This is a genomic window from Lelliottia sp. RWM.1 (genome assembly GCF_016859735.1).
Taxonomy (GTDB): domain Bacteria; phylum Pseudomonadota; class Gammaproteobacteria; order Enterobacterales; family Enterobacteriaceae; genus Enterobacter.
Map to the genome: position 1 here is coordinate 115,344 of NZ_WLVC01000005.1, position 56,103 is coordinate 171,446.

Annotated in this window: 59 protein-coding genes, 2 tRNA genes and 1 pseudogene (1 of these 62 cut by a window edge); 29 read left to right on the forward strand and 33 right to left on the reverse strand. The window is 51.3% G+C overall.

Annotation, left to right across the window (positions count from 1 at the left end):
• On the forward strand, positions 1–31 hold the 3' end of the coding sequence (gene fdxH / locus GF617_RS06410) for a formate dehydrogenase subunit beta (RefSeq protein ID WP_181623253.1). It extends 857 nt beyond the left edge of the window; only the last 31 of its 888 coding nucleotides appear in the window; its start codon lies off the left edge, out of view; its stop codon occupies positions 29–31.
• Entirely contained in the window at positions 24–662 is a 639-nt protein-coding gene (gene fdnI, locus GF617_RS06415) for a formate dehydrogenase-N subunit gamma (protein ID WP_181623254.1), read from the forward strand. Before fdxH ends, fdnI begins: the two co-directional genes overlap by 8 nt.
• Positions 663–700: 38 nt before the next feature.
• Here the strand turns inward: fdnI and fdhF are convergent, their stop codons facing one another.
• Positions 701–2,851 (reverse strand): formate dehydrogenase subunit alpha, encoded by a 2,151-nt coding sequence (fdhF, locus tag GF617_RS06420; RefSeq protein ID WP_181623255.1) that lies wholly within the window; start codon positions 2,849–2,851, stop codon positions 701–703.
• A 287-nt stretch (positions 2,852–3,138) separates the two neighbouring features.
• Positions 3,139–3,642, reverse strand: coding sequence for a DUF1543 domain-containing protein (locus GF617_RS06425; protein WP_203451327.1), 504 nt, complete (start codon positions 3,640–3,642; stop codon positions 3,139–3,141).
• A 436-nt stretch (positions 3,643–4,078) separates the two neighbouring features.
• On the opposite strand from GF617_RS06425, the gene sufA reads away from it, so the two are divergent.
• The 7 genes from sufA to GF617_RS06460 all read left to right on the forward strand — a co-directional run bounded on the left by sufA (position 4,079) and on the right by GF617_RS06460 (position 10,704).
• The gene (gene sufA, locus GF617_RS06430) at positions 4,079–4,447 is read left to right on the forward strand and encodes a Fe-S cluster assembly scaffold SufA (protein ID WP_181623257.1); all 369 of its coding nucleotides are present in this window, start codon (positions 4,079–4,081) and stop codon (positions 4,445–4,447) included.
• A gap of 8 nt (positions 4,448–4,455) precedes the next feature.
• Positions 4,456–5,943 carry a Fe-S cluster assembly protein SufB gene (gene sufB, locus GF617_RS06435; RefSeq protein WP_181623258.1) on the forward strand — a complete coding sequence of 496 codons (1,488 nt, stop codon included), beginning with the start codon at positions 4,456–4,458 and terminating at the stop codon, positions 5,941–5,943.
• 9 nt (positions 5,944–5,952) lie between these two features.
• The gene (gene sufC, locus GF617_RS06440) at positions 5,953–6,699 is read left to right on the forward strand and encodes a Fe-S cluster assembly ATPase SufC (protein ID WP_181623259.1); all 747 of its coding nucleotides are present in this window, start codon (positions 5,953–5,955) and stop codon (positions 6,697–6,699) included.
• A complete protein-coding gene (gene sufD / locus GF617_RS06445; protein WP_181623260.1) occupies positions 6,674–7,945 on the forward strand; it encodes a Fe-S cluster assembly protein SufD in 1,272 nt (423 codons plus the stop codon). Before sufC ends, sufD begins: the two co-directional genes overlap by 26 nt.
• On the forward strand, positions 7,942–9,162 hold the full coding sequence (gene sufS, locus GF617_RS06450; protein WP_181623261.1) for a cysteine desulfurase SufS: 1,221 nt from the start codon (positions 7,942–7,944) through the stop codon (positions 9,160–9,162). The genes sufD and sufS overlap by 4 nt, the downstream gene beginning before the upstream one ends.
• A gap of 14 nt (positions 9,163–9,176) precedes the next feature.
• On the forward strand, positions 9,177–9,593 hold the full coding sequence (sufE, locus tag GF617_RS06455) for a cysteine desulfuration protein SufE (protein ID WP_181623262.1): 417 nt from the start codon (positions 9,177–9,179) through the stop codon (positions 9,591–9,593).
• Between the two features lie 97 nt (positions 9,594–9,690).
• The gene (locus GF617_RS06460; RefSeq protein ID WP_181623263.1) at positions 9,691–10,704 is read left to right on the forward strand and encodes a L,D-transpeptidase family protein; all 1,014 of its coding nucleotides are present in this window, start codon (positions 9,691–9,693) and stop codon (positions 10,702–10,704) included.
• Between the two features lie 60 nt (positions 10,705–10,764).
• Here the strand turns inward: GF617_RS06460 and lpp are convergent, their stop codons facing one another.
• From lpp to GF617_RS06480, 4 genes are all read right to left on the reverse strand, one after another.
• Positions 10,765–11,001 carry a murein lipoprotein Lpp gene (gene lpp, locus GF617_RS06465; RefSeq protein ID WP_010430241.1) on the reverse strand — a complete coding sequence of 79 codons (237 nt, stop codon included), beginning with the start codon at positions 10,999–11,001 and terminating at the stop codon, positions 10,765–10,767.
• A 310-nt stretch (positions 11,002–11,311) separates the two neighbouring features.
• The gene (gene pykF / locus GF617_RS06470; protein ID WP_181623264.1) at positions 11,312–12,724 is read right to left on the reverse strand and encodes a pyruvate kinase PykF; all 1,413 of its coding nucleotides are present in this window, start codon (positions 12,722–12,724) and stop codon (positions 11,312–11,314) included.
• Between the two features lie 377 nt (positions 12,725–13,101).
• The gene (locus tag GF617_RS06475) at positions 13,102–14,265 is read right to left on the reverse strand and encodes a PLP-dependent aspartate aminotransferase family protein (protein WP_203451328.1); all 1,164 of its coding nucleotides are present in this window, start codon (positions 14,263–14,265) and stop codon (positions 13,102–13,104) included.
• 11 nt (positions 14,266–14,276) lie between these two features.
• The gene (locus tag GF617_RS06480) at positions 14,277–15,647 is read right to left on the reverse strand and encodes a cystathionine beta-synthase (protein ID WP_203451329.1); all 1,371 of its coding nucleotides are present in this window, start codon (positions 15,645–15,647) and stop codon (positions 14,277–14,279) included.
• Positions 15,648–16,047: 400 nt separating this feature from the next.
• On the opposite strand from GF617_RS06480, the gene GF617_RS06485 reads away from it, so the two are divergent.
• From GF617_RS06485 to fumD, 4 genes are all read left to right on the forward strand, one after another.
• Positions 16,048–17,070 (forward strand): methionine ABC transporter ATP-binding protein, encoded by a 1,023-nt coding sequence (locus tag GF617_RS06485; RefSeq protein WP_181623267.1) that lies wholly within the window; start codon positions 16,048–16,050, stop codon positions 17,068–17,070.
• Positions 17,063–17,731: a methionine ABC transporter permease gene (locus GF617_RS06490; RefSeq protein ID WP_181623268.1), complete on the forward strand. Its 669-nt coding sequence runs from the start codon at positions 17,063–17,065 to the stop codon at positions 17,729–17,731. Before GF617_RS06485 ends, GF617_RS06490 begins: the two co-directional genes overlap by 8 nt.
• Positions 17,732–17,759: 28 nt before the next feature.
• Positions 17,760–18,572: a MetQ/NlpA family ABC transporter substrate-binding protein gene (locus tag GF617_RS06495; RefSeq protein WP_181623269.1), complete on the forward strand. Its 813-nt coding sequence runs from the start codon at positions 17,760–17,762 to the stop codon at positions 18,570–18,572.
• A gap of 108 nt (positions 18,573–18,680) precedes the next feature.
• Complete coding sequence (gene fumD / locus GF617_RS06500) at positions 18,681–18,890, forward strand: fumarate hydratase FumD (protein ID WP_008500615.1); 210 nt, start codon at positions 18,681–18,683, stop codon at positions 18,888–18,890.
• On the opposite strand, the gene GF617_RS06505 is transcribed toward fumD, so the two are convergent.
• The 4 genes from GF617_RS06505 to GF617_RS06520 are packed head-to-tail and all read right to left on the reverse strand — an operon-like array spanning position 18,871 to position 21,977.
• Positions 18,871–19,557 carry an amino acid ABC transporter permease gene (locus tag GF617_RS06505; RefSeq protein ID WP_203451330.1) on the reverse strand — a complete coding sequence of 229 codons (687 nt, stop codon included), beginning with the start codon at positions 19,555–19,557 and terminating at the stop codon, positions 18,871–18,873. The two genes, fumD and GF617_RS06505, sit on opposite strands and share 20 nt — an antisense overlap.
• Positions 19,554–20,330, reverse strand: coding sequence for an amino acid ABC transporter permease (locus GF617_RS06510; RefSeq protein ID WP_181623271.1), 777 nt, complete (start codon positions 20,328–20,330; stop codon positions 19,554–19,556). Before GF617_RS06510 ends, GF617_RS06505 begins: the two co-directional genes overlap by 4 nt.
• Positions 20,330–21,145: an amino acid ABC transporter ATP-binding protein gene (locus GF617_RS06515; protein ID WP_203451331.1), complete on the reverse strand. Its 816-nt coding sequence runs from the start codon at positions 21,143–21,145 to the stop codon at positions 20,330–20,332. The genes GF617_RS06510 and GF617_RS06515 overlap by 1 nt, the downstream gene beginning before the upstream one ends.
• Before the next feature lies 1 nt (position 21,146).
• On the reverse strand, positions 21,147–21,977 hold the full coding sequence (locus GF617_RS06520; protein WP_203451332.1) for an ABC transporter substrate-binding protein: 831 nt from the start codon (positions 21,975–21,977) through the stop codon (positions 21,147–21,149).
• A 244-nt stretch (positions 21,978–22,221) separates the two neighbouring features.
• On the opposite strand from GF617_RS06520, the gene GF617_RS06525 reads away from it, so the two are divergent.
• Positions 22,222–22,389, forward strand: a complete 168-nt coding sequence (locus tag GF617_RS06525) for a hypothetical protein (protein ID WP_181623274.1) — start codon at positions 22,222–22,224, stop codon at positions 22,387–22,389.
• 79 nt (positions 22,390–22,468) lie between these two features.
• On the opposite strand, the gene GF617_RS06530 is transcribed toward GF617_RS06525, so the two are convergent.
• The gene (locus GF617_RS06530) at positions 22,469–23,332 is read right to left on the reverse strand and encodes a LysR family transcriptional regulator (protein ID WP_203451333.1); all 864 of its coding nucleotides are present in this window, start codon (positions 23,330–23,332) and stop codon (positions 22,469–22,471) included.
• 147 nt (positions 23,333–23,479) lie between these two features.
• On the opposite strand from GF617_RS06530, the gene GF617_RS06535 reads away from it, so the two are divergent.
• Positions 23,480–24,205, forward strand: a complete 726-nt coding sequence (locus GF617_RS06535; RefSeq protein ID WP_181623276.1) for a glutamine amidotransferase — start codon at positions 23,480–23,482, stop codon at positions 24,203–24,205.
• Between the two features lie 12 nt (positions 24,206–24,217).
• Positions 24,218–24,907, forward strand: a complete 690-nt coding sequence (locus tag GF617_RS06540) for an aspartate/glutamate racemase family protein (protein WP_181623277.1) — start codon at positions 24,218–24,220, stop codon at positions 24,905–24,907.
• A 17-nt stretch (positions 24,908–24,924) separates the two neighbouring features.
• On the opposite strand, the gene GF617_RS06545 is transcribed toward GF617_RS06540, so the two are convergent.
• A complete protein-coding gene (locus tag GF617_RS06545) occupies positions 24,925–25,845 on the reverse strand; it encodes a LysR family transcriptional regulator (RefSeq protein WP_203451334.1) in 921 nt (306 codons plus the stop codon).
• 120 nt (positions 25,846–25,965) lie between these two features.
• On the opposite strand from GF617_RS06545, the gene GF617_RS06550 reads away from it, so the two are divergent.
• From GF617_RS06550 to GF617_RS06560, 3 genes are read left to right on the forward strand one after another with little or no spacing between them, the layout of a single operon-like run.
• Entirely contained in the window at positions 25,966–27,405 is a 1,440-nt protein-coding gene (locus GF617_RS06550) for an NAD-dependent succinate-semialdehyde dehydrogenase (RefSeq protein ID WP_203451335.1), read from the forward strand.
• A 37-nt stretch (positions 27,406–27,442) separates the two neighbouring features.
• Entirely contained in the window at positions 27,443–27,775 is a 333-nt protein-coding gene (locus tag GF617_RS06555) for a carboxymuconolactone decarboxylase family protein (protein WP_181623280.1), read from the forward strand.
• Between the two features lie 13 nt (positions 27,776–27,788).
• A complete protein-coding gene (locus tag GF617_RS06560) occupies positions 27,789–28,778 on the forward strand; it encodes an NAD(P)H-quinone oxidoreductase (protein ID WP_239006355.1) in 990 nt (329 codons plus the stop codon).
• Positions 28,779–28,860: 82 nt separating this feature from the next.
• Here GF617_RS06560 and GF617_RS06565 read toward each other — a convergent pair whose 3' ends face one another.
• Positions 28,861–29,001 (reverse strand): hypothetical protein, encoded by a 141-nt coding sequence (locus GF617_RS06565; RefSeq protein WP_003857665.1) that lies wholly within the window; start codon positions 28,999–29,001, stop codon positions 28,861–28,863.
• 225 nt (positions 29,002–29,226) lie between these two features.
• Between GF617_RS06565 and GF617_RS06570 the strand changes: the two genes are divergently transcribed.
• Positions 29,227–29,862 carry a carbonic anhydrase gene (locus GF617_RS06570; RefSeq protein ID WP_181623281.1) on the forward strand — a complete coding sequence of 212 codons (636 nt, stop codon included), beginning with the start codon at positions 29,227–29,229 and terminating at the stop codon, positions 29,860–29,862.
• Between the two features lie 30 nt (positions 29,863–29,892).
• On the opposite strand, the gene GF617_RS06575 is transcribed toward GF617_RS06570, so the two are convergent.
• The 4 genes from GF617_RS06575 to mdtK form a co-directional block, all read right to left on the reverse strand.
• Positions 29,893–31,485: an FAD-NAD(P)-binding protein gene (locus tag GF617_RS06575; RefSeq protein WP_181623282.1), complete on the reverse strand. Its 1,593-nt coding sequence runs from the start codon at positions 31,483–31,485 to the stop codon at positions 29,893–29,895.
• 119 nt (positions 31,486–31,604) lie between these two features.
• Positions 31,605–31,681: transfer RNA gene (locus GF617_RS06580), tRNA-Val, on the reverse strand.
• A gap of 4 nt (positions 31,682–31,685) precedes the next feature.
• Positions 31,686–31,762: transfer RNA gene (locus GF617_RS06585), tRNA-Val, on the reverse strand.
• A gap of 153 nt (positions 31,763–31,915) precedes the next feature.
• Positions 31,916–33,289: an MdtK family multidrug efflux MATE transporter gene (gene mdtK, locus GF617_RS06590; RefSeq protein WP_181623283.1), complete on the reverse strand. Its 1,374-nt coding sequence runs from the start codon at positions 33,287–33,289 to the stop codon at positions 31,916–31,918.
• A gap of 226 nt (positions 33,290–33,515) precedes the next feature.
• Between mdtK and GF617_RS06595 the strand changes: the two genes are divergently transcribed.
• On the forward strand, positions 33,516–34,157 hold the full coding sequence (locus GF617_RS06595; RefSeq protein ID WP_203451337.1) for a riboflavin synthase subunit alpha: 642 nt from the start codon (positions 33,516–33,518) through the stop codon (positions 34,155–34,157).
• 29 nt (positions 34,158–34,186) lie between these two features.
• On the opposite strand, the gene cfa is transcribed toward GF617_RS06595, so the two are convergent.
• Together cfa and punC are read right to left on the reverse strand one after the other, a co-directional pair.
• A complete protein-coding gene (cfa, locus tag GF617_RS06600; protein ID WP_203451339.1) occupies positions 34,187–35,335 on the reverse strand; it encodes a cyclopropane fatty acyl phospholipid synthase in 1,149 nt (382 codons plus the stop codon).
• A gap of 300 nt (positions 35,336–35,635) precedes the next feature.
• Entirely contained in the window at positions 35,636–36,835 is a 1,200-nt protein-coding gene (gene punC / locus GF617_RS06605) for a purine nucleoside transporter PunC (protein ID WP_181623286.1), read from the reverse strand.
• Between the two features lie 114 nt (positions 36,836–36,949).
• Between punC and punR the strand changes: the two genes are divergently transcribed.
• The gene (gene punR, locus GF617_RS06610; protein WP_181623287.1) at positions 36,950–37,861 is read left to right on the forward strand and encodes a DNA-binding transcriptional activator PunR; all 912 of its coding nucleotides are present in this window, start codon (positions 36,950–36,952) and stop codon (positions 37,859–37,861) included.
• Positions 37,862–37,879: 18 nt separating this feature from the next.
• Here punR and purR read toward each other — a convergent pair whose 3' ends face one another.
• The gene (purR, locus tag GF617_RS06615) at positions 37,880–38,905 is read right to left on the reverse strand and encodes an HTH-type transcriptional repressor PurR (protein WP_181623288.1); all 1,026 of its coding nucleotides are present in this window, start codon (positions 38,903–38,905) and stop codon (positions 37,880–37,882) included.
• 297 nt (positions 38,906–39,202) lie between these two features.
• On the opposite strand from purR, the gene GF617_RS06620 reads away from it, so the two are divergent.
• A complete protein-coding gene (locus GF617_RS06620) occupies positions 39,203–39,292 on the forward strand; it encodes a YnhF family membrane protein (protein ID WP_181623289.1) in 90 nt (29 codons plus the stop codon).
• A 1-nt stretch (position 39,293) separates the two neighbouring features.
• On the opposite strand, the gene GF617_RS06625 is transcribed toward GF617_RS06620, so the two are convergent.
• Complete coding sequence (locus GF617_RS06625; RefSeq protein WP_181623290.1) at positions 39,294–39,458, reverse strand: hypothetical protein; 165 nt, start codon at positions 39,456–39,458, stop codon at positions 39,294–39,296.
• Here GF617_RS06625 and GF617_RS06630 point away from each other — a divergent pair.
• On the forward strand, positions 39,457–40,623 hold the full coding sequence (locus tag GF617_RS06630; RefSeq protein ID WP_203451340.1) for an MFS transporter: 1,167 nt from the start codon (positions 39,457–39,459) through the stop codon (positions 40,621–40,623). The two genes, GF617_RS06625 and GF617_RS06630, sit on opposite strands and share 2 nt — an antisense overlap.
• 37 nt (positions 40,624–40,660) lie before the next feature.
• Here the strand turns inward: GF617_RS06630 and sodB are convergent, their stop codons facing one another.
• Positions 40,661–41,242 (reverse strand): superoxide dismutase [Fe], encoded by a 582-nt coding sequence (gene sodB, locus GF617_RS06635; RefSeq protein WP_181623292.1) that lies wholly within the window; start codon positions 41,240–41,242, stop codon positions 40,661–40,663.
• 121 nt (positions 41,243–41,363) lie between these two features.
• Complete coding sequence (locus tag GF617_RS06640; RefSeq protein ID WP_181623293.1) at positions 41,364–42,131, reverse strand: C40 family peptidase; 768 nt, start codon at positions 42,129–42,131, stop codon at positions 41,364–41,366.
• A gap of 338 nt (positions 42,132–42,469) precedes the next feature.
• Here GF617_RS06640 and grxD point away from each other — a divergent pair, with 338 nt between their 5' ends.
• The gene (gene grxD, locus GF617_RS06645) at positions 42,470–42,817 is read left to right on the forward strand and encodes a monothiol glutaredoxin 4 (RefSeq protein WP_181623294.1); all 348 of its coding nucleotides are present in this window, start codon (positions 42,470–42,472) and stop codon (positions 42,815–42,817) included.
• Positions 42,818–42,875: 58 nt separating this feature from the next.
• On the opposite strand, the gene rnt is transcribed toward grxD, so the two are convergent.
• The 5 genes from rnt to eptA all read right to left on the reverse strand — a co-directional run bounded on the left by rnt (position 42,876) and on the right by eptA (position 47,536).
• The gene (gene rnt, locus GF617_RS06650) at positions 42,876–43,526 is read right to left on the reverse strand and encodes a ribonuclease T (protein WP_181623295.1); all 651 of its coding nucleotides are present in this window, start codon (positions 43,524–43,526) and stop codon (positions 42,876–42,878) included.
• 96 nt (positions 43,527–43,622) lie between these two features.
• Entirely contained in the window at positions 43,623–44,030 is a 408-nt protein-coding gene (gene gloA, locus GF617_RS06655) for a lactoylglutathione lyase (RefSeq protein WP_181623296.1), read from the reverse strand.
• Positions 44,031–44,118: 88 nt separating this feature from the next.
• Positions 44,119–45,216 carry an alkene reductase gene (locus GF617_RS06660; protein WP_181623297.1) on the reverse strand — a complete coding sequence of 366 codons (1,098 nt, stop codon included), beginning with the start codon at positions 45,214–45,216 and terminating at the stop codon, positions 44,119–44,121.
• A gap of 53 nt (positions 45,217–45,269) precedes the next feature.
• Positions 45,270–45,869 carry a TetR/AcrR family transcriptional regulator gene (locus tag GF617_RS06665; protein WP_203451341.1) on the reverse strand — a complete coding sequence of 200 codons (600 nt, stop codon included), beginning with the start codon at positions 45,867–45,869 and terminating at the stop codon, positions 45,270–45,272.
• Between the two features lie 38 nt (positions 45,870–45,907).
• Complete coding sequence (gene eptA, locus GF617_RS06670) at positions 45,908–47,536, reverse strand: phosphoethanolamine transferase EptA (RefSeq protein WP_181623299.1); 1,629 nt, start codon at positions 47,534–47,536, stop codon at positions 45,908–45,910.
• Positions 47,537–47,686: 150 nt separating this feature from the next.
• Between eptA and GF617_RS06675 the strand changes: the two genes are divergently transcribed.
• Together GF617_RS06675 and GF617_RS06680 are read left to right on the forward strand one after the other, a co-directional pair.
• On the forward strand, positions 47,687–47,926 hold the full coding sequence (locus GF617_RS06675; protein WP_181623742.1) for a DUF1289 domain-containing protein: 240 nt from the start codon (positions 47,687–47,689) through the stop codon (positions 47,924–47,926).
• Between the two features lie 48 nt (positions 47,927–47,974).
• Positions 47,975–48,871 (forward strand): aldo/keto reductase family oxidoreductase, encoded by an 897-nt coding sequence (locus GF617_RS06680; protein WP_203451343.1) that lies wholly within the window; start codon positions 47,975–47,977, stop codon positions 48,869–48,871.
• A 22-nt stretch (positions 48,872–48,893) separates the two neighbouring features.
• Here GF617_RS06680 and GF617_RS06685 read toward each other — a convergent pair.
• The 3 genes and pseudogenes from GF617_RS06685 to GF617_RS06695 all read right to left on the reverse strand — a co-directional run bounded on the left by GF617_RS06685 (position 48,894) and on the right by GF617_RS06695 (position 52,027).
• A pseudogene (locus GF617_RS06685) lies at positions 48,894–50,928 on the reverse strand (FUSC family protein).
• Positions 50,928–51,788 carry an HlyD family secretion protein gene (locus tag GF617_RS06690; protein ID WP_203451344.1) on the reverse strand — a complete coding sequence of 287 codons (861 nt, stop codon included), beginning with the start codon at positions 51,786–51,788 and terminating at the stop codon, positions 50,928–50,930. The pseudogene GF617_RS06685 and the gene GF617_RS06690 overlap by 1 nt, the downstream one beginning before the upstream one ends.
• Before the next feature lie 2 nt (positions 51,789–51,790).
• Positions 51,791–52,027, reverse strand: a complete 237-nt coding sequence (locus GF617_RS06695; RefSeq protein WP_181623303.1) for a DUF1656 domain-containing protein — start codon at positions 52,025–52,027, stop codon at positions 51,791–51,793.
• A 186-nt stretch (positions 52,028–52,213) separates the two neighbouring features.
• Here GF617_RS06695 and slyA point away from each other — a divergent pair, with 186 nt between their 5' ends.
• Positions 52,214–52,654 carry a transcriptional regulator SlyA gene (gene slyA / locus GF617_RS06700; RefSeq protein WP_181623304.1) on the forward strand — a complete coding sequence of 147 codons (441 nt, stop codon included), beginning with the start codon at positions 52,214–52,216 and terminating at the stop codon, positions 52,652–52,654.
• Between the two features lie 35 nt (positions 52,655–52,689).
• Here the strand turns inward: slyA and GF617_RS06705 are convergent, their stop codons facing one another.
• Together GF617_RS06705 and slyB are read right to left on the reverse strand one after the other, a co-directional pair.
• Positions 52,690–54,051 (reverse strand): GGDEF domain-containing protein, encoded by a 1,362-nt coding sequence (locus tag GF617_RS06705; protein WP_181623305.1) that lies wholly within the window; start codon positions 54,049–54,051, stop codon positions 52,690–52,692.
• 203 nt (positions 54,052–54,254) lie between these two features.
• Complete coding sequence (gene slyB / locus GF617_RS06710; protein WP_181623306.1) at positions 54,255–54,722, reverse strand: outer membrane lipoprotein SlyB; 468 nt, start codon at positions 54,720–54,722, stop codon at positions 54,255–54,257.
• Between the two features lie 254 nt (positions 54,723–54,976).
• Here slyB and anmK point away from each other — a divergent pair, with 254 nt between their 5' ends.
• Positions 54,977–56,101: an anhydro-N-acetylmuramic acid kinase gene (gene anmK, locus GF617_RS06715; protein ID WP_203451345.1), complete on the forward strand. Its 1,125-nt coding sequence runs from the start codon at positions 54,977–54,979 to the stop codon at positions 56,099–56,101.
• Positions 56,102–56,103: the final 2 nt, after the last annotated feature.

The window sequence follows — 56,103 nt, forward strand, 5'->3', positions numbered from 1 at the left end:
TGACGACGAAGAGGAGAACGATCATGAGTAAAAGCAAAATGATCCTGCGCACGACGTTTATCGATCGCGCGTGTCACTGGACAGTGGTGATCAGCTTCTTTCTGGTGTCGCTCTCCGGCATTGCGCTCTTTTTCCCAACGCTGCAATGGCTGACCGAAACCTTTGGCACACCGCAGATGGGGCGTATTTTGCACCCGTTTTTCGGCGTGCTGATCTTCGTCTTGCTGATGTTTATGTTTGTGCGTTTTGTGCATCACAACATTCCCGATAAACAGGATATTCCCTGGGTTAAAGGGATTGTTGAGGTGCTGAAAGGCAACGAACATAAAGTGGCGGATGTCGGTAAATATAATGCCGGTCAGAAGATGATGTTCTGGAGCATCATGAGCCTGATCTTCGTCCTGCTGGCGACGGGCATCATTATCTGGCGTCCCTGGTTTGCTCATTATTTCCCGGTCAAACTGGTGCGCTGGAGCCTGCTGATTCATGCCACGGCTGCCATCGTGCTGATTCACGCTATTCTGATCCATATCTATATGGCGTTCTGGGTGAAGGGCTCGATTACCGGCATGATTGAGGGCAAAGTCAGCCGTCGCTGGGCGAAGAAACACCATCCTCGCTGGTATCGTGAACTGGAAGCGAAAGAGAAGAGTCAGGAGTAGCAATACTGCCGGGTAGCAAGCGCTACCCGGCAAGCCCGTCAGACATTGACTGCGTTAATCAACCGCGTTTTCATCGTTTGGTAGCTGGACGCAGCAAAATCTTCAGCCCAGCGCTGGTCCTGAATCGCCTCCAGTTGTACCGCACAATATTTGGTTTCCGGCGTTTTGGAGATAGGGTCGAGATTGTCCTGCGTCAGTTCGTTACAGGCTCCAATCCACCACTGATACGTCATGTAAACCGCACCTGTATTGATGCGCTCGCTGATACTGGCGCGTGTAATGACTTTACCTCTGCGGGAACGCACCCACACCAGTTGTCCATCACGAATGCCAAGTTTTTCAGCATCTGCAGGGTTCATCTGGACCCGTCCTGGCTCGTCGGCCAGGCTTTGCAGCGCAGCACAGTTACCGGTCATGGAACGACAGGAGTAGTGACCCACTTCGCGGACGGTGCAAAGGACTAATGGATAGTCACTATCAGGGACTTCCGCAGGTGCACGCCAGGCGGCGGCAAAAAGCTGTCCTTTTCCGCTTGGGGTATCGAACTGGTTGTCTTTATACAAATACGGCGTGCCGGGATGATCAAGCGTTGGGCATGGCCACTGAACATGCCCCATCTCACCCATTTTTTCGTAAGTAACTCCGTAAAACAGTGGGCACAGGTCGCGCATCTCATCCCAGATCTGCTGGTTGGAGTCATAGTGCATTGGGTAGCCCATCTCGGTGGCGAGAAGGCTGATAATGTCCCAGTCACGCTTTACATTCCCGCTGGCTTCGATGGCTTGACCAAAACGCTGGAATCCGCGATCAGCGCAGGTGAAAACGCCGCCGTGTTCCCCCCAGGACGTTGCCGGAAGCAGTACGTCGGCCACTTCGGCCGTTTTGGTCATAAAGATGTCCTGCACGACCACGAAATCGAGCGCCTCAAAGCCGCTACGTACCAGACCAAGATCGGCCTCAGTCTGGAGCGGATCTTCGCCCATGATGTAATAGGCTTTGACCTTGCCTTCAAGTGCGAGATGAGGCACTTCGGTAATGCGTGTTCCGACGCGATCGTCCATTTTGCTGGCATCGATCCCCCAGGCATCGGCAAATTTCTGGCGAACGTCCGGGTCGGTGACATCCTGATAGCCGGGGAACATATTGGGCAGAACGCCCATATCACACGCACCCTGAACGTTGTTCTGACCACGAACCGGGCCAACGCCGACTGCCGGGCGACCCAGATTGCCGGTGAGAAGCGCCAGGCTGGAAAGCCCTTTGACCACATCAACCGCCTGACCAAACTGGGTGACTCCCATGCCCCACATCACCGTAGCGGATGGGGCGGCTGCGAAGGTACGCATCGCCTGGCGCACATCTCTTGCCGGGATACCGGTCAGGTGCTCGACCTTCTCAGGCGCATAGTCTTTTACCGTCTGGCGATATGCGTCGAGCCCTTCGGCAAAGCGTGCCACATAGTTTTTATCGTACAACTCTTCTTCCAGCAGTACATAACCGAAGGCATTGACCAGCGCCATATTGCTGCCGTTTTTCAACTGGAGGTGTTGATCGGCAATGCGTGCCGTTTCAATCCTGCGAGGATCGCAGACAATGATTTTCGCCCCATTTTCACGGGCTTTAAGTACGCGTCTGGCGACAATAGGGTGTGAATCGGCACAGTTGTAACCAAACACCAACAGGCATTTTGAGTTTTCAATATCATTAATTGAGTTGCTCATCGCGCCATTGCCGAGAGTCTCCTGCAATCCGGCGACAGAGGGGCCGTGACACACGCGAGCGCAACAATCGACGTTGTTAGTATTCAATACCGCGCGGGCAAATTTCTGCATCACATAGTTGGTTTCGTTGCCCGTGCCTCTGGAGGAGCCGGTCGTCATGATCGACCGGGGGCCAAACTGTGCTTTGATGGCACTGAGCTTGCTTGCGGTATAGCGGATAGCTTCTTCCCAGGTGACCGGCGTGAAGGCATCACCTTTGTTATAGCGGATCATGGGTTGCGTTAAACGTGGGGTCAGGAGACGGGTATCGTTGAGAAAATCCCAGCCGTAAAACCCTTTCAGGCACAACGTGCCCTGGTTGGTTACGCCATTTGCGGCCTCGGCACGGATAATACGGTTATTTTCAACGACAAGATTCAGTTTGCAGCCCGCACCGCAGTATGGGCAGACGCTTGCGATTTTTTTCATCAATAACAGACCTGTTAAGAAATGAAGTGATACGGCTCCGATAAGCCGGGAGCCGCATCATGAGATTCCATTGTATGAGCCAGCATTCTCTGACCAATCGTTTAAGCACGAATCATGCCAGTATTTAATTTATTAATTTTATTGAGAATTTTATGTCTGATGAAACCAGTCGACATGACACTCGACATAAATGACGATGTGAGGAATTGCACGAACAGGCGGCATAAAACCGCCGCTCAGGTTCGCATTAAAGTGAGGATGAATGTCTTACTGCTATACGGGTCGCGTTAAAGACCAATTGGCTGATAGCCTTGCCACTCTGGCCTGACCCGGCGGCCTGTCGCGTTTGGCGTAAGATGAACAAATAAATTACCAAGCTTTTCAAGTAACAGGCAGTCATCCACCTCTTTCAGGTTATCTTTGTGCTGCTGGTCGACACCGCAGAGCAGGGTTGACAGCGCCTTTTGTTTTGCCTCTTGCGTGCTGTCTGCGACAAAAAGGTCAAATTCATGTAATTCAGCCAGTGTGTCAGGGCGGTATCCGCCAGCATTCACAAAAAAGAGTTTTTTCGCTGATGGGGCTGGTTGGTCAGAGAGGGTGACGGAATAACCATCGGCCCAGGTGATACGGCTATAGCCATCAATGTGGATCTTATCCTTGTCACCAAACCACGCTTCCCGCAATGCCGGCCAGGCGTCTTCTGGCGTCTTTGCTGCAACAAACTGAATGTCATGGACTTCGATATTCGATTTTCCTGCGTTTCCGCCGACGTAAAACATGTACAGATTCATTACGATTCCCTGTTTTTGTTTAATCGATATATAAACAAATATACAGCGATGAATTCAATAACGGGAGTCGCTGGCGTGATAAAAAGGATCAAAAATGTCGATAATCTGATTATCCTTGAAAATACCAACTCACTGATTTTGATGAAATTAGCGGGGATAGCGCATTTTTTGCACCCTATCTCAAAAATAGGCATTTCCGATACATATTTTACTTTTCCCGAAAAAGCCTGCCTTTAGAATGTTAAATGCATTATTAATCAATGTATTGAACAATTAAATCCATTCCACCGAGCTGTCCTGACAGGGTCTATGCTTATTAAAAGTAGCCAAAAAGGGCGATTTAGCGGAAAGCCCCTGCTGTCAGGGGGTTGAAGTGATAATCGTTATCACTAACATGGTGTTTATGCCCTTGAGGCTCAACAGATGAGGTGGACCTATGGAATTGCATTCAGAAACCTTCAATCCCGCTGATTTTGCCTGGCGAGGTTTAACGCTCACGCCGGCGGCAGCTGCGCATATCCACGAGCTGGTGGCAAAAAAGCCCGAGCTTCTGGGCGTCCGTTTAGGCGTTAAGCAGACCGGTTGTGCTGGGTTCGGCTATGTGCTGGATACCGTCACTGAACCCGACAAAGACGATCTGGTGTTTGAAACCGACGGCGCAAAACTGTTCGTCGCGCTACAGGCGATGCCTTTTATCGACGGGACGGAGGTCGATTACGTGCGTGAAGGTTTAAACCAGTTATTCAAATTTCATAACCCGAAAGCCCAGAACGAATGCGGCTGCGGCGAAAGCTTTGGGGTATAGGCGGTACTATGTCTCGTAATACTGAAGCAACTGATGATGTCAACACCTGGAGCGGCGGACACCTCAACTACAAAGAGGGGTTCTTCACCCAACTGCAGACGGATGAACTGGCGAAAGGCATCAACGAAGATGTCGTCCGCGCGATTTCGGCAAAACGTAACGAGCCGGAATGGATGCTCGAGTTCCGTTTGAATGCTTTCCGGGCCTGGCTGGAGATGGAAGAGCCACACTGGCTGAAAGCGCATTACGACAAACTGAATTATCAGGATTACAGCTATTACTCCGCGCCATCCTGCGGCAGCTGTGATGATACTTGTGCCTCCCAGCCAGGAGCGGTACAGCAGACGGGGGCGAACGCCTTTTTAAGCAAAGAGGTTGAAGAGGCCTTCGAACAACTGGGCGTGCCGGTACGTGAAGGCCGAGAGGTGGCAGTTGATGCCATTTTTGACTCGGTCTCCGTCGCCACGACATACCGGGAAAAGCTGGCCGGGCAGGGGATCATATTCTGCTCCTTTGGCGAAGCGATTCATGATCACCCCGAACTGGTAAAGAAATATCTGGGTACGGTTGTGCCAGGCAATGACAACTTCTTCGCGGCGCTGAATGCCGCGGTTGCGTCTGATGGAACCTTTATCTACGTGCCAAAAGGAGTTCGTTGCCCGATGGAACTGTCGACCTATTTCCGCATTAATGCGGAAAAAACGGGCCAGTTCGAGCGCACGATCCTGATTGCCGATGAAGGCAGCTACGTCAGCTATATCGAAGGGTGTTCTGCCCCGGTTCGCGATAGCTACCAGCTCCATGCGGCAGTCGTTGAGGTAATCATTCACAAAGACGCTGAGGTGAAATACTCCACGGTGCAGAACTGGTTCCCTGGCGACGGCAATACAGGCGGTATTCTCAACTTTGTGACCAAGCGTGCGCTGTGTGAAGGTGAAAACAGCAAAATGTCCTGGACGCAGTCGGAAACGGGATCGGCCATTACCTGGAAATACCCAAGCTGTATTCTGCGTGGAGACAACTCCATCGGTGAGTTTTACTCGGTCGCCCTGACCAGTGGTCACCAGCAGGCGGATACCGGCACGAAAATGATCCACATTGGTAAAAACACCAAATCAACGATTATTTCGAAAGGGATCTCCGCCGGTCATAGCCAGAACAGTTACCGCGGGCTGGTGAAAATCATGCCGACGGCGACCAATGCCCGTAATTTTACCCAGTGTGATTCCATGCTGATTGGCCCGGACAGCGGGGCGCATACCTTCCCGTATGTTGAGTGCCGCAATAACAGCGCACAGCTTGAACACGAAGCGACAACATCGCGTATTGGTGAAGACCAGCTCTTCTACTGCCTGCAACGCGGTATCAGTGAAGAAGATGCGATTTCAATGATTGTGAACGGCTTCTGTAAGGATGTGTTCTCTGAACTGCCGCTGGAATTTGCCGTTGAAGCACAAAAACTCCTCGCCATTAGTCTTGAACACAGCGTCGGTTAAGGAAAGCACATGTTAAGTATTAAAGATTTACAGGTCAGCGTGGAAGATAAAGCAATTCTGCGTGGGCTCAATTTCGACATCCGTCCGGGTGAGGTTCACGCCATCATGGGGCCAAATGGCTCCGGGAAAAGTACGCTTTCAGCGACGCTGGCGGGGCGTGAAGATTATGAAGTGACCGGTGGAACGGTTGAGTTCAAAGGCAAAGATTTGCTGGAACTGTCACCGGAAGAGCGCGCGGGCGAAGGGATCTTTATGGCCTTCCAGTATCCGGTTGAGATCCCCGGCGTCAGTAATCAGTTCTTCCTGCAAACGGCGCTTAATGCCGTGCGCAAGTACCGCGGGCTGGATGAACTGGATCGCTTTGATTTCCAGGATCTGATGGAAGAGAAGATCAAGCTGCTCAAAATGCCGGAAGATTTGCTGACCCGTTCGGTCAACGTGGGGTTTTCTGGCGGGGAAAAGAAACGCAATGACATCCTTCAGATGGCCGTGCTTGAGCCTGAGCTCTGTATTCTCGATGAAACCGATTCAGGTCTCGATATCGATGCCCTGAAGATTGTCGCTGATGGCGTCAATTCGCTGCGCGATGGCAATCGTTCATTCGTTATCGTTACCCACTACCAGCGTATTCTTGACTACATCAAACCGGATTACGTCCACGTACTTTATCAGGGACGCATTGTGAAATCGGGGGATTTCACGCTGGTTAAACAACTGGAGGAGCAGGGTTATGGCTGGCTTACCGAACAGCAGTAATGCACTCCAGCAATGGCATCGCCTGTTTGAAACGCAGGGGGAAAGACGTTCTGAAGAGGCTCAACAGCATTTGCAACAGATGCTGCGCCTCGGCTTGCCGACGCGAAAACATGAAAACTGGAAATACACTCCGCTCGAGGGGCTGCTCAACCGACAGTTTGTGATGCGGCCAGCGAAGGTTGATCCGGCGTTGCGTGATGCTCTGTCACTCAGTGTGGATGCGGTGCGTCTGGTGTTTGTTGATGGGCAGTTCCACCCGGACTTAAGTGACAGCGTTGATGACTGCGGCTTTGACATCACCGTGAATGACGATCGCCAGTCGCTTTCCTCGCCGGTACAGTCGGAAGTGTTTCTGCATCTGACGGAAAGTCTGGCGCAACGTGTGACCCACATTCGTGTGAAGCGTAACCAGCGCCCGGTGAAACCGTTGCTGTTAATGCACATTACCCAGGGGCTGGAAGGTGAAGAGGTTAATACGGCGCACTATCGCCACCATCTTGATCTGGCCGAAGGGGCCGAAGCGACGATTATCGAGCATTACGTCAGCCTTAATGAAACCACGCACTTTACCGGTGCGCGTCTGACGATGAACGTGGCCGCCAATGCGCAGCTTCATCATATCAAGCTGGCCTTTGAAAACCCGGTAAGCCACCACTTCGCGCATAACGACATGATTCTGGCGGCGGATGCGGCAGCTTACAGCCACAGTTTTTTGCTCGGTGGCGCGGTTTTGCGACATAACACCAGTACGCAACTTAACGGTGAGAACACCACGCTGCGGATCAACAGCCTGGCGATGCCGGTGAACGCGGAAGTGTGCGATACCCGAACCTGGCTCGAGCACAATAAAGGCTACTGCAATAGCCGCCAGTTGCATAAAACCATCGTCAGCGATAAAGGCCGGGCGGTGTTTAACGGCCTGATCAACGTGGCGCAACACGCGATAAAGACCGACGGACAGATGACCAATAATAATCTGCTGTTAGGGCGTCTGGCGGAAGTGGACACAAAACCGCAACTGGAAATCTATGCCGATGATGTGAAATGTAGCCATGGCGCAACGATAGGGCGCATTGATGACGAACAGATGTTCTATCTGCGTTCGCGCGGCATCGATAAGCAGGCGGCACAGAAGATGATTATCTATGCCTTTGCCGCTGAACTGACGGAAGCGCTGAGTGATGGCGCGTTAAAGCAGCAGGTTCTGGCACGCATTGGTCAGCGCTTGCCTGGAGGCGAAGCATGAGTTTCCCCGTAGAGAAAGTACGGGCAGATTTCCCGGTTCTGACCCGTGAGGTGAATGGGCTGCCGCTGGCTTATCTTGACAGTGCGGCGAGTGCGCAGAAACCCAATCAGGTGATTGATGCGGAGGCCGCGTTTTATCGTCACGGCTATGCGGCTGTGCATCGCGGCATTCATACGTTGAGCGCCGAGGCGACGCAGCGTATGGAAAATGTGCGGACGCAGGTGGCCGCGTTTCTCAATGCGCGCTCACCTGAAGAGCTGGTATTTGTGCGCGGCACAACGGAAGGGATCAATCTGGTCGCAAACAGTTGGGGCAGTGCGCAGGTGCATGCGGGCGATAACATCATCATTACCCAGATGGAGCACCACGCCAACATTGTGCCGTGGCAGATGCTGTGCGAACGCGTGGGGGCGCAATTGCGGGTGATTCCGTTGAACGAAGACGGAACGTTACAGCTTGAGCAACTGGATGCGCTGCTGGATGAGCACACGCGACTGGTGGCGGTCACGCAGGTCTCTAATGTGCTGGGGACGGAAAACCCGGTGGCGGAGATCATCGAAAAAGCCCATCAGGCAGGGGCAAAAGTGCTGATCGATGGCGCGCAGGCGGTGATGCACCACACGACGGACGTGCAGGCGCTGGATTGCGATTTCTATGTTTTCTCCGGGCATAAGCTGTACGGGCCAACGGGTATCGGCGTGCTGTATGTCAAAGAGGAGATCTTGCAGGTCATGCCGCCCTGGGAAGGGGGCGGATCGATGATTGCTACCGTCAGCCTGACCGAAGGGACGACCTATGCACGTGCGCCGTGGCGCTTTGAAGCGGGAACGCCCAATACGGGGGGGATTATTGGGCTGGGGGCCGCCATTGAATATGTTTCTGCCATCGGTCTGGACACCATTCAGGAATACGAACAACTGCTGATGCATTATGCATTACAGGAGCTTGCCGGTGTGCCGGATCTCACCTTATACGGCCCCAGTGACCGCCAGGGTGTGATAGCGTTTAATCTGGGTAAGCACCACGCCTATGACGTGGGCAGTTTTCTCGATAACTACGGCGTGGCGGTCCGTACCGGGCATCATTGCGCCATGCCGCTGATGGCATTTTACCAGGTGCCGGCAATGTGCCGCGCGTCACTGGTGATGTATAACACAATGGAAGAGGTCGACAGACTGGTTGCAGGGTTAAAACGCATTCACCAGTTGCTCGGTTAACGGAGAGGCAAGAAATGGCCGCACTGCCGGACAAAGAAAAATTACTGCGTAACTTTGGCCGTTGCGCAAACTGGGAAGAAAAGTATCTCTACATTATTGAGCTGGGGCAACGCTTACCGGCGCTCAGTGAAGAGGCTCATAACCCGGACAATATTATTCAGGGCTGCCAGAGCCAGGTGTGGATCGTTATGCACCAGAACGAAGAGGGTGCGATTGAACTAGAAGGTGACAGCGATGCTGCCATCGTCAAAGGGCTTATTGCTGTCGTGTTCATCCTTTATCACCAGATGTCTTCGCAGGATATCGCGGCGTTTGATGTCCGCCCGTGGTTTGAAAAAATGGCACTGACACAGCACTTAACGCCTTCACGCTCCCAAGGACTGGAAGCGATGATTCGCGCAATTCGCACCAAAGCGGCAATCCTTAGCTAGACTCAATAGACAGCATTCATTCTGTTTCGCGAGGTGGTTCCCGCCTCGCTGGTTTTTCAGCTTTCTGGCGTTCTGTCAGTGAATAAGGAATCTCAGCATGAAGCGCGCGTCTCTTATTACGTTATTACTCCTCGGTGCTCTTGGCACACTTAATTCGGCCAGTGCGGTTGAATATCCATTACCTCCTGCAGGTAGCCGTCTTATTGGTCAAAATCAAACCTACACTATTCAGGAAGGGGACAAAAATTTACAGGCGATTGCTCGCCGGTTTAATACGGCGGCTCAGGTGATCCTTGAAACCAATAATACCATTGCGCCTGTTTATCCGGCTCCGGGAACGGTGATCACCATCCCTTCGCAAATGCTGCTACCGGATACACCGCGCGAGGGGATTGTGGTGAATCTTGCAGAACTGCGACTCTATTACTTCCCGCCAGGTGAAAACAGCGTGCAGGTCTATCCGCTGGGTATTGGACAACTGGGGCTTGAGACCCCGGTGACGACGACCCGCGTGAGTCAGAAAATCCCCAACCCAACATGGACACCGACAGCGGGTATCAGAGCCCGCTCACTGGCTCAGGGCATCAAATTGCCGCCCGTAGTACCAGCCGGCCCCAATAACCCGCTGGGGCGCTTTGCGCTGCGTCTGGGGATAGGGAATGGGGAATATCTTATTCACGGAACCAGTGCACCGGACAGCGTAGGGTTGAGAGTCAGCTCGGGTTGCATGCGCATGAACGCTGCAGATATCAAAGCGCTGTTCGAGCAGGCGCACGTGGGGACACGAGTGCAGATCATCAACGAGCCGGTGAAATTCTCTGTTGAACCAGATGGTAAACGCTATGTTGAGGTTCATCGCCCACTGGCGCAGGTTGAAGGTGAAAACCCGCAGACAACGCCTATTTCGCACTCCACGGGCTTTGCTTCGTTTGTGTCTGATGAAGGGAGCGACAAAGCGCTAATCAACAAAGCGCTGTCTCGCCGGGCAGGGATCCCTGTTGTCGTCTCTGAGGGAAACGGACTATCAGCCAGTAATGCGGTGTTGTCGGTGCAGAACAGTCGGGTTTCAGTAGCGGTAGCAGAAGGTGAGAGCGAGGCGGTAACGCAGTAACGGTTTTGTCAGGGTAAAAAAAATGGCGCACAATGTGCGCCATTTTATTAACAGGTACTATTACTTACGGTATTTAGTAGCCTGGTTGTCCAGACGCTGGTTAGCGCGAGCTGCGTCGTCTTTAGCAGCTTGAACGTCGGAACGGATTGCGTTCACGTCGTTGCTCAGCTGGTCAACTTTAGCGTTCAGAGTCTGAACGTCAGAAGACAGCTGATCGATTTTAGCGTTGCTGGAGCAACCTGCCAGCAGAGTAGAACCCAGGATTACCGCGCCCAGTACCAGTTTAGTACGATTCATTATTAATACCCTCTAGATTGAGTTAATCTCCATGTAGCGTTACAAGTATTACACAAAGTTTTTTATGTTGAGAATATTTTTTTGATGGGAATACGCCTATTTTTGATCGTTCGCTCAAAGAAACATCGAATCTGACCATTTCGGCCAAAAAGCCATGTTAAAAAAGACAATTTTCATCGGATTCATCTTAGATAAATCGCTATTAAATAGAAAAACCCGATTTGCTTTTTGAATAAATATGGCTAATGCCAGTAATAAAAAAAGCGCCCCGAAGGACGCTTTTTATCAGAAATAATTCGTTCAGTAATGATTACAGTACGTGAACAGATGCCGTATTGGTTGTACCACTTGGAACCAGAGCACCAGAAACCATCACCACAACATCACCTTTCTGTGCCAGACCGCTTTCCAGCGCCAGCTCTTTACCCTGAATGTAGAAATCGTCGGTAGAAGCGATCTCTTTCACCAGGTGAGCAACAATACCTTTGCTCAGAACCAGCTGACGAGCAGTGGTTTCGTTGGTGGTCAGCGCCAGGATGGTCGCATCCGGGAAGTATTTACGTACTGCACGTGCAGATTTACCGCCCTGAGTCGCAACAACAATCAGTGGTGCGTCCAGTTTCTCAGCAGTTTCTACCGCACCACGGCACACTGCTTCGGTGATACGCAGTTTACGGCTGTCGTTGTTGAAGTCCAGACGGCTGGTCATCACGCGGTCGGTACGTTCGCAGATGGTTGCCATGATGGTAACGGCTTCCAGCGGGTATTTACCTTTTGCGGATTCGCCAGACAGCATAACGGCATCAGTACCGTCGAGGATGGCGTTAGCCACGTCGCCTGCTTCAGCGCGGGTTGGACGTGGGTTTTTGATCATGGAATCCAGCATCTGCGTTGCAGTGATAACCACTTTACGCGCGCGAACACATTTCTCGATCATCATCTTCTGCGCGAAGATCACTTCTTCTACCGGGATTTCAACACCCAGGTCGCCACGAGCAACCATGATGCCGTCAGATGCTTCGAGGATTTCGTCGAAGTTGTTCAGACCTTCCTGGTTTTCAATTTTGGAGATGATCTGGATCTTCTCGCCGCCGTGTGCTTTCAGATGCTCACGGATTTCAACCACGTCAGAACGTTTACGGATGAAAGAGGCCGCAACGAAATCAACGCCTTGTTCGCAACCGAAGATCAGGTCTTGTTTGTCTTTTTCAGCCAGTGCTGGCAGCGCGATGGACACACCCGGCAGGTTAACGCCTTTGTTTTCGCCCAGGTCGCCGTTGTTCAGTACTTTACAAACAACGTTTTTGCCTTCGATAGCGGTGACTTCCATACCGATCAGGCCGTCATCCACCAGAACGGTGTTGCCTACGGACAGATCGCTGGTGAAGCCTTCATAGGTTACCGCAACGATTTCGTTGTTGCCGATAACAGACTTGTCAGTGGTGAAAGTGAAGGTCTGGCCCGCTTTCAGGGAGACGTCGTTACCGCCTTCCAGTTTGATGGTGCGGATTTCAGGACCTTTGGTGTCGAGCAGGATAGCGGCTTTTTTGCCGGTTTTGCTCATCACGTTGCGCAAGTTCTGGATACGCTGACCGTGTTCAGCATAGTCGCCGTGTGAGAAGTTCAGACGCATAACGTTCATGCCGGCGTCCAGCATTTTGGTCAGCATCTCTTCAGATTCGGTTTTCGGGCCGATGGTACAAACAATTTTCGTCTTTTTCATGACAGTCTTAGTCTTTAAGTTGGGAAGGATATGGAAATCTCGCTCCGGGGGCGCACCGCCGCGGAGTCAAACCTGTGTTGCGAAAGAGTCTGTGACACGCACTAAGGATAGGTGACATCAAATGAGCGTGCAGAAGAAAGTGTGCCTGAGTTTCAGCCCAACGGAGGAGAGGAGAAGTTGTACGTTGTTTTTTGTATTCCAAGCGCTGAAACCATTCACCAGGGATTAGGCGCGCATTATACGCTGATTTTATGCTAAAAGGAAAATGAAAACAGCGTTTCAAAAATAATCTGTGCAGATTCACATAAGATTGTTATCAAGGCGTTAAGGCGTGATGACATATTAGGGCGGCAGACGTAAAGCCTGCCACCTTTTGCTTAGTTTTTCAGCGCTTGCTCAAGATCGGCGATCAAGTCTTTGGCATCTTCGATACCCACCGAAAGCCGGATAAGCTGCGGCACAATACCGTTTGCCAGTCGTTGTTCAAGAGGGATTGAAGCGTGGGTCATGCTGTAGGGCTGGCTGACCAGGCTTTCCACGCCTCCCAGGCTTTCCACGCCTCCCAGGCTTTCCGCAAGGGTGAAGAGCGTCAGTTTGCGGATGATCTCCGTTGCGCGTTGCGCATCGCCTTTCACGACCACCGAAATCATTCCGCCGGGCAGGGCCATTTGCGTGCGGGCAAGCTGATATTGTGGATGCGATTCCAGCCATGGGAACCACACTTTCTCCACCTGCGGGTGCTGTTCCAGCCATTGCGCAATGGCCAGCGCGTTAGCACTGTGTTTTTCGATCCGCAGTGCGAGGGTGCGAATGCCGCGTAAGGTCAGGAAACTGCTAAACGGATCCAGCACCCCGCCAACGGCGTTTTGCAGATAGCCCAGTTTATCGGCCAGAGCCGGGTTGTCGCCGACAACCGCCAGCCCGGCAACCACATCTGAATGGCCATTGAGGTATTTGGTAGCGGAGTGCACTACGATATCAAAACCCGATTCCAGCGGGCGATGGATAACCGGGGAGGCAAAGGTATTGTCGGCCACGCTGATGACATTATGACGACGGGCGATTGCGGCAATGGCGGCAAGATCGGCCAGTTTAAGCAGCGGATTGGTCGGGGTTTCCACCCAGATCATTCGTGTGTCAGGCCGGATGGCAGCGTCCAGCGCCGTGACATCACCCGGTTTGACCCAACTGACCTGCAAGCCGGTACTGCGTTTGCGCACATTCTCAATCAGCCGGTATGTGCCGCCATAGACATCGTCAATCGCGACAATATGGCTGTCTTTATCCAGCAACTCCAGAACTGTCGAGATCGCAGCCAGACCGGATGCAAAGGCATATCCGCGTGTACCGCTTTCCAGTTCGGCAATGGCCGTTTCCAGCGCGTGACGGGTAGGGTTGCCACTGCGGGAATATTCGTACCCGGTGTGCTCACCCGGTGAGGGTTGCGCAAACGTCGACGTGGCGTAAATCGGCGGCATTACCGCCCCGTGTTGATCGTTAAATTCGCCGCTGTGTACACTCAGTGTGGCCAGATTCTTCATGTTTTTTTCCTTTATTGTTGTAGACGGTTACGCCAGGCCGTCAGAACGTCACTGCGCGTAATCAGGCCGAGGAAACGGTCATTGTCGTTAATCACCGCCACCAGACCGCGGTCAAAAATGGCATTCAGGGCGCTTTCCGGCGCATGTTTATCGAGAAATTCGACCTGGCGCGTCATCGCCTCTGTCACCGGGAGGGAGAAGCGATCGCCATCGCCGCCAATGTGCCGCAACAGGTCCCATTCATCGATGATGCCGACAACCTTGCCGTTTTCCAGTACCGGAAGTTGCGAGATATCGTACAGGCGCATGCGCCCAAGAACGGTCGACAGGGTGTCATCCGGTGCGGCGGTGACGGTTGCGCCTTCGTCATGGCGCAGGGCAATGTAGTCCGAGAGATCGCCCGTCTGAGGGCGCGAGATAAGTCCCTGCTGGCGCATCCAGTCGTCGTTGAACATTTTCGACAAGTACTTATTCCCGCTGTCACAGGCGAAGGTGACGACACGTTTAGGCGTGGTCTGGGCCTGACAGTACTTAAGGGCGGCTGCCAGCAGCGTTCCGCTTGAGGACCCTGCCAGAATACCCTCTGTCTTGAGCAGTTCACGCGCGGTGGTAAAAGCTTCACGATCGGTGATCCGCCAGGCATGATTCACCCCTTCAATGTGCGCCAGTGGCGGGATAAAGTCTTCGCCAATCCCTTCCACCAGCCAGGAGCCTGCGCCCTGGTGGCGGCCAGTCTCAACCTGATCGGCCAGAACAGAGCCTGCCGGATCGGCCAGCACAAACTCCGTCTGTGGGGAGTGTTCTGCAAACCAGGCCTGTAATCCGCCCAGCGTGCCGCCTGAACCAACTCCAACCACAATGGCGTCAATATGGCCGTCAAGCTGGGCAAAGAGTTCGGGGGCAGTCGTGGTGCGGTGTGCCAGCGGGTTGGCTTCGTTGTTGAACTGATCGATATAAAACGCCCCAGGCAGTTCATTTGCCAGACGCTGGGCGTAATCCTGGTAATACGCGGGATGGCCTTTATTGACGTCAGATCGGGTCAGTACCACCTGAGCGCCCAGGGCCCGCAGGTGGAAAATCTTCTCGCGGCTCATCTTGTCGGGGACGACAAGAATCAATGAATACCCTTTTTGCGCGGCAATCAGCGCCAGTCCCAGCCCCGTGTTTCCGGCCGTGGCCTCAATAATGGTTCCACCAGGCTGCAGTAAGCCAAGACGTTCGGCTTCGTTAATCATCGACAGGGCGACACGATCTTTAATCGATCCACCTGGGTTTTGGTTTTCCAGTTTCAGAAATAATGAACAAGGGCCGGTATCCAGTTTGTGGAGCTGAATCAGCGGAGTGTGACCGATCAATTCGGTCACAGAATGATAAATCGCCATGAAGTTTTCCTCTCAGAAGGTCATGGCGGGATGATAGTGCCGTGAAATTTTCGCAATAAAGAACGTTTCACTGCCTTTTAGAACAGAAAGGAATATTAATGGCGATTTCGGATGTAAGGATAGCAAGACGTAAAGTTGTCTGGATGTAGGGATGTCTATATCGGCATAAAATGCGGTAAAAATAACCATTTTTATCCCCTCGGTCCCGCGATATTCCCATCTGGCAGATAATCATTGCTGAAAAAGTACTAATTGCGTTCCACCCAGCAAATCTGCTGCTTATTACGTTGAGGTATAAGAAATTCTTTTTTGGTCATTTAAAACCTGGTAACGCCTGTTTACACTCATTTGGACATCCATACTGCTAAACCGCTATATGCGTAACGGATAACGAATAAGAATGATTGTACTCAGGAATATTTCGAAGATTTTTGACAACGGAAAAGTGGCACTGACTGCCGTTGATAACGTCAATTTGACGGTAGAGCAGGGACAAATTTACGGCATTATTGGCTACAGTGGCGCGGGTAAAAGCACCCTGATCCGCCTGCTTAACGGCCTGGAAAAGCCCAGCGCCGGAAGTGTCACCATTAATGGGCAGGATATCTCCGCCGCAAAAGGGGAAGCACTGCGTCAGGCACGGCTGAAAATCAGCATGGTGTTCCAGCACTTTAACCTGCTGTGGTCAAGGACGGTAAACGAGAATATCGCCTTCTCTATGCAGATTGCTGGTGTACCAAAAGCCAAAATTAATGCCCGCGTGGCAGAACTTGTCGACCTGGTTGGGCTGAAAGGCCGCGAAAATGCGTATCCGTCACAGCTCAGTGGCGGGCAAAAACAGCGTGTGGGGATTGCGCGCGCACTGGCCAATAACCCGGATGTGCTGTTGTGCGACGAGGCCACCTCAGCGCTCGACCCGCAAACCACCGATCAGATCCTCGATCTGCTGCTCGATATTAACCGTCGTTTCAAACTGACCATCGTGTTGATCACCCATGAGATGCACGTAGTGCGTAAAATCTGCGACCGGGTTGCGGTGATGGAAAACGGCAAAGTAGTGGAAGAAGGTGACGTGTTGAGCGTATTTACCCATCCCCAGCAGCCAATCACACAACAATTTGTGCGTCAGGTGAGCCAGTATGCCGAAGATGAGACCTTCAATTCGGAACTGGCGAGCGAGCTGGAAGGCTCGGTTATCAAACTGACCTTCACCGGACACAGTACACATAAGCCGGTCGTCGGGGAGCTGACGCTCCGCTACGGCCTGCCGTTTAACATCCTGCACGGGAAAATGACACAAACTGCCCATGGTGTTTTTGGACAATTATGGGTGCACGTTGTGGCATCCGAAGAACAACTGAACAATATCCTCGCCGATTTGCAGCACAGCGATATTGACGGCGAGGTGATTAAACATGGCTGAGAATCTCTTTCCACACCTGAAGTGGGATCAACTCTGGGCGGCAACGCAGGAGACGCTGTACATGACCGCGCTCTCCGGTGTGGCGACGTTTGTCCTCGGTATCGTGCTTGGTCTGGCGCTGTTCTTAACCGCACGCGGCGGGTTGTTCCACAACCGCACGGTGTACAGCGTGATTTCGATTGTGGTGAACGTGTTCCGATCCATCCCGTTCATTATTTTGATTGTGTTGTTGATCCCCTTCACCAAAACCATCGTCGGCACGATCCTGGGCGCAAACGCGGCCCTGCCGGCTCTGATTGTGGGAGCCGCGCCATTCTACGCACGTCTGGTTGAGATTGCCCTGCGCGAAGTGGACAAAGGGGTGATTGAAGCAACACGCTCTATGGGCGCTCGACTGAGTACCTTAGTTTTTCGGGTTTTACTGCCTGAATCATCACCTGCTCTGGTCTCAGGCATCACGGTGACGCTGATTGCACTGGTGAGCTACAGCGCAATGGCGGGGGTGATTGGGGCGGGCGGTTTGGGAAATCTGGCTTATCTGGAAGGATTCCAGCGCAACCATGGTGACGTCACGCTGGTGGCAACGGTGACTATTCTAATCATCGTTTTCATTATCCAGTTCTGCGGCGACATCATTACTTCACTGTTAGACAAAAGATAATCTCTAATAACACACAGGAACCATCATCATGAAAAAGACACTGACACTGATCGCCGCAGCAACCCTGAGTGCCCTGAGCTTTGCCGCCTGGGCGGATACCCTGACGGTGGGCGCATCCAACACGCCGCACGCTGAAATTCTGGAGCAGGCGAAACCGATTCTGGCTAAGCAGGGTATCGATCTGGAGATTAAACCCTTCCAGGACTACATTCTGCCAAACACTGCGCTGGCGGGCCGTGACATCGATGCCAACTATTTCCAGCACATTCCGTATCTGAACAGCGTTCTGAAAGACCATGCTGGCGATAAAGATTACGATTTTGTCAGTGCCGGTGCGATTCACATTGAGCCAATTGGTATTTATTCCAAAAAATACAAATCGCTGAAAGATCTGCCGGAAGGCGGCAAAATCATCATGCGTGATGCCGTGTCTGAAGAGGGCCGCATTCTCTCTATCTTCGAAAAAGAGGGCGTGATCAAGCTGAAGCCGGGCATTGATAAAGTGACCGCGCGTATCAGCGATATCGTTGAGAACCCGAAAAAACTGCAGTTCACGCCAAATGTTGAAGCGTCTCTGTTGCCACAGATGTACAACAACGACGAAGGTGCAGCGGTGGTGATCAACGCCAACTACGCAATTGATGCGGGTCTGGATCCGGTTCATGATCCGATTGCCGTTGAAAGCGGTGAAAATAACCCGTATGCCAACATCATTACCGTACACCGTGGCGACGAGAAGAAAAAAGACATCGTTGCGCTGGTGAGTGTGCTGCACTCGAAAGAAATTCAGGACTGGATCCGCACTAAATACAAAGGTGCTGTTATCCCTGTAAACAACTAATCATTTGATTTTATGAATGAAGCCCGGTGAGTCTCTCACCGGGCTTCTTTTTTGTATCCAGCCGATGAATCATTTAAGCTGAGTTTTTAGAGCAATGGAGTGATGGCAATGGGCAATGTGACCAAAGACGAAGCGCTGTACCAGGAAATGTGTCGGGTGGTCGGGAAGGTCGTTCTCGAAATGCGTGATTTAGGGCAGGAGCCGAAGCATATTGTGATTGCCGGAGTCTTGCGTACTGCGCTGGCGAACCAGCGCGTCAAACGTAGCGAACTGACAACAGAAGCCATGGAAACGGTGGTTAAAGCGCTGGCCGGTTAAGCCGCCAGCGTTTTGCGAACTGCTCCAGGGAACAGCAGAGCAGGTAGTAGACGACACCCGTAAAGATAAAAATAGCCGCCGGGTAGATTTGTACCCGGTTGTTCACCTGACCTGCCACAGTTGTTAGCTCGGGAACGTTCACGATAAATGCCAGGGACGTGTCTTTCAGCAGGCTGATAAAAATCCCCACCAGAGATGGCGATATATTGCGTAATACCTGCGGGAGCAAAATTCGCCACAGCGTTTGTTGCGTACTGAATCCCTGCGTCAGCGCGGCTTCGTATTGCCCGGTCGGTAATGCGCTCAGCCCGGCTAAAACGGAATGCATCACCGTTGCGGTCGTAAACCAGGCGAGGGCCATCGTCACAGTTAGCGCACCAGGCAGATCGCCCCCGGTGATAAGGGGTAGCAGATACCACATCCAGAAAATCACGAAGATAAGCGGGATGCCGCGAATCAGTTCCGCCCACGCAAAGAGTGCTTTGCGAACGATGCCCGGAAAACGCCAGGCAAGTGATGCCAGCCCGATACCTCCTGGAAGGGCTATCGCTGCCGCACCGAGCGCCATCAGCAGCGTCAGTAATACTCCTCCCGGCTCGCCGGTAGCCATTCGTCCCCATAACAAATAATCCAGGTTATCGGTAATGATGCTGAGTCCCGTCATCATGTGTTTTCACTCCCTGTGATGACCGCCGCATGAGGATGGCGACCGGTTCCTTTTTTGGGCGAAGGGCCAAGACGAACCAGCACTAACCCCATGGCGACGCCGGTCAACAGGTAAAGTACGGTCCCGACAGTGAAGGCCTCCAGTGCATGAGCGTTATAGCTTTCGATTTGCCGGACCTGGTAGGTGAGTTCAGCGAAACCAATACCGCTGGCGAGCGAGGAGAGCTTCATCAGATTGAGATATTGCCCGACAACAGGCTGCCAGGCATTTGCAAGCCCTTGCGGCAGAAGGATGTAACGAAAAAGTCGCCAGGGTGAGAACCCTTGCGCCAGTGCCGCTTCGCGTTGCCCCGACGGTACAGCACGCAGACCTGACGCCACTTCCTCGATTAAAAAGGCTGAAGTAAAAACACCCAGTCCCCAGGCTGAGCATAAAAACTCTGGCGTAAACCACCAGACGTCACCCGGCAGGATTGACCAGTTGTGATCGGCATTAACCACGTCACGAAACGTCATCGGTAGCCAGTTCCATGCGGCGAAATACCAGAACAGCAGTTGCACCAGTAACGGCGTATTGCGAAAGAGGGATACCCAGCTACTGACCGCCAGGTGGCCGAGGCGTCCACCAGAGAGACGCAGGAGCATAAGAAGTACGGCCAGCGTACTGGCCAGAACCATGCCCGCCAGCGTGACCCACAACGTGGTCAAAAAACCGGAAAAAATCCACTGCAGAGGTTGTCCGGTTAGCACCCCTTGCCAGTCGAGCGCGGGCATTACAGATGCTCCTGATGAAGGGGATTAAGCACTTTTTGCAGGAAGCGTTGCGCACGGGGATGGGACGGTTGCACGAAGAACTGTTCCGGCGGGGCGGTTTCCAGGATCTGTCCGCCATCGATGAAAACTATCCTGTCGGCAATTTCACGGGCGAACTGCATTTCGTGGGTTACCACTATCATGGTGATCCCGCTGTGGGCGAGGGCTTTCATGACGAATAACACCTCGCCAATCATTTCGGGGTCGAGTGCTGAGGTGGGTTCATCAAACAAAATGATCTGCGGTGACGATGCCAGGGCTCGTGCAATCGCCACGCGTTGTTGCTGTCCACCGGAAAGCTCCGCCGGAAAATGGTGTGCTTTTTCCAGCATGCCCACTTTTTCCAGCAGCGTCAGGGCCTGCGCCTGTGCGGGCTCTGACGTCCAGCCATGCACATGTTCCAGCGCCAGAGTGATGTTTTGGCTGGCGGTCAGGTGAGCGTAAAGATTAAATTGCTGGAAGACGAACCCCACGCGGCTGCGAAGCTGGCGCAGGGCTGCACCAGAGAGCTGCGAGGTGGGTTTGTTGTCGACCAGAATCTCTCCGCCGTTAAGGGTTTCAAGCTGGTTGATAAGACGGATTAGCATGGATTTACCGGAGCCCGACGGGCCCAGTATGGCGACAACTTCGCCGGGGCTAATGGTGAGGTTAATACCGTTTAACACGTGGTGAGCGCCGTAACTTTTGACGACATGTTGAAACTCAACGCTGGCGTGTTCCAGATGTGAAAAATCCGCGGCACGGGCCGCGGAGCGTGAAAATAAACCTGAGAGCATATTACTGGGCTTCTATTTTAAAGGCGCGTGGCTGTGGGGATTGTGTTTGTGGACCAAACCAGACGTCGTAGATTTTGGCGGCCTGGCCATTCTTCTCCAGATTAACCAGCTCATCATTGACGGCTTTCAGCAGCGCGGTTTCTCCTTTTTTTACCCCAACGCCGATCTCTTCTTTGCTGAGCAGATCAGGCAGAATTTTAAAGTTGGCTTTATCCGGAGCCTGAGCCAGCAGGCCTGCCAGGATCGTGCTGTCCTGAGTGATCGCCTGCACATTGCCGTTACGCAGTGCCGTCAGTGCCAATGGAATATCATCATAAGAGAGGACGCGAGACTGCGGGAAACGCTGGTGCAGAGCCTGTTCGCCTGTTGTCCCTTTTACTGCACCAATACGTGATTTACTGTAAGCATCAAGCGTATCCGCCGATTTTGCCGGAACCAGGAACTGCTGGCCGGTGACAAAATAAGGGGTGGAGAAATCAATAACCTGTGCGCGCTCTGGCGTGATGGTGATATCTGCCACAATCAGGTCCGCTTTTCCTGACTGCAGCAAAGGAATGCGGTTAGCCGGGTTGGTCGCAACCAGTTCCAGCTTCACGCCAAGTGTTTTTGCCAGCGCTTTGGCGAAATCGACGTCGTAACCAACGATGTCGTGGGTTTTGGTATCGATGGAACCAAAGGGTGGGTTAGCGTCAAATGTAGCGACTTTTACCACGCCTGCCGCCTTGATATCCGCCAGCTGGTCGGCCTGAACCTGCGTTGAAAGAATGCCACCTGTCGCCAGTAAACCCAGAGCCAGTACCAGTTGCTGATAAGATTTTTTGTATGCTGCCATAGTATTACGTCTTCCCGTCGTTTTTGTTTTGTCCTGATACGCTCCCATAAGCGATACCTATCGCCAAATAAGAAATCGTTCTTTGCTATAAGCAAAAAAGCATTAGTGAACAGAGTGTTATCGATGAGTAAATGAAAGGCGGGCTATTTGCAAATCCTGCACATACACAGTTGATATTCGTATTTCCCTGGCAATGAATTTGGGTGTTTAACTGAGTGCAGGTTGAACAACGAAGGTAAAGGCGATGAAAAAGTGGATAAGCACGTTACGGCGGTTTTTTGTAACCCGATCAGCAAATGCGGAGAACAGTGCGCAACGTGTTCTTGAGTCGATATTACCTGTTGCCAGCCTGTACGGCGTGGATATCGCGAATATTGATCCGGAGTGGTTCCATGACAAAACGTCACGCTGAACTTCGCCAGACGCGCGAAATGTACTGGAATGAGGTGTGCTGAGGTCATGCCTCTGTTTCGCCAGGCAAGCGCTGTTTGTTAACGCGGTTGTTCTTTGAGAACGTCTATCAATGCACGTGTGTTGGCGGTGCTATTTTCTTTTCTCCAGATAAGTTCAGTCGTTATTTGACTGAATGCTGTTTCAAAAGGATGAATATCTACACAGCCTGATATGTGAAATGTATCGAAAAGTGATTCAGGAATAACGCCAATTCCCATACCCCCACTGACCCCTCCAAGAATGGCATGGTAAGACGACATGACGGCTATCCGATGAGGATTTACCTGATGATGCCTGAACCATGATGTTAAGCGATCGCGATAGGAGCAGCCGTCCTGAAAGACCAGCAACGTCTCCTCAATGAGGTCCAGCGGGGAGGCAATTGAGTGGTAACCAGACGCTGTAACGATCACCAACTTTTCGTCGAAAGCCGGAAATCGCTCCAGTCTCTCATCATGCGGGGCATCAGCGATGAATGCGGCATCCAGTTCATAATCCAGGATCGAACGGTACAGAGTGCTACTGATACCCGTTACGAGTTCAATAGCAATCTCCCGATGCCGTTTGTAGAGGAGAGTCAACGGCGTGGGTAACCGCGTTGCCGCCATACTGTCTAACGCACCTAATCTGAGTGTTCCACCTGGCAAAGCGTGGGTGGCTTGTTGTTCTGCGGAGGACACCAGCCTGACAATCTGCAGTGCGTTTTCATAAAGGACTTTGCACGTACTGGTAGGAATGAAACGCCTATTTTCTTTTATAAATAATGTGTTACCCAGTTCGCTCTCGATATTTTGTAACCGGGTGGTAATGGCCGATGGGACTCGCCCAAGAGACTGTGCAGCTTCACTGATACTCCCTTTTTCCACAAGGGCGATAATTGTACGAAAGTCAGATATGTCCACATTTTTCTCCATAATTGAATTGTAGACGCAATATTATTCAATTGAATTGAAAATTCATATTCTTTATCGTCAAAGGAAAGGTCATTCTCGTCCTGATGATGGCGAGGAAAGATGATGAACACTGAATCCAAAAAGGCAGCAAACTCTATGTCGATACTTCCCAGGGTTTTCATTATTCAGACAGGCACACCCCCGGAGCCCATCCGGGAGCAACATGGCGATTTGCCCCATTGGTTTTGCAACGCGTTGGACATCGAGCCAGACAGGATCGAGGTGGTGAAGGTTTTTGAAGGCGCAGAGTTACCGAAGCCCGATGCCGGTAGTGTGGCAGTGATTACCGGCTCATGGGACATGGTGACGGACAAACTCCCCTGGAGTGAACTTACAGCGGAGTGGATACGGCACGCAATAAGTGCTGGCATGGGGCTGTTTGGTGTCTGCTACGGGCATCAGCTCATTGCGTATGCGTTGGGCGGTATCGTGGATTACCACCCGGATGGACGGGAAGTCGGATGCCATGACATCTCGTTGAATCAGGCGGGAAGGGATGATCCCCTGGTTGGGCAATTTCCCCAACGTTTTAAAGCACATTTGACCCACATGCAGACTGTCATTTCATTACCTCCGGGCGCACAGGTGCTGGCGTCCTCTGCGCATGACCCGCATCAGATCGTTCGCTACGGACCTAAGGTTCTCTCAACCCAATTTCATCCTGAATTTACCCGGGACGTTGCAGATTCACTCATTGATATTCGTACGGATGTCTTGCGTCAGGAGGGCCGAGATCCTGCAGCGATCCGCCGTTCGCTTTCGGATACCGTCGAGGCCAGGGAGCTACTGCCGTTGTTTATCAACATGTGTGTGCAGAAATAATCAGGATGTAACATGAAAAAGTTGGGACTGATTGGCGGTACAGGGCCAGAATCGACACTTCTGTATTATCGAAAGTTTGTGTATGAGGCCAATAAACGTGTGGGAGATACCTACTTTCCCCCTCTGACGATCGAAAGCATTAACGTTTACAACGTGCTGGATATGTGTGCCCGTCAGGAGTACGTCGGCTTGATCGATTATCTTTTACAGGCAATACATAATTTGATCGCGGCAGGTGCAGAGGTGATTGCCTTAACAGGCAATACACCACACATCGTCTTTGATGAACTGAGGGTTCGTTCCCCTGTGCCATTAGTGAGTATTATTGAATCAACTTGCGAAGTGGCTATTGCGCAGCAACGGAAAAAAATCGGATTGCTGGGGACTCGTTTCACAATGGAGGCGGATTTCTTTAAGAAACCGTTTCTGGATAACGGGATTGAGGTGGTTATCCCTTCGGCCACCGAGCGAGACTTCATTGCTGGCAGTATTCATCACGAACTCGAAAGAGGGATCGTGACCGTAGCAACCCGCGAGACGTTTATTGCCGTGGTCGAAAGGATGTACAACGATGAGAATATCGATGCAGTCGTTTTGGGTTGTACCGAACTGCCGTTATTATTCGCTGACGTCAGGCTACCCGTTGCGGCACTGGACACCGTCGATATTCATCTTGACGCCCTGTTTAAGGCGCTGGTTTAAGTGACGCACAAGGGCCCTTAATCGGGCCGCCAGATGGGCGGTGAACCGATAAATTCACGCAGTGCATCAAGAAAAACGGTGACGCGCGCCGGAGGATGCCGCAGTGCGCGCAGGGCGTAGATCCCGGTCGACGCCTGAGGCTGCGCCGACCACTCAGGAAAGAGTTGACGCAATACCCCTTGCTTAATGTCGTGACCCACAACCCAGTCTGGCAGGTAAGCGATCCCCATACCCTCGACGGCGGCCTGGCGCATCGCTTCAAAATCATCGCAGCCAAACATCGGCATTGCCACCTGTCCTCTGGCCGGATGACCAATGATGTTTCCCCAACCCAGCAGGTCTGCACCGTGAAGTTTATCAATGAGACGGTGAGAGGCAATGTCGGCACGTGTTTCCGGCATGCCAGCCTGTGCGAGGTACGTGGGGCTTGCGCACAAGACGCGTGTTTGCAGGGCGATCCGACTACTAATAAGCGTACTGTCCGCCATTTCACCGATACGAATAACCACATCCAGCCGTTCCGCTACCGGATCTGCCAGCCGCTCCGTGAGATCCAGGTCGAGACTCAGTTCCGGATACTGACGGGCGAGCACTCCCATAACAGGCAACACGTAGCGCTTCCCGAAGGTGGGATAACAGGCAACCCGCAATACGCCGGTGACATCCCCTTTCAACGAGGCCAGCTCCTGCTGAACATCAACCAGTGAATCCAGAATTTGTCGTGCCCGGATGAGCAGCGTTTCGCCTGCATCGGTCAGGGTTAAATGGCGCGTTGAACGCAGAAACAAAGGCGTGTCGAGGTACGCCTCCAGGGCGTCAATCTGTCGTCCTATTGACGACGGGGTGCGTCCACGGCGACGTCCTGCACCGGAAAAGCTGTTCTCACGGGCGACATCGACAAACACGCCCAGGAATTCTGCAAATTTCTCTGATTGCATCTGTGCATTTCTTGCATAGCTGTTGTGGGGAGATGCCATCTTATCAGTGAATGGTCCAGACCTTAATATTCAGCTCACCGAATGCTCATAGTTAACCTGGTCTATCAGAGGATAAGCATCATGCAGAATGACAATTACGACTCACTTTATCTGTTCATCAATGGCAACTGGCTGGCAGCGGAGCATCGCGATACGGTCGCCGTCGTCAACCCGGCGACGCAAGAGACAATTGGCCGCTTGCCTCTGGCGACTGCAGCAGATCTGGATTTGGCACTGACGGTTGCCAGTGCCAGCTTTAAAACCTGGCGTCGCACCGTGCCAGCAGAACGTGCCCGCATCCTGAAAAATGCAGCAGGTTTAATGCGTGAGCGTATCGAACATATTTCGATGTTAATGACGCTGGAAGAGGGCAAACCGCTTGCGGAAAGTCAGGATGAGGTTCTGCGAGCCGCTGAGTATTTCGAATGGTTCGCTGAAGAGGCGCGCCGTATTGATGGACGTGTGGTTCCTGCAAACCGGCCAGGGGTGTTGCAACTGGTCAAAAGAGAAGCAATTGGGCCGGTGGCTGCATTTACCCCGTGGAATTTCCCGGCAATTACCCCGGCACGCAAACTCTCCGCCGCACTGGCCGCAGGGTGCAGCGTTATTCTGAAACCTGGCGAAGAAAGCCCGGCGACGGCGTTGGCACTGGCGCGTTGTCTGGATGATGCCGGTCTTCCTAAAGGCGTGCTGCAAATTGTCTTTGGCGTGCCGGACCAGGTTTCTGCCACGCTGATCGCCTCCCCGATTATTCGTAAGGTGGCCTTTACCGGGTCCGTCCCTGTCGGGCGTTTGCTTGCGGAGCGCGCTGCGGCAGGCGTTAAACCCATCACGCTGGAGTTGGGTGGTCACGGGCCGGTTCTGGTCTTTGCCGATGCAGACATTGATGCTGCTGCATTCGGTGGGGCGGCTAACCGCTTCCGTGGAACCGGACAGATCTGCATATCGTCAACGCGCTTCCTGATTCAGCGTGATGTATATGACCGCTTTGTCGAGCGATTTGTGTCTGCCACTCAGGCACTGATTATTGGTGATGGACGACAGGAAACCACTCAGGTGGGGCCGTTAGCCAATCAACGGCAACTGGAAAAAATGGAAGCGCTGGTGGCTGATGCCGTTGCCCAGGGCGCAACTGTGCTCACAGGCGGAAAGCGTATCGATCGCCCCGGCTATTTCTTTGAACCAACGGTGCTCGCCGATGTGCCTATGACTGCACGGATTATGCATGAAGAGCCGTTTGGACCCATTGCCGTGATACGTCCTTTCGACACGCTGACAGATGGCCTTGAGGAGGCTAATCGCCTGCCTTATGCCTTGTCTGCATATGCCTTTACCCGTGATGTCCGTACGGCGATGGATGTCGGTGATGGCCTTGAAGCTGGCATGATCGGCATTAATCAATACCGCATTGTTGCCACTGAACTGCCGTTTGGCGGTATGAAAGAGAGCGGTATTGGCTCAGAAGGCGGGCGCGAAGGGATTGGCCATTACCTGACCAACAAATTTATCAGCCAGATCTAACCCCTCTAATTTTTCTGTATACAGAAAGGATAACACCATGAAACCTATCGATTTTACACGCCCGCGTGCGGCGGCTCGTCCCTTCACGCCCAAACTGTCTGACTTTGTTGAACAACCGCTCTATTCAGACGTATGGACCGACGCTGATCTTGCGCCGCGTGACCGCAGCCTGATCACCATCGCCTGCCTGATTGCGCTTAACCACTCAAATGAGTTGCCGGCGCATTTACGCCGCGGTGTAGAAAACGGCCTGACAAAAACGGAACTCTCTGCGCTGATCACCCATATGGCTTTTTACGCCGGTTTTCCGGCTGCCATTACGGCATCAGCCTATGCAAACGCCACTTTTGCTGAAACCGAAAACGAATAAGTCTGAGGAATAAATGATGAAAGCAATAACCTTTGACCAGTTTGGTCCCGCCGATGTTTTAAAAATCAGTGATGTGGCAGAGCCGCAGTGTCGGCCTGATGATTTAGTGGTTCGTGTCCGTGCAGCAGGTGTTAACCGGGCCGACCTGACCCAGCGCAGGGGAGGCTATGGCCGGCCTGATTTCGGTGACTCCACGCTGATGGGGCTTGAAATTGCCGGAGATGTTATCGCTGTTGGCGAAAAGGCGAAGGGTTACCGTGTTGGTGATCGGGTGATGGGGATTGTTGGCGGAGGGGCCTATGCGGAAATCGCCCGCATTGATTATCGCATGGCGATGCCCATCCCTGAAAACATGGATTACATCCACGCCGCGGCCATTACAGAAGTGTTTGTCACTGCGCACGAGGCCCTGATTCATTTAGGTAAATTGAAACCGGGCGAAACGGTACTGATCCACGCCGGTGCTGGCGGAGTGGGCGGGGCCGCAGTACAACTGGCCCACGCAACCGGTGCGACAGTGATTACGACGGCGAAGCGTGAGGCACATGAACAGGTTCATCGCCTGGGAGCGGATCATGCGATTGACTATGTTAATGAGGACTTTTCGGATGTTGTCGCCCGTTTGACCGAAGGACGCGGAGTGGATGTTATTCTGGACTTTATTGGCGCGCCCTATTTTGAACGCAATGTGAATGCGCTGAACTTTGGTGGAAGGCTGGTGCAGATTGGCATTATGGGGGGCGTGGAAAATGCCCGCATCCCGCTGGAGAGAGTGTTGTATCGCCACCTGCAGATCATGGGAACGGTGATGAAATCCCGGTCGCAGGAGGTTAAGCATGAGATGTCACGCCGTTTCAAAGCGCGCTGGTTATCTCACTTTGGTGAAGCGGGGCTTAATCCTGTTATTGACAGCGTATTTCCACTGGCTGAGGCAGGAAAGGCGCACCAGAGAATGGAAGACGGACTGAATGTCGGCAAGATTGTTTTGACGATGACAGAGTGAGTTTCCGCTAACAATAGCCGCCTTCATCAGAAGGCGGATAAAAAAACACCGGCACAATGTCCGGTGTTGAGTGATTCAGAGATCAGATCTTACAGGCATCGCCACAATCATCATCTGCCACAATGGCCTGCGCTTTCTTGTCGGCATCATCCAGACGTTCTGCATTGCGTTCTTCTGCTTCATCCAGTCCGTTAAACACCAGATTGTCGAGATCAATTTCCATCATTTACCTGCTTTTTCGGTTTTTGCTGTCGACACAGTATAGGGTAAAAAACGGGGCAATGTACCCACCAGAATGCGGAACAGCCAGAAGTGCAAAGTCAGTGAAGAGATTGTCAGGTGGTCGGGTTAGCAATAAAAGTCTTGTATGATGTTAAGCGGGATAGGTAAACTTTAACAACGTGATCACAGTCACGCCTAAACTAAAACAGATCAAAGAGACATTACTATGCAACATATCATTGAAGGTTTTCTCAGCTTTCAAAAAGAAGTTTTCCCGCAACGTAAAGAGCTCTTTCGCAGTTTAGCGTCCAGCCAGAATCCCAAAGCGTTGTTTATATCTTGCTCTGACAGTCGTCTGGTTCCAGAGCTGGTCACTCAGCAAGAACCGGGACAGCTCTTTGTCATTCGTAACGCTGGTAATATTGTGCCACCTTTTGGTCCAGAACCGGGCGGTGTATCAGCGACGATCGAATATGCCGTTGTCGCGTTGGGTGTTACCGATATTGTGATTTGCGGACACTCTAACTGTGGGGCAATGAAGGCGATTGCCGATAATGCGAACCTGGATCCGATGCCTGCAGTTTCTCATTGGTTGCGTTATTCCGATGCGGCGAAAGCGGTGGTCGAAAACAAAACCTGGGGTAACGAGACCGACAAAGTGAACGCGATGGTTCAGGAGAACGTGTTTGCACAGCTGAGCAATATCAAAACCCATCCATCAGTTGCTGTGGGTCTGCGTAATAACTCCATTCGCCTGCATGGCTGGGTTTACGATATTGAGAGCGGTGACATTCGTGCTCTGGATAAAGACACAAAAACATTTGTGTCGCTGTCTGATAACCCGGACGTTTACTTCGAGTAAACCCCGCATTTCTGGGGCAAGGATGCCCTGTCAATCATCGCCATAAAGCCATTTTCTGCGTAATCTGGATGCGGGTTTTTCTGCCGCTTTTGCCATCGCTTCGCCCGTGCTGGCACACTCCTCCAGCCCCTGAATAAAGGGACGATCGTGCATCAGCCACGGGATCGCTCCAAAGGTAATCCTGCCACGAAGCAGGGCCGGTTCTCTGAAGGTATAATCTTCGCCTATCTCTGGGATCTCTTCTCCCACGGACTGAAGGTGTTTACGCAATGAAGGGAAGGGCAGATCTTTCGTTTTCAGCGGTTTTTGTCCACGGGCATCAATAAACACGTCGAATTCCCAGGTGTTATCGCGGGTCGTAATGACGGTACTGTCGTCCTTGATATCCAGTTCATAATCATCTCCCAGGGCCAGAACGCTGATGATTCCTGCTTCCCGAAGTGCCAGAAGCCTGCGAATAGACTGCGACGGAATGGCGGCATAATTATCGATAAAGACGCGCGCGAGCCCGTTCCTGAAGCGTTCTTTGTCCCGTTCATTGAGGTAAGGAACACTATCCTGCACAACCTCATGCAGCCGAAGTACGGCGTAACGCCAGGCAACCGTTCGTCTGCTCCGTTTGTTTTGCTCAACTTCGTGCAGGTTCTCTTCTGCCCACAAAAACGGATCGTGCTTTTTACGCTCTGCGAACCAGGCTTCACGGACAGTGTCTGCATCCAGTGTATGAAGAGAGATGGCTTCGCTCCACACGGGGTCGGCGAGGGCGATCTCTTCCACCATCAGCGCAAATATTCTGTCGAGTAGCCCTTCACTGCCCCTGGCTATTTCCGTTTCGATGACCTCTAGAGTCAGTACTGAAAGGGGATCATAAGGGATAGGACAATAAAAATCGGCTTCGGGCAGGATCCCGGTTCGGGACATCAGCACGATTTTTAACGGCTGGCTTGCGTCATCCAACCTGAATGCATTTTCAACAAATTCGCCATGCTGAATAGCCACCGCCATCGCCGCATCCAGTCCGCTCAGGGACGCTCCCATAATGCCCACATGACAGGCACAGATTTTGGCATCCATTAGCCCGGACCAGGGGCTGGGGAAGAACGTCGGGCTTGCATCATCATCCGACCAGACGTGCCCGGTGGCGATAACGGCAAGGTCATACGTGTCAGGAAAAAGTGTGTCGTTTACCGAGAGCGTTACCCCGTCAGAGGTGACGTCAAGATCGGTGACTAACGATGATTCGTGTATTTGTACCTGAAACCCGATTTTTTTAGCCTCTGCCACTACCGCCAGAAAACGATCACGGAAGTATTCCCCCAACAGAATTCGGGGCAAGAATTGTCGGTCGTGGAGAGTGGATTTCCTGATGTCAAAACGGGTCAGATGCGCTTCTGGCTGATTTTTTAGCCAGTCGAGATAGGTAATGAAAATCGGAGGAATTTCAATGCTGGCAATGTTCGCCAGCATCAGACGCGAATTGTCTTCACCGTTGTAAGGCATACCTACGCCTGCTTTATTCGTTTGTTCAAAAACAGTGACGGCAAGTGGTGATTTGCTTTTCAGCAGAGAATAGAAGGTATAAATGCCCGTAGGGCCAGCGCCAATAATCGCGATCCTGAACATCGCTATTTTTCCTGCCTGTTTTGCCATGAGAAAAGCGTAGCAGGACACGTGTCGCTAAATTCGATTATGGGGAATATTTAGGATAAATAGAGAGAATTTGCACCATTTCAGGACTGAAATGGTGCGTCCGAGTGGACTCGAACCACCGACCCCCACCATGTCAAGGTGGTGCTCTAACCAACTGAGCTACGGACGCAGAATGGTGCGTTCAATTGGACTCGAACCAACGACCCCCACCATGTCAAGGTGGTGCTCTAACCAACTGAGCTATGAACGCAACGTGTTGTCTGTGACAACGGGAACGAATATTAGCGGCACAGCCTGGCTGAGGCAAGAGGGAAAATGCAATTTTCTCTCAGATTTCACGCGATTGCTTCATTCCCGCGCAAAATGAAGAGAAAGTAGCCGCCTGAGGGCGGCTACTGTGCGCTTAACGTGCAGCGCGTTGCAAAATCACCGTCGAAGGCTGACGTTGCAGGAAGCGCATTCGCAGCATCATCAGAATGGCGGCTGATGTTAACCCAATGATAAAGCCCATCCAGAATCCGGCAGGCCCCATACGGTCAACCACCAGGTCGGTAAGTGCCAGGATGTAACCTGCAGGCAAACCCAGAACCCAATAGGCAATGAAGGTAATAAAGAAAATGGAACGTGTATCTTTATATCCGCGTAACACGCCGCTGCCGATGACCTGAATGGAGTCTGAAATCTGGTAAACCGCCGCCAGCAACATCAGGTGAGAGGCGAGCATCACGACCTCCGGGTTGTCGTTATAGAGCAATGCAATTTGCTCACGGAGTGCGATGGTAAAAAGAGCTGTACAGGCAGCCATGCACACGCCAACGCCCAGTCCTGTTCGTGCCGCAGTTTGCGCGTCGAGTGTTGAGCCTTGCCCCAGTCGGAACCCTACGCGAATTGTCACGGCTGCCGCGAGTGACATTGGCAAGACGAACATGAGAGAACTGAAGTTCAGTGCAATCTGGTGTCCGGCAACGTTCACAATGCCCAACGGGGAAACCAGCAGTGCGACCACTGCAAACAGGGTGACTTCGAAGAACAGGGCGAGCGCGATCGGCAAACCTAACTGGACGAGGCGCTTCAGAATATTCATATCGGGTTTGCTGAAGCGACTTTCATTGCGAATATCACGCATTGAGCGAGCGCGGTTGACATAGGTGATCATGCTAAAGAACATCACCCAGTACACTGCCGCCGTGGCAACGCCACAGCCAACACCACCCAGTTCAGGCATCCCGAAATGGCCGTAAATAAAGATGTAGTTCACCGGGATATTCACCAGCAGACCGATAAACCCCATGACCATGCCCGGTTTCGTTTTTGCCAGACCTTCACACTGGTTACGTGCCACCTGGAAAAAGAGGTAGCCAGGCGCACCCCAGAGCAGTGCTCGCAAATAGCCCACCGCTTTGTCGGCTAATGCCGGATCAATATTATGCATTGCACGGATGATATGGCCTGCGTTCCAGAGTACCACCATGATCAGCACAGAGACCGCACCTGCAAGCCAGAACCCCTGACGCACCTGATGCGCAATGCGTTCGCGTCGACCTGAGCCATTAAGTTGTGCGATAACCGGCGTCATCGCCAGCAACAGGCCGTGGCCGAAAAGGATCGCCGGGAGCCAGATGGATGTACCGATCGCTACTGCGGCCATATCGGTGGCGCTATAACCACCGGCCATGACGGTATCCACAAACCCCATTGCGGTTTGGGCAACTTGCGCGATGATCACTGGTATTGCCAGTGCTAATAACTGACGCGCTTCATTCATGTACTTCTGCACGTGAACACCTTTTGTATTGTTGTTATTTGAAAGACTAAAAAAGCCGCCTTAACTGGCAGCAAGAAGAAAAAATAGGGGGATGCCAGCTATTGTAGCGGGGTTTAACTAATTATCTAGTGAAAAAATCGCCAGAAAATGCGCTCTGCTGGCAACCTGTTTTTCCAACTGTTATTGTGATGGGATTAAACGGTGTCACTACCGTCCGGAAAAAACAGGAGTTGTAAGCATGTTTACTGGTATTGTGCAGGGCACAGCAAAACTGGTGTCCATTAATGAAAAACCTAACTTTCGCACCCACATTGTGGAGCTGCCGGAATATATGCTTGATGGGCTGGAAACTGGAGCATCGGTCGCGCACAACGGATGTTGTCTGACGGTAACCGAAATTAACGGCAACCATATCAGTTTTGATTTAATGAAAGAGACGCTGCGCATCACCAATCTGGGTGAGCTGGCTGTAGGTGATACCGTAAACGTCGAGCGTGCGGCGAAGTTTAGCGACGAAATTGGCGGGCATTTGATGTCGGGCCATATCATGACAACGGCAGAGGTTGCGAAAATCCTGACCTCTGAAAATAACCGTCAAATCTGGTTTAAAGTTCAGGATCCGTTATTAATGAAATACATCCTGTACAAAGGATTTATTGGTATTGATGGTATTAGTCTGACCGTGGGGGAAGTTACACCTACGCGTTTCTGTGTACATTTAATACCAGAGACATTGCAACGCACCACATTGGGCGCGAAAAAACTGGGGCATCGTGTCAATATCGAAATAGATCCCCAGACGCAAGCCGTAGTGGATACCGTTGAACGCGTGCTTGCCGCAAAAGAAGCTGCGGTAAAAAATTCAACCGTTGATGAATAAAAATAACCCCGGATATCCGGGGTTATTTTTTAGCGGGCTACGCGTAGCCCGTGTTCTACACCGCGGCTGAATACAACCTGCCATAGCTGAATATCACGCGCCCGGAAGGCCCCTGCACAGGCGTTCAGGTAATAGCTGAACATTCGTTTGAATCGTTCCGAATAGTTGTCAGAAATCTCAGACCATGAAGCCTGAAAACGAGCATGCCACGCCATTAACGTGGTGTCGTAGTCTGCGCCAAAGTTATGCCAGTCCTCCACAATAAAATGCGGTTCACTCGCATTAGCGATCTGTCGTACAGAAGGCAGGCAGCCATTCGGGAAAATGTATTTGTTGATCCACGGGTCGACATTATGGTCGGTCACTTTCGAGCCGATAGTGTGTAGCATAAAAATACCGTCGGGTTTTAAGTTACGGTCAGCGACTGAAAAATAGGTTTTGTAATTTTTGGGCCCGACATGCTCAAACATCCCGACAGAAACAATGCGATCAAACTGGTCATTCAGCTCACGGTAATCCTGCAATAAAATCGTCACGTCAAGATCGCGACACCGTTCCTGTGCCATCTTCTGCTGTTCTGCTGAAATGGTCACACCAACGACGCTAACGCCGTAGTGTTGCGCCATATACTGTGCAAGACCGCCCCAGCCACAGCCGATATCGAGTACCCGCATGCCTGGCTGTAATTGCAGTTTTTCACAAATCAGGCGCAATTTTGCCTGTTGAGCTTCTTCCAGGGTCGTTGCGTCTTTCCAGTAACCGCATGAATATTGCATGAAGGGATCAAGCATGCGGCTAAAAAGGTCATTACCCAAATCGTAATGCTCTTTGCCGACGATCCATGCCCGTTTTTTACTTTGCAGATTGAACAGGCGGGCGGAGGCGACACGCAGTGTATCTTTCAGATGGTGGGGGAGTTGGTTCTCCAGCCCGGCACGTAAAACGCTACTAAAGAAAATATCCAGACGTTCACACTCCCACCAGCCATCCATATAGCTTTCACCGAGACCTAACGACCCCTCCTGCAATACGCGTTTAAAAAAATCGGGATGTTTTACCTGAGGGTCGGAGGCGGAAGACCCGTTAATCGTAATGCCCGCACGACCCAATAGTTCACTGACGATCCTGGACCAGTTGTCGTCCGGAATGCTGACTTCTTCTATGCACGATGAACTCATAGCTTCTCCATCACCTTGCTGTGATCAGAACCTTCAAACAGCGTAGACGCTTTTTCTGGTTTGTGAGAAATCTCACGGTATTACGCCCGCGAGGCTAGTATCCGACGTAGAACAGAGGAAGGGAGATAACCCTTGCCGAAAGGCCGTCCATGGTAAAACGGGAGCACTCCGGCTCCCGTTAACACATAATATTTATCGTATTTATATGAACCAAATTCAGTATAGGCCTCAAAAATGCGTCATTCAATAGAAAATTCTTAGCACCCTAATCACTGAAATGTAACATAATTCCTATCGCAACTATGCGTGGGAGGTCTCTGGCTGAGAATGACTATCCCGTTCATTCTGTGCAGACGACTGCATGCGGTATCCGATAGCAGCCAGAACGACTGTAACAAGCATAACGCTGGTGGTGGTCAACAGCGGCGTGGCGATCAACGCAGAAACGACAAGACTTGCCAGGAAGCACAGGCCCAGTTGCAGAGTGTTCTGTAATGCGGCAGCGCTTCCCGTCGCTTGTGGGAATGGACGCAAGGCTTGCGCCACGACGATAGGATAAATTGCGCCATTTGCGATAGCCATTACGCAGAATGGGCTCAAAATTGCCGTCAGTGAAACGCCAGGGATAAAACCTACTGCCCAGGTACTTATGACGCTGAGTGCGAAAAGAGCCAATAGCCACGGTAGCATCTGCTGTCCTTGCCATTTTTGCAGCGCGGCGCGACACCCATATCCACCGACCAGGAAGGCGATCGTTTGTGGGACATAACTCAGGCCGATAGCCGCCGGACCGTAGCCCATCTCATGCAAAATAAACGGTGAACCAGTCAGCCACGCAAAAAAACTTGCTGAACAGGCAGCGTAAATCAGGACGTTACCGCGATATGCTTTGGTACGCAGTAAAGAGATAAACGTAATCGGTTTTGCATCCGGATGTGGTTTTTCCTTAGATGCAGGTTTCAGCGTTAAGGCAGGCAGCATCAGTATCAGGGTGATTGCAAACAACGTGGCGAAGATAGCCTGCCAGTCAAAATGCGCCAGGATCCAGCTTCCCAGCAAAGGTGCGAGGGCTGGAGAAAGCCCCACCAGTGGCATAATTGTGGCAAAGATACGATTGGTGCGTGACGCCGGATAGTGATCCGTTACCAGCGCTTGCCAGGTGACTGCTGCGGCACAGACACCGACCGCCTGAACGAAACGCAATACCAGCAACCAGGTGGCGTCACGTACCCACAACATCCCCAGACAACCCAAAGCAAAAATGGCTAACCCCAGTAACAGCACCGGTTTACGACCAAATCGGTCAGAGAGTGGTCCCCAAAGCAGTTGAGCAAACGCAAAGCCTGCAAGAAATAAACTCAGGCTGGCGCTAATGGCCGCGGCAGGTGTTTGTAAATCTTCCTGCATAGCAGCGAAAGCCGGTAAATACATATCGGTGGCCAAAAAACCCAGCACGCTTAAGCCGCCGAGCCACACTAAAAATCCTTTCCTGGGGTGCATTGTTTTTTTCTCCTGAGGAGGCAGGTGTACATTGGCGCTGAGTGTAGGGAGTGCAAAGCTGCTTGTGAAACGCTAATATTTGGCGAGTGCATTCAAATTTTTTGTAGGCAGAAAATGTGGTCAGATTATTCTTTGGAAGTGGTGGATGCTGTCGCCCGTAACGGCAGTTTCAGCGGTGCAGCTCAGGAGCTTCATCGGGTTCCATCAGCGATAAGCTATACGGTGCGTCAACTGGAGGAGTGGCTGGCAGTGCCGCTGTTTGAACGACGCCATCGCGATGTGGAGTTAACACCTGCAGGTGTATGGTTTTTGAAAGAAGGGCGTTCTGTTATCAAAAAAATGCAGATCACCCGTGAGCAGTGCCAGCAAATAGCGAACGGTTGGCGAGGGCATCTCTCCATTGCCGTCGACAATATCGTCAAACCCGAACGGACTCGGCAAATGATTGTCGATTTTTATCGCCATTTCTCTGATGTTGAGTTGCGGGTTTCACAGGAAGTATTCAACGGCGTCTGGGATGCTCTGGCGGATGGCAGGGTCGAAATGGCTATTGGCGCAACGCAGGCCATTCCTGTCGGGGGGCGCTATGCGTTTCGCGATATGGGAATGCTCAGCTGGACTTGTGTGGTGGCAAGTCACCACCCCCTGGCTGCAATGAAGGGGCCGCTGAGTGACGACACACTCCGTAACTGGCCTTCACTGGTGCGGGAAGATACGTCCCGTTCACTGCCGAAACGTATTACCTGGTTGCTGGACAACCAAAGGCGTGTTGTTGCGCCTGACTGGGAATCCTCAGCAACATGTTTGTCGGCCGGGCTGTGTGTGGCGATGGTTCCCGTACACTTTGCGCGTCCAAAAATTGACAGCGGTGAGTGGGTTTCGCTGGAACTGGAGAACCCGTTCCCGGATGCAGCTTGTTGTCTTACCTGGCAGCAAAATGATATTTCGCCTGCGCTGGCCTGGCTGCTGGAGTATCTGGGAGACAGTGAAACGATGAATAAAGAGTGGTTGAGGGAGCCGGATTAACCGGCTCCGAAAAGAGCATTAGCGACGATAGTCACGGAATGGGCCATCCGCAACAGAGCGACGCTCGATAAGCCGAGGGTGGACTTCAATTGTTTGCGATTCTTCGCGCTTGCTGACAATTCTGTCCATCAACATATTGAACGCTGTTTCACCAAGTGAATCTTTTGGCTGATGAATCGTGGTCAGTGCCGGTGTAAAGAAGCGAGCATTTCGCACATTGTCATACCCGATCACCGAAATATCCTGTGGTACGCGCAGACCAAGTTCATCGGCTGCACACAGTGCGCCCATCGCCATAATGTCGCCACCGCAGAATACAGCGGTTGGTCGGTGCGGCTGTGACACGATCTGCTGCATGGCGTGATAACCAGATTCAGGCTCAAAATCGCCCTGTACAATCCAGTTTTCCGGAACTGTGATCAGCGCTTCTTCCATCGCTTTCATAAATCCAGCCAGACGTCCCGCTCCAGTGTTGCGCTCCAGTGGACCCGGAATGACGCCAATATCGCGGTGGCCACGCTCAACCAGGTAGCGTCCCGCCATGTAACCACCTTCGAAGGCGTTATCATTCACTGAGTCGGTGAAATCAGCCCGGGTATCTCCCCAGTCCATCACAACCATAGGAATATGGCGATACTCTTCCAGCATGGAGAGCACGGACTCAGGGTATTCGGAACACATAACCAGCAGACCATCAACGCGCTTTTGCGCCATCATGGACAGGTAAGCGCGTTGTTTTTCAATGCTGTTCCATGCATTGCCCAGGATCAGCGTATAGCCTTTCTGGAAGCAATTTTTTTCTACTGCTTCAATAATCTCAGCAAAATAGGCTGCTTCACTACTGGTCGCCAGCAAACCAATGGATTTGGTGTGATTGACTTTCAGGCTGCGTGCAACGGCACTCGGCGAATAGTGTAGCTCTTTAATCGCTGCCCAGACCGCATTGCGTGTCTCTTCAGCAACAAAGCGCGTTTTGTTAATTACATGTGATACGGTTGTAGTGGAAACGTTTGCGCGTTTTGCCACGTCTTTTATTGTTGCCATTAAATGTCACTCCAGACCATATCCTAAGCTCCTGAAAAACTTGAAGGTAAACGTTTGCCTTCTCTCACCCTTATCACGCAATTATGAATCGCGACACGCCGGGAAAACGACACAGGACGTCAGGAGGGGGTCAATGGCCGGTACGCTAATAAATTTAGCGTGGAATTTTGTCTGATCTTGACCAAAAGGGGAAGAGCAAAAGTGGTTATCAGTTTAAATCCTGGAAGATTTTTGACGTAAACTGTGTAAAAATGAGCAAGCTCACTTTTCATGTGGAGATTAAAAGGGGAAAAATTGATGAGTACCGATCTTAAGTTTTCGTTAACGACCACCATTATTGTGCTGGGTTTGATTGTTGCCGCAGGTTTTACTGCCATTCTGCACTGATTTAAACGGGGGGAGAAACCTCTCCCTCCGAACCTTCCTCAATTGTTGCTTTTCCGCTAAATATCTTTTGCTGTTTTGCTAACTTTTCATTTTTTGTGATTGATGTCATGCTTTCCGCTTCTTTGTTCTGTGTCGAGAACCGACGCAGCATCCGGAGTTGACCCATGAAAATCAATTTTCCTCTGCTGGCCCTGGCGATTGGCGCCTTTGGGATTGGCACTACTGAGTTCTCCCCGATGGGGCTACTGCCGGTTATTGCCCAGGGTGTAGATGTTTCTATACCTGCGGCAGGCATGCTGATCAGTGCTTATGCCATTGGTGTAATGGTTGGCGCACCGTTAATGACGTTGCTGCTTTCGCATCGTGCTCGCCGTAATGCTCTGATTTTCCTGATGGCTATCTTTACGCTGGGAAATGTGCTTTCAGCCATTTCGCCGGATTACACCACGTTGATGCTGTCACGCATTCTGACGAGTCTTAACCATGGTGCATTCTTCGGCCTGGGCTCGGTTGTTGCTGCCAGTGTCGTGCCTAAACATAAACAGGCCAGCGCAGTGGCAACCATGTTTATGGGGCTGACGATCGCCAATATTGGTGGTGTGCCGGCGGCAACATGGCTGGGAGAGGTCATTGGCTGGCGGATGTCTTTCCTGGCAACGGCCGCGCTGGGTGTTGTGGCAATGGTCGCGCTCTTCTTCTCATTACCAAAAGGGAGCGCCGGCGAGCGTCCTGATGTCCGTAATGAACTGGCGGTATTGATGCGCCCTCAGGTGTTGTCGGCACTTCTGACCACCGTACTGGGTGCGGGGGCGATGTTTACGCTCTATACCTATATTTCGCCGGTACTGCACGACATTACTCATGCGACTCCCGTCTTTGTGACGGCTATGCTGGTGTTGATTGGCGTCGGATTTTCTCTGGGGAACTACCTGGGGGGAAAACTGGCCGATCGCTCCGTCAGTGGTACGCTGAAAGGGTTTTTAACCTTGCTGATTATCATTATGCTGGCGATCCCGTGGCTTGCGCGCAGTGAAGTCGGGGCTGCTGTCAGTATGGTTATCTGGGGCGCGGCAACGTTTGCGGTAGTCCCACCACTGCAAATGCGCGTCATGCGTGTGGCCAGCGAAGCACCGGGTCTGTCGTCTTCGGTAAATATCGGGGCGTTTAACCTGGGGAATGCTCTCGGGGCCGCCGCAGGTGGGGCGGTGATTTCAGGTGGCCTGGGCTACAGCTTTGTTCCTGTGATGGGGGCGATTATTGCTGCACTCGGGTTGTTGCTGGTGTTGATGTCAGGACGTAAACAACCTGAAACGGCTTGCGCCACAGATTAAATAAAAACGCAGAAGGGCGAACCCTTCTGCGTGTCTTTTATGCAGCGAAATTCTTCGCAACAAATTCCCAGTTAACCAGTGCCCAGAAATGCTCCAGGTAATTTGGACGGGCATTACGGTAATCGATGTAATATGCGTGTTCCCACACATCGACCGTCATCAGTGGTGTTGCTTTAGTGGTCAATGGCGTGCCTGCGTTAGAGGTCGAAACGATAGCCAGCTTGCCATCAGCCTCTTTCACGAGCCAGGTCCAGCCAGAGCCAAAGTTTTTCACTGCGGCATCAGTAAACTTCGCTTTAAAATCTGCGAAGCTGCCAAATGTAGCATTAATAGCAGCAGCCAGTTCACCGGTAGGTTCTCCGCCCGCATTTGGAGCCAGGCAGTGCCAGTAAAACGTATGGTTCCACACCTGAGCCGCGTTATTGAACACGCCCCCTTCAGAACTGCGTACGATCTCTTCCAGCGTTTTGCCTTCGAAATCGGTGTCTTTGATCAGGTTATTCAGGTTGGTGACATACGTCTGGTGATGTTTGCCGTAATGGTATTCCAGGGTTTCCACAGAAATGTGTGGGGCCAGGGCGTCTTTTGCATACGGTAGTGCAGGTAATTCGAACGACATTGCTTCTCTCCTTATTATTTTGTTGCTGCCAATAACCATAAAGACAGCAGGGATAGAGTAGCAAATTGAAAGGGTATGCAAAAGAGGAACTTACCCTGCCACGGAGGTGGCAGGGCAGGGGTTAGCGGATGGTTTTTGGCGTCATCACACGGCGAGCGCCCACGTAGTGGCGTACCCAGTAATCTTCGCTCAGAGAGGTGATTTGAATGTCCTGGCCGCTACGTGGAGACTGGATGAATTTCCCGTTACCTACGTAAACGCCCACATGGTCGGCCATCCCACGCCCTTGGGTGCGGAAGAAGACCAGATCGCCGCTTTCGAGTTCGCCACGGTCGACAGGAGAGGCATCACGCAGGTGGTACATCTCGTTTGCAGTACGTGGGATACGGAATTTCACCAGGTCTTTGTAGGCGTAGTAGACAAGACCGCTGCAATCAAAACCGGTACGCGGTGATGTACCGCCCCAGTGATAAGGCTTGCCAATTTGCCCCATCAGTTTATTCATGGCCGTTTTTTGTGCCTTTTGCACGCGTACCTTATGAACTTCAGCCACCTTCGTCACTTTGACGCATTTCGCTTTATGGCCTTTACGTGGCGTGCATTTTTCGGTCACAACCTTTGTCAGTACAGGAGTGGCTTTTCGGGTAGCGGAATGGGCAGTGCGAGTCGTTTTGGTTTTACTGGAGGCGGTATGCTTGGTTTGAGCGGTAGTTTTTTTCTTTTCGTTCTTACTGCTTGGTTTTTTCTTACGTTCTGTGGTTTTTGCCAGATGCGATTTTTGCACAGCAGAGTGCCGCGCCTGCTCGGAGGCGTTAGCCGCTGGCGTGAAAGCGAGTGTTGTAAACAGTAAAGCACAGAGCGTGATCGAGATTTTATTTATCCGCGCCACTGGGCAGTCCCCTGATAAATGCCGGTCATCAATAAGACCCGCGTATGATTTACAAAGCCCGTCGATTCTAATCTATAAAAACCCGAGAAGTTAATAGCATTTTTCAATCTAAAATCGTGTTTCGTTAGCAAGTGCAAAAAAATTCATCAATCTGTCGCACTATTGTTCACTCCCTAAGCAAAACTTTAGATTAAATAGGGTTAAACTACATTTGGAATGCAACTTATACGCGTAACCGTTAAAATATATAGACGTGACAAAAATGTTATTTTCCGATGTCCGTCTGAACCGCTACAATGACAGACGAATGCCGTAACAGAAGTTAAAGGAAGCAAGACATGAGCACCACTATTGAAAAAATCCAGCACCAGATTGCTGAAAACCCGATTCTCCTGTACATGAAAGGTTCTCCAAAACTGCCAAGCTGCGGTTTCTCCGCGCAAGCGGTCCAGGCGTTGTCTGCCTGCGGCGAGCGTTTTGCTTACGTTGATATCCTGCAAAACCCGGATATTCGCGCTGAATTACCAAAATATGCAAACTGGCCGACGTTCCCGCAACTGTGGGTTGATGGTGAGCTGGTTGGTGGTTGCGACATCCTGATTGAAATGTATCAGCGTGGCGAACTGCAGCAGTTGATCAAAGAAACGGCAGCTAAGTACAAATCAGAAGAGCCTGATGCGGAATAAGTTTTTGCCCCAGTAAAAAAGCGACCATAGCGGTCGCTTTTTTTATGTCTGGTACAGATTACTCTTCGCTTTCGCCCATCGATAACGGCCAGCCGCCAAGACGCTTCCAGCGGTTCACAATCTCACAGAATAACTCTGCTGTACGTTCGGTATCGTACAATGCGGAGTGCGCCTGTGTACCGTCAAAATCGATCCCTGCGGTGATGCAGGCTTTCGATAGCACAGTCTGACCAAGTGCCAGGCCGCTCAGGGCCGCGGTATCAAAGGTAACAAACGGGTGGAAAGGGTTGCGTTTGAGGGATGCTCGCTCGGCAGCAGCCATCATAAAGCTGTGATCAAATGTGGCGTTGTGGGCCACCATAATTGCGCGACTGCAATCACTCTCTTTCATCCCTTTGCGTACCATTTTAAAAATGGCGTGCAGGGCGTCGTACTCGCTCACCGCACCGCGCAGGGGGTTATGCGGGTCAATACCGTTAAATGCCAGCGCTTCGGGTTGCAGGTTTGCACCTTCGAAGGGGTCAACATGGAAATGCAGCGTGGTGTCCGGTGAAATCCAGCCCTGTTCATCCATCTTCAGCGTGATGGCAGCAACTTCAAGCAGCGCATCGGTTTTAGCGTTGAATCCCGCAGTTTCAACATCAATAACAACAGGATAAAAACCACGAAAACGGTCGCGTAGACCGGCAAATTGAGCGTTATCGGACATCAGGGTCTCTTACAAGGGGAAAAAAGCAGAGCGCATTATGGCAAATTTTGAGGGGGGATGCAGTAAAACTAGGGGCGCATCGCGCGCCCGTGAGAATCAATTGCCCAGACCACGACCCGCATCTTTGGCTTCGATCAACTCGATTTTATAACCATCAGGATCTTCAACAAAAGCAATGACCGTCGTGCCGCCTTTTACCGGACCGGCTTCGCGCGTGACGTTGCCGCCGTTGCCACGAATACGTTCGCAGGCCTCTGCCGCATTATCGACTTCGAGGGCGATATGGCCGTAGGCCGTGCCCAGCTCGTATTGGTCTACACCCCAGTTATAGGTCAGCTCAATGACCGCTTCATCGCTTTCCGGGCCGTACCCGACGAATGCCAGCGAGTATTTATATTCCGGATTTTCACTGGTACGCAGCAGTTTCATGCCCAGCACGTTAGTGTAAAAATCGACAGAACGTTGTAAATCGCCAACGCGCAGCATGGTGTGAAGTAGGCGCATAATTTCCTCATTAACGAATGGATTATGTTTTTGAACAGAAACGATGTTTTAGTATAGCGGCGAAGTATCGCCGCTATCAATGAGGGGATTATAAAGAAGGGTAATCGGTGTAGCCTTCAGCCCCGCCGCCGTAGAAGCTTTCTGGACGCTGTGGATTCAGTTCCGCTTTACGTTCCAGTCGGGCGACCAGATCAGGGTTGGCAATATAATCGCGCCCAAAAGCAACCGCGTCGATCAGACCTTTGCTAATCAGATCTTCTGCTTTTTCTGGGGTATATGCGCCTGCACCAATAATCACACCGTGGAAACGTTCACGCACTTTCTGGCGGAATGCTTCGGTGTAAGGCTGACCACCGGCCCAGTCTGGCTCGGACATGTGCAGATAGGCAATACCACGTTTAGCCAGCTCTTCAATCAGATACAGCGCATCGGCTTCTTCGTTCGGACCGTTGTCAACGTTCTGGAAAGAACCAACTGGAGATACACGAATACCAATACGGTCCGGGCTCCACTCCTGACATACGGCATCAACCACTTCCAGTACCAGGCGTGCACGGTTTTCCACACTACCGCCATACTGGTCGGTACGATGGTTGGAAGACGGAGACAGGAACTGGTGTAGCAGGTAGCCGTGAGCAGAATGCAGTTCAACCAGATCAAAACCCGCTTCGCGCGCGTTAGCTACGGCCTGACGGAAATCGTTCACAATGCCAGGGATCTCATCAAGCTCAAGTGCGCGCGGCATAGAGGTATCAACACGAATGGCATGTCCGTTTTCATCACGCAGAGAGGTACGCGTACCTGCGCTCAATGCGGAAGGAGCCACAGGAGCCTGACCACCAGGTTGAATGCTGTTATGTGAAATACGACCGGTATGCCACAGTTGAACCGCAATGCGACCCTCTTCAGCATGAACACCCGCTGTAATTTTCTTCCATGCTGCCACTTGTTCCGGGCTGTGCAGGCCTGGTGCGCCAGCATATCCTTTTGCCTGGGCTGAAATTTGAGTTGCTTCTGAGATGATAAGACCAGAGCTGGCACGCTGACGGTAATATTCACCCATCAGTGGAGTTGGGATATCACCCGGTTCAATACTGCGCAGGCGTGTAAGAGGGGCCATGAATACGCGGTTTGGTGCGGTAACGGCTCCCACTTTCAGTGGGGTAAATAATTTTTCAGCTGACATAGAAACTCCTGAGTAGACCGGTCGACTAGTAATGAGGTAAATAAAAACGCCTGTCAAACGCCAGGCGTTGTAATACTGTTTTTCACATGAGCCAACGCGCTTTCGAGCGGCACGGCACTGCGAGAAATCTTGGCTTGCAGGTTTGCACCTAACCAAAGGGCATATAAAACCTGGGCCTGCGTTAACGGCTCGCCGGTGAAGGTGAGCGTTTTTTCACTGCGACCTTTTTCCAGCGCCTGAGCCAGCAGGGCGATAACCCCGCTTGCTCCTTTGTCCATTGCGGTGCGCATATCTTCTGAAAGATCGCACACTTCCGCAGAGAGTTTGACCGTCAGGCAACCGCTAATAATGCCCTGTTGGCAAAACTGTTTCAGCGTTTCCTGATAGTAGTTAAGAACACGATCCCGATAGTTACCTTCACCGCTCGCAAAGTGGGTGGCAAGTCGCTGGTGGTAGCTGGCATAGTGCCGCTCAAGCATGGCCACGCCAAACGCTTCTTTGGATCGAAAATAATGGTAAAACGATCCTTTAGGAACCTCAGCGGTTTTCAATAACTCGCTCAGACCCATTCCCGTAAACCCCCGGTGCATACACAGGCGCTCGCCGGTTTCCAGGAGGTGTTCACGGGTATCATGTTCTGTGTTTCTGCTCATGCCGCCACTCTAATAGACCGTTCGGTCTAATGCAAGCATCATTGTTGACGACAATGTGTCAGAAGATCCAGCTGTGGTTGATAAACGGTTGATTTTACATTCATCATCCCCAGGACTGTTGAGAACAGATTGTCCTGAGAAACAGCCTCTTTTGCGGCCTGGTCGCGCAAACATTGCTCATTAATCCCAAAGTTTTTTGTGTAGTCCGGGGACAGCCAAAACATGAAAGGAATGTGCGTCTGCTGCTCAGGGGCCAGCATATATGGCGTGCCGTGCAGATAAATCCCGCTTTCGCCCAATGATTCACCGTGATCGGAGAGGTAAACCAGGGCTGTGTTCATGGTTGACTGCCGCGCTTTCAGAGCGTCGATTGTTTTACTGACCACACTGTCGGTATAAAGAATGGTGTTGTCATAAGTGTTAATCAGTGCCTGGTGGTCGCAATCCTGAATTTCATTGGTATCGCAGGTTGGCGTAAATTGGCGGAAATTGTCCGGGTAGCGGTTGTAATACGCAGGTCCGTGGCTGCCCATCAGGTGAATCACGAGTACAGAATCTTGCTTCAGACCATCAAGAACATCATCCAGACGATAGAGGTTTACATCGTCAATACAGGATTTATCTTTGCAAAACTGCTCCAGCTTCCACTGAGTCATGTCGGTGTGCGGCACTCGGTCACAAGCCCCTTTGCATCCACCGTCGTTATCTCGCCACAGAATATTGACACCGGCATGGCCCAGTACGTCGAGCAAGCCTTCCTGATGGCGTGCAAGGTCTGCATCATATTTTTTACGGGTCATACCTGAGAACATGCAAGGTACAGAAACCGCGGTTTCCGTTCCACAGGAGGATGCCTGCGGGAAGTTGATCATGTTTTGTTTTTTCAGTTGCGGATTGGTTTCACGCTCATAACCATTTAGCGAATAGTTTGCAGCACGTGACGCTTCGCCAACGACCAGTATCAGAACGGTTTTCTTTTTCTGCCCGGAAATCAGTGGACCCTTGTGCGCATCTTCTCCAATGCGAACCAAAGATTGATCACCTGCAAACCAGCGTGCTTTGCTGTATTTCGCCATCGCACTGACATAGTTCGCTGGCGTGACCATTTTGACGATGCTTTTGTTATTACGAAACAGCGATGCGTAGTCCTTATAAAACACGGACGCGACGAGAATAATCACCAGTAGTGCGCCAAGAATAGACACGATACGCATCAGCAGAGCAACCCACCATTTCCCGGTGCGAATACGTACAAGTGCTAACACGACGGAAGGAATAATCCCCGCTATGGCAATCCATGTCAGTAGTTGGGGGGTGACTAACGCTGTGGCTTCCTGTGAATTTGTTTCGAAGACGTTGACCATCATATTCTGGTCAATAACGGCTCCATAGGTGTACATAAAATAGGTTGCAGCGGCGCAGCCGATAGTGAGCAGGATCAGCAGTGGCTTACGGATAAACGGGATATTCAGCAAGCTGAAGATAATCACCCAACCACAAAACAACACCAGCGGAATAGATGCTGCGAACAGCATGTCATGAAACTGTGTTGGCGCAATAATAGCCCAGCTACGCTGGATAAAGAGCGCGTTGAGAAAGGTGAAAAGGAGTGCACAGCCCAGAGTGAATTTCGTGTCGTTACACTGTAACTTTTTAATCAACCACATCGAGATCATAACCATTCATTTTATTGATGCTGGCGAGTATAGAGAGGGAAGATTAGTGAAACCTTAATGCCACATTTCTGTGGTAAAGCCCTTGCACACGGGACGTTTAACGTCTTCACTGTAGGTGATGAATGGTGTGTGGAGGTGCGTGTGGCAGAGCAACTGGAGTTTTTCCCTGTCCAGAGCCCGTGCCGGGGTATTTGTCAGTCGGATGAGCGCGGATTCTGTCGGGGGTGTATGCGTACACGCGATGAGCGTTTTAACTGGCAAAATTTGAGCGACACACAAAAACAGGACGTTCTGCGTCTCTGTCGACAGCGCCTGCTGCGCAAATTACGCGCAAGCAAGACAGGTAATACCGAAGAACCCCAGCAACCTTCACTGTTTTAGCAGCGCAATTGCGTATACTCATAGCATCTATTCCTTGAGGAAATTGTTATGGTTCAGCGTATTGCCCTTGCACCCCAGGGCCCGGAATTCTCCCGCTTTGTGATGGGTTACTGGCGCCTGATGGACTGGAATATGTCCCCGCTTCAACTGGCGAGCTTTATTGAAGAGCACCTCGATTTAGGCATTACTACTGTCGACCATGCTGACATCTATGGCGGCTATCTGTGTGAAGCCGCATTTGGTGAAGCGTTAAAATTGGTTCCGGCGTTACGTAACCGGATGGAGATCGTCACAAAATGCGGTATCGCGACCACGGCCAAGCCTGAACACGCTCTGGGCCACTACATCACGACTCGCGATCACATTGTTCAGAGCGCTGAGCAATCTCTGGCCAATCTTGCGACCGATCATATCGATCTTTTGCTGATTCACCGTCCCGATCCATTGATGGATGCTGATGAAGTGGCAGAGGCGTTCCTGAACCTGCATCAGAGCGGTAAAGTTCGTCATTTTGGCGTATCAAACTTTACTCCGGCGCAGTTCACACTGCTCCAGTCTCGTCTGCCATTTACCCTGGCAACCAACCAGGTTGAGATCTCCCCGGTACACCAGCCGTTACTGCTGGATGGTACACTGGATCAACTGCAACAGTTACGTATACGGCCGATGGCATGGTCTTGCCTCGGTGGTGGGCGCTTGTTTAACGATGAGGCGTTCCAGCCATTGCGTGATGAATTGACCACGATTGCACGAGAACTGAATGCGGAAAGCATTGAGCAGGTAGTTTATGCGTGGATTATGCGTCTGCCATCGAAACCATTGCCGATTATCGGTTCTGGTAAAATTGAACGTGTTCGTGCGGCAATAGCGGCGGAAGAGCTGCAAATGACCCTTCAACAATGGTTCCGCATCCGTAAAGCGGCGCTGGGGTATGATGTTCCCTGATAACAAAACCCCCTGATTTCCATCAGGGGGTTTCCTCATGTTGTTCGGAAATGGTCCCAGGCGCAGGAGCCTGCTCAAGCTGAGAAAGAGAGCAATGTAAGCGCCAGATTAAATGAGGCCAGGTCGCGTGCTGCAGGCGCAGGGTGGCGTCCCAGGGTTGTGCAAATTCGTTGTAACTCCTCCAGCGTCAGTGCCAGTGGTCGTTGCTGAACGCCCCGTTCACTCATCACGTCCCGCAGCAGCGCAATACAAACATCACGAACCTGCGACAACGGATCCGATCGTGTTTCCCAGGCGCGTAATTGCCACACCACATGTGAACAATTGAGCAAGACAACGCCCCAGCGCAGCAACCAGCGGCGGGAGAGAGAGTCCTGACTATTATTCAACTGGCTAACATGATGGTAAACCAGCGATTCATATTCACTCTCGCGAAGGTGGGGTTTACGGCTCAGTTGATCGACGAATCCTCTGCGCAACTCGCGAATATGGCGTCGACTCTTACGTGCGTCGGAGCCTGGTCGCAGAACGGCAAACGCCAGCCAGGCGAGGGCAACCCCCAGAATTTTTGCCAGGTTGTCGTTCAGGAAATCTGCAAAATCATAAACCGGTGGGTTTGTTACGGCGATAAATGACCCCATAAACACAATCAGTTGTCCCCATAAACCAGCCAGTTTCGGCATCTGTAACTTCAGCAGTTGCATGGTGGTGAGCAGAGGAAAGAGAAAAAGCAGAAATTGCCACAAGTCAGTGATTTGGACCATCAATCCGAACATGACCACAAAACTGAAGAGTGACAGGAGCGTCAGCGTACGCAGTAGTAGCGTCAGGGAATTAAAGGGAGAGGCGACCACGGAGTACAGTACGCAACTGATGGCGGCAAGTGTCAACGCTGCTGAACTTGCGTCCCACTGCGTTGCGATTCCCCATGTACCGACAAGCATGAGCGCACAAAAGGTACGAAAGCCGCTCCAGAGTGCTTCCATGTTATCTGTGTGTCTTGCTAGCGCTGGGCTTTGCGGGACCGCAAATTTCGTAATCGGTGTGGCATTTTCAATGGTATTTATCCAGCGACTGCTCTGCAAATAGAGCCGACAAAAATAGCGCAGCCTCTGCCAGAACGCGCGATGCCGGTAATCATACTCATCCACAGGGGCCAGTGGAGCAATAATGCGTGCAACGGTGTAAAAGTCGGTCTGCGGGCGGGCCAGGGTATTGAGCAGGGTTTCAATGACGTCACGGGTATTTTCAGGTGGATTAGGCCAGTTGAGCAACATTCGGCGCAGACTGGAGATCGCACTGGTCATCCGCAACTGTTGGTGCAAAACATAGTTGAGCAGCGCATTTTGGCGGCGAAAGCGGTAGTGGCTCCAGAACGCCTGGATCCGCAGAAGATTCATGGTCAGGATTTGACCGATGACTTTTTCATGAGCAAGGCGGATCTCGTCGTTGGTTTCGGGCTGCCAGAGAAGACTGGCATGCTCAAGCAAACGGGCATGCATTGTTTTCAATGCAATGATGAGTGCTGTGCCATCGGACGTGCTGGGCAAGATCATCATCATTACGCCGCCGCACAAAATGCCGACAATGACTTCGCAAACACGGGCCTGTGCGATATCCCACAGTTCAGTTGTGTCCAGAACATTGATCATCGGAAAAGCGATAATGGCCGCAGTATAGCCAGCCAGTTGAAACGCGTAAGCGACATTATTGGTAAAATGCGCGCAGGCCCAGGTACAAAAACCTAGCCAGCTCGCCATGCTGAGTAAAAACAGCCAGGGATCGTTGAGGGTATGACCTGCAATGATGAGCGCTGCAGTTGCGCCTAATAAGCTACCGGCAACGCGCCCCAGGCTTTTGCTAATAACACCTCCAACGGTTGGGAAACTCACCACTGCCGCAGAAGTCATCGCCCAGTAAGGTTCATCCAGATTGAGATAATAAGCGATGATAAGGGCAAGGCACATTGCAATGCCGTTTCGAAGCGCATACCGCCATTGTGGGCGCGTCGCTTTAATCCAGGGGGTATTACGCCAGGAAAAAGCCTGCAAATTCATCAGCGTGTCCCAATTGACACAGTGCAGGTTGTACCTGACACCAGTGTAATGTCCTGCGGTATGTTATCGAATTCCACCCGAACCGGGACGCGTTGAGCAAGGCGCACCCAGGGAACATTGGGTTTGATATCCGGAACCAAACCGGAATCTGTCTCTACGCTTTGATCGTAAATGGCACGTCCAATGCTTGAAACGTGACCCTGTAACGTCTGCGAGCCGCTGTAAAGTGTGATCTGAGCGGGTGCTCCGTTCCGAATATGGCGTAATTTTGTCTCTTCAAAATAACCGACAACATAAAAAGAGTGGCTATCAATCAGCGCAAAAACGGGTTGACCGGTCGTTGCGTAATTACCGACGCGTGTAGATAAGTTTGTCACCCACCCATCCACAGGGGCTTTAACGACAGTTTGGGTCAGTTGCCATTCAACCTGTTTAAGGGAAGCCTCAGCCACATCTACACTGGCCTGCATAGCCTTGACATTGATATTGGCGGTATCTAAGTCTTCTGCAGAAATGTAATTTTGCGATAAATGGCGGCGGCGGTTGGCTTCATTATTGGCTTTGGCCAGGTCGGATTGTGCCTTTGCAAGTTGCGCCTGAGCATTAAGGATCGCGATATGGTACGGCGTTTCATCGATGCGGAATAACACATCGCCCGCTTTTACGAACTGGTTATCTTTAATAAGAAGTGTCGTGATACTGCCTGAAACCTGAGGGGTAATGCTGACCTGCTCGGCGCGGATTTTTCCATCTCTCGTCCAGGGTGATTGCATATAAAAGTTCCACAGCCACCAACCGGCGAGGAGTGCCAAAGCGAGCACAAAAAGAGTGGAAAAGTATTTAAGCGTTTTCAGGGTCATAATCACCACACAATCAATACGGCAAGGCCAAGACACACGGACAGGGCAAACAGGGAAAGATCCATTAGCATGGGATGCCAGATTTCACCGGAATACATCCAGTCACGCAGTAGACGATGTGCAACAAGCCAAATCAAAAATCCCAGCAGGGCGGCTTTAAACAGGGGAGGAAAGTATACGGATGCGCCGACGATCAGATCTTGAAGAGGTAACCCTGCGGAGCGATAAGAGAACGTCACGAGCAGAAATCCTTTGCAGAGGAGAGAATGCCACGATGGCCTGTCTTAAAATAATGAAGCATCAGCATTCAGTGTAAATCATACTTTCGACATGGATGAATGTAGTATTGCATTTGTTTTGGCAATATAAATGCTGCACACTATTCTAAAATCAGTATAATAACTTAGCAAGCTAATTATAAGGAGATGAAATTGGAATCGCCATTAGGTTCTGATCTGGCAAGGTTAGTACGCGTCTGGCGTGCTCTGATTGACCATCGCCTCAAACCTCTGGAATTGACACAGACACATTGGGTAACGTTGCATAATATTCATCAGCTTCCACCCGAACAGTCGCAAATTCAACTGGCAAAAGCGATAGGCATTGAGCAACCGTCACTGGTACGTACGCTTGATCAGCTGGAGGAAAAAGGACTTATTTCCCGCCAGACCTGCGCCAGCGATCGTCGCGCTAAGCGGATTAAACTTACTGAGAAAGCGGCTCCCATCATCAGCGAGATGGAAGCGGTTATCAGCAAGACGCGAGGGGAGATCCTGTCAGGGATTTCACCCGCGGAGCTGGAGATGCTCATTAGCCTGATTGGGCGACTTGAACAAAATATCAGCGAACTGCAGTCACGTGGCTGATATCACTAAAAAGCCTTGCAGCAGCAAGGCATTTTTTATCGATAGACCACGACGCGGTTTCGACCTGTCTCTTTAGCCTCGTACATCGCTTTATCGGCACATTCAACGCAATGCTCTGCTGTGACATTTGCGGATGTTGCGGTAAACACGCCCATACTGATGGTAATCGGCTCCGGGAGTTGTCCGTTGCTGCTGGCGTTGTCATAGCTGCTTAAATTTACGCGAATACGCTCTGCAACCTGACGTGCAGCCTCTGAAGGCGTATTGCTCAGGAGCAGAACAAACTCTTCTCCCCCAATCCGCGCGGCGATGTCTTGTGGTCTTACCGAGTCCACCAGCAGGTTTGAGACAAACTGCAAGACTTTGTCTCCCTGGAGGTGTCCGTAGCAATCGTTGATTCGCTTAAAGCGGTCAAGATCGCTGACGATCACAGACACAGGTTTTGACTCTTTCGCTGTGCTGAGTGCGAGGTTTAGCGTGTCGTAAAAATAACTGCGATTGTAGAGGCGTGTAAGCGGATCGCGAATCGAGTTTTGATAAGACTGTTGGTACTTCAAATGGGAATCGCGGTAGAGATTAAAAACATCATAAAGCAAAATGAAAATGATGAGTAATGTCGCAACCGTTTCAAATAAACGGGCGCGATACCAGGCAATATCTTCTGCATGACCACCAAATAACAGCATGGTCAATGTCACGATATAGCAGACACATAAAAAGTTTCCGCCCACCCAAAACAGATTGCGCAGACGGGTAATAATCATCAGGGTTACTAATGTAACAATCCATAAGATGATCAAAATGATATTGATAACCTGGCTCCAGAGAACCATAAATTGCCGGGTTTCATTATCAACTAAATCCAGCGTTAACAATGAAGAATGGCTGGAATAACACCACGCCAGCACAACCATACATACGGTAAAAAGAGATGCGACGGAAATAATTGAAACATGCGCCAGTCGTGACAGCGGAAAATCTCTGACGGTATAAAGTACGGCTGCAACGATAATCAATACGGCCATCATGATATGGCGGAACATAAAGAAAATCATGGCGTCGTTATAATTGATGACATTGAACTGGTACAGGTCAAGCCACTCGGGAAAGCTTGCTAATGTACCGACCATGAGTAGCGTCGAGCCTGAAAAGGTAAGCGCGATGACGATAAGATACAGCCGCTTTCGGTCACACCAGTATTTCATTGCCATGAAACAGGCAATAAATAGATGAAATACGAGTAAAAAGATGGTGAGTGTCGGGAATAAGAGCGGTGAAAACGAAGGGACGAGTTCGACCAGTTCTAAAAAAGAATATTGCAATATCCCGATGACAATAATGCAACAAAGGCTAAAGTAGACATAACGGTTGTTTACATAACGACTAATCAGAATCATATGTGTTTTTTTGAAAGATAATAGAGTGCATTAAAAGTAAGTTGGATTCTGACAGTCTAACGGGGTTACGAGAAAATACTTTGCGCAGGGACAATGCAGGTGGGGATTAATTAATTATATGATGAATGAATTAAGTAAATTTATTTATTTAAATGATGTTTATTGCCAAAGGATGTGGCTATGAAGCCACATCCTTTACATGATTATCGTGGAGAAACAGTAACCTGACTGCCGTTGCTGGCCAGTACCACACGTTGGCCGGATGAGAACTTGGTGTTGCCTTGTTTTTGAACAACCATAATGGTGTTGCCGTCGTCTTTACGGATTTCCAGCTCTACGCCCTGGGTTTTGTTCATTGCACCCTGAACCCCCTGGCCTGCGACACCACCAGCGACTGCGCCTGCTGCTGTTGCCAGAGAACGGCCTGTGCCACCCCCGACGGTGTTACCCAGGAAGCCGCCCAATACTGCACCACCGATTGCGCCAATCACGTTGTTGTCATCGCCACCCTGGATCTGAACAGGACGCACATTAACAACAGTACCGTAAGTCACGTTTTGAACTTGTTTAGCTTCGGAAGCGGTGTAAACGTCGCCAGAAAGGGAATCGTTATTCACACAACCAGCCAGAGTTAATCCAATCAGCGAAACGCCCAGTACACGTAAAATCATTTGAATCTCCTGTTCACCAAAAACGCTCAAGTGAGCATCCGTTATGGCTAAATTATATGGCATACCGAGCCATAGATCATATCTTTGCACTAACAATGGGAAAATTGTACTTGAATTTGACTTAACGAGACATAAACAAAAACGGGCAACGGTTACGTGTCTGACATTGTTAAAAAATCTTAACGCGACATAGTAAAGCATTGCGGTTTATGGTGGAGTGTTTGCCATTAGTTCACGCAACGTAAGGAATACGCATGAAATCGGGTCGCTACATAGGTGTTATGTCAGGCACTAGTCTTGATGGGGTCGATGTTGTATTGGCCGCAATAGATGAAAACATGGTGGCGCAGCAGGCGAGCCTGACCTGGCCGATTCCTGTCTCCCTCAAAGAAGATATTCTGAATATCTGCCAGGGCCAGCAACTGACACTTTCTCAACTGGGACGGCTTGATGTGCGGTTAGGCGCGTTATTTGCCGACGCGGTATTGGCGCTTATGCACAAAGAGAACCTTCAGCCTCAGGATGTGGTCGCGATTGGCTGTCATGGGCAAACGGTGTGGCATGAACCTACAGGTGAAGCGCCACATACGATGCAAATCGGTGATAACAACCAGATCGTCGCGAAAACCGGCATTACGGTTGTTGGTGACTTCCGGCGTCGTGATATCGCACTTGGTGGACAAGGCGCACCGCTCGTACCTGCTTTTCATCAGGCACTGTTAGCACATCCGCAGGAACGTCGAATGGTGCTCAATATTGGGGGTATTGCTAATTTGTCGATGCTCATTCCAGATCAGCCTGTGCGGGGTTACGATACCGGGCCTGGGAATATGCTGATGGATGCCTGGATATGGCGTCAATGCGGAAAACCCTACGACAAAGATGCTCTGTGGGCCTGCGAAGGAAAAGTGATTATTCCGCTGTTGCAGTCCATGTTAAGTGACCCTTATTTTTCTGCGCCAGCCCCGAAAAGCACAGGCAGAGAGTATTTCAATTATGGCTGGCTTGAGCGCCAGTTAGCACAATTCCCCGCGCTCGCCCCGCAGGATGTCCAGACCACTCTTGCTGAATTAACTGCGATATCAATTTCGGAACAAGTACTGCTCAGCGGTGGTTGCGAACGCCTGTTGGTATGCGGCGGCGGTAGCCGAAATCCGCTCGTTATGGCTCGTCTTGCCGGGTTATTGCCGGGTACAGAGGTTTCAACGACCGATGACGCAGGGATCAGTGGCGATGATATGGAGGCACTGGCATTTGCCTGGCTTGCCTGGCGAACCGTGGCCGGATTACCCGGTAATTTACCGTCGGTGACGGGGGCGCGCGAAGCCAGTGTTCTTGGGGCGCTTTTTCCTGCAAATCCACGTCATAATCAGAGTTAACT

Bases quoted from the DNA above. Each gene is read 5' to 3' on its own strand.
- GF617_RS06460 (WP_181623263.1), top strand. From the start codon at position 9,691: ATGAAGCGCGCGTCTCTTATTACGTTATTACTCCTCGGTGCTCTTGGC.
- cfa (WP_203451339.1), bottom strand. From the start codon at position 35,335: ATGAGTTCATCGTGCATAGAAGAAGTCAGCATTCCGGACGACAACTGG.
- GF617_RS06565 (WP_003857665.1), bottom strand. From the start codon at position 29,001: ATGGAAATTGATCTCGACAATCTGGTGTTTAACGGACTGGATGAAGCA.
- GF617_RS06485 (WP_181623267.1), top strand. From the start codon at position 16,048: ATGATTGTACTCAGGAATATTTCGAAGATTTTTGACAACGGAAAAGTG.
- GF617_RS06535 (WP_181623276.1), top strand. From the start codon at position 23,480: ATGTCGATACTTCCCAGGGTTTTCATTATTCAGACAGGCACACCCCCG.
- GF617_RS06595 (WP_203451337.1), top strand. From the start codon at position 33,516: ATGTTTACTGGTATTGTGCAGGGCACAGCAAAACTGGTGTCCATTAAT.
- sufC (WP_181623259.1), top strand. From the start codon at position 5,953: ATGTTAAGTATTAAAGATTTACAGGTCAGCGTGGAAGATAAAGCAATT.
- GF617_RS06505 (WP_203451330.1), bottom strand. From the start codon at position 19,557: ATGATGACGGGACTCAGCATCATTACCGATAACCTGGATTATTTGTTA.
- GF617_RS06425 (WP_203451327.1), bottom strand. From the start codon at position 3,642: ATGAATCTGTACATGTTTTACGTCGGCGGAAACGCAGGAAAATCGAAT.
- lpp (WP_010430241.1), bottom strand. From the start codon at position 11,001: ATGAATCGTACTAAACTGGTACTGGGCGCGGTAATCCTGGGTTCTACT.
- GF617_RS06705 (WP_181623305.1), bottom strand. From the start codon at position 54,051: ATGATTCTGATTAGTCGTTATGTAAACAACCGTTATGTCTACTTTAGC.
- punR (WP_181623287.1), top strand. From the start codon at position 36,950: ATGTGGTCAGATTATTCTTTGGAAGTGGTGGATGCTGTCGCCCGTAAC.
- fdnI (WP_181623254.1), top strand. From the start codon at position 24: ATGAGTAAAAGCAAAATGATCCTGCGCACGACGTTTATCGATCGCGCG.
- grxD (WP_181623294.1), top strand. From the start codon at position 42,470: ATGAGCACCACTATTGAAAAAATCCAGCACCAGATTGCTGAAAACCCG.
- pykF (WP_181623264.1), bottom strand. From the start codon at position 12,724: ATGAAAAAGACGAAAATTGTTTGTACCATCGGCCCGAAAACCGAATCT.
- GF617_RS06480 (WP_203451329.1), bottom strand. From the start codon at position 15,647: ATGGCGATTTATCATTCTGTGACCGAATTGATCGGTCACACTCCGCTG.
- slyB (WP_181623306.1), bottom strand. From the start codon at position 54,722: ATGATTTTACGTGTACTGGGCGTTTCGCTGATTGGATTAACTCTGGCT.
- GF617_RS06570 (WP_181623281.1), top strand. From the start codon at position 29,227: ATGCAACATATCATTGAAGGTTTTCTCAGCTTTCAAAAAGAAGTTTTC.
- GF617_RS06560 (WP_239006355.1), top strand. From the start codon at position 27,789: ATGATGAAAGCAATAACCTTTGACCAGTTTGGTCCCGCCGATGTTTTA.
- GF617_RS06550 (WP_203451335.1), top strand. From the start codon at position 25,966: ATGCAGAATGACAATTACGACTCACTTTATCTGTTCATCAATGGCAAC.
- purR (WP_181623288.1), bottom strand. From the start codon at position 38,905: ATGGCAACAATAAAAGACGTGGCAAAACGCGCAAACGTTTCCACTACA.
- GF617_RS06490 (WP_181623268.1), top strand. From the start codon at position 17,063: ATGGCTGAGAATCTCTTTCCACACCTGAAGTGGGATCAACTCTGGGCG.
- GF617_RS06625 (WP_181623290.1), bottom strand. From the start codon at position 39,458: ATGGGTCAACTCCGGATGCTGCGTCGGTTCTCGACACAGAACAAAGAA.
- eptA (WP_181623299.1), bottom strand. From the start codon at position 47,536: ATGTGGTTGATTAAAAAGTTACAGTGTAACGACACGAAATTCACTCTG.
- gloA (WP_181623296.1), bottom strand. From the start codon at position 44,030: ATGCGCCTACTTCACACCATGCTGCGCGTTGGCGATTTACAACGTTCT.
- sufA (WP_181623257.1), top strand. From the start codon at position 4,079: ATGGAATTGCATTCAGAAACCTTCAATCCCGCTGATTTTGCCTGGCGA.
- fdhF (WP_181623255.1), bottom strand. From the start codon at position 2,851: ATGAAAAAAATCGCAAGCGTCTGCCCATACTGCGGTGCGGGCTGCAAA.
- GF617_RS06690 (WP_203451344.1), bottom strand. From the start codon at position 51,788: ATGACCCTGAAAACGCTTAAATACTTTTCCACTCTTTTTGTGCTCGCT.
- punC (WP_181623286.1), bottom strand. From the start codon at position 36,835: ATGCACCCCAGGAAAGGATTTTTAGTGTGGCTCGGCGGCTTAAGCGTG.
- GF617_RS06545 (WP_203451334.1), bottom strand. From the start codon at position 25,845: ATGCAATCAGAGAAATTTGCAGAATTCCTGGGCGTGTTTGTCGATGTC.
- GF617_RS06665 (WP_203451341.1), bottom strand. From the start codon at position 45,869: ATGAGCAGAAACACAGAACATGATACCCGTGAACACCTCCTGGAAACC.
- GF617_RS06680 (WP_203451343.1), top strand. From the start codon at position 47,975: ATGGTTCAGCGTATTGCCCTTGCACCCCAGGGCCCGGAATTCTCCCGC.
- GF617_RS06525 (WP_181623274.1), top strand. From the start codon at position 22,222: ATGAAAAAGTGGATAAGCACGTTACGGCGGTTTTTTGTAACCCGATCA.
- sodB (WP_181623292.1), bottom strand. From the start codon at position 41,242: ATGTCGTTCGAATTACCTGCACTACCGTATGCAAAAGACGCCCTGGCC.
- rnt (WP_181623295.1), bottom strand. From the start codon at position 43,526: ATGTCCGATAACGCTCAATTTGCCGGTCTACGCGACCGTTTTCGTGGT.
- GF617_RS06475 (WP_203451328.1), bottom strand. From the start codon at position 14,265: ATGAAGAATCTGGCCACACTGAGTGTACACAGCGGCGAATTTAACGAT.
- GF617_RS06630 (WP_203451340.1), top strand. From the start codon at position 39,457: ATGAAAATCAATTTTCCTCTGCTGGCCCTGGCGATTGGCGCCTTTGGG.
- GF617_RS06555 (WP_181623280.1), top strand. From the start codon at position 27,443: ATGAAACCTATCGATTTTACACGCCCGCGTGCGGCGGCTCGTCCCTTC.
- GF617_RS06575 (WP_181623282.1), bottom strand. From the start codon at position 31,485: ATGTTCAGGATCGCGATTATTGGCGCTGGCCCTACGGGCATTTATACC.
- GF617_RS06520 (WP_203451332.1), bottom strand. From the start codon at position 21,977: ATGGCAGCATACAAAAAATCTTATCAGCAACTGGTACTGGCTCTGGGT.
- GF617_RS06660 (WP_181623297.1), bottom strand. From the start codon at position 45,216: ATGTCAGCTGAAAAATTATTTACCCCACTGAAAGTGGGAGCCGTTACC.
- fumD (WP_008500615.1), top strand. From the start codon at position 18,681: ATGGGCAATGTGACCAAAGACGAAGCGCTGTACCAGGAAATGTGTCGG.
- GF617_RS06540 (WP_181623277.1), top strand. From the start codon at position 24,218: ATGAAAAAGTTGGGACTGATTGGCGGTACAGGGCCAGAATCGACACTT.
- GF617_RS06495 (WP_181623269.1), top strand. From the start codon at position 17,760: ATGAAAAAGACACTGACACTGATCGCCGCAGCAACCCTGAGTGCCCTG.
- GF617_RS06620 (WP_181623289.1), top strand. From the start codon at position 39,203: ATGAGTACCGATCTTAAGTTTTCGTTAACGACCACCATTATTGTGCTG.
- sufS (WP_181623261.1), top strand. From the start codon at position 7,942: ATGAGTTTCCCCGTAGAGAAAGTACGGGCAGATTTCCCGGTTCTGACC.
- GF617_RS06510 (WP_181623271.1), bottom strand. From the start codon at position 20,330: ATGCCCGCGCTCGACTGGCAAGGGGTGCTAACCGGACAACCTCTGCAG.
- sufB (WP_181623258.1), top strand. From the start codon at position 4,456: ATGTCTCGTAATACTGAAGCAACTGATGATGTCAACACCTGGAGCGGC.
- sufE (WP_181623262.1), top strand. From the start codon at position 9,177: ATGGCCGCACTGCCGGACAAAGAAAAATTACTGCGTAACTTTGGCCGT.
- anmK (WP_203451345.1), top strand. From the start codon at position 54,977: ATGAAATCGGGTCGCTACATAGGTGTTATGTCAGGCACTAGTCTTGAT.
- sufD (WP_181623260.1), top strand. From the start codon at position 6,674: ATGGCTGGCTTACCGAACAGCAGTAATGCACTCCAGCAATGGCATCGC.
- slyA (WP_181623304.1), top strand. From the start codon at position 52,214: ATGAAATTGGAATCGCCATTAGGTTCTGATCTGGCAAGGTTAGTACGC.
- GF617_RS06515 (WP_203451331.1), bottom strand. From the start codon at position 21,145: ATGCTCTCAGGTTTATTTTCACGCTCCGCGGCCCGTGCCGCGGATTTT.